This window comes from Sporosarcina cascadiensis, from assembly GCF_009650995.1.
GTDB lineage: Bacteria > Bacillota > Bacilli > Bacillales_A > Planococcaceae > Sporosarcina > Sporosarcina cascadiensis.
Genome location: NZ_WHVV01000006.1, coordinates 1 through 55,690 on the forward strand (window position 1 = coordinate 1; position 55,690 = coordinate 55,690).

The window sequence follows — 55,690 nt, forward strand, 5'->3', positions numbered from 1 at the left end:
GCTCAGTAGCTCAGTCGGTAGAGCAAAGGACTGAAAATCCTTGTGTCGGCGGTTCGATTCCGTCCTGAGCCACCATTCATGCGGGTGTAGTTTAGTGGTAAAACCTCAGCCTTCCAAGCTGATGATGAGGGTTCGATTCCCTTCACCCGCTCCATTAGGGGCCTATAGCTCAGCTGGTTAGAGCGCACGCCTGATAAGCGTGAGGTCGGTGGTTCGAGTCCACTTAGGCCCACCATTCCGCAGTAGCTCAGTGGTAGAGCAATCGGCTGTTAACCGATCGGTCGTAAGTTCGAATCTTACCTGCGGAGCCATTTTTTACGGGGAAGTACTCAAGTGGCTCAAGAGGCGCCCCTGCTAAGGGTGTAGGTCGCGAAAGCGGCGCGAGGGTTCGAATCCCTCCTTCTCCGCCATAATTTTTGGCCCCTTGGTCAAGCGGTTAAGACACCGCCCTTTCACGGCGGTATCACGGGTTCGAATCCCGTAGGGGTCATTCTGAAAAAGAGACAGTATACATTTAAATGTATACTGTCTCTTTTTCTATTAAATTTTTATAATAATAAAAAACACTGAAGTATCGAGTGCTCTGCAGCTGCTCTGTACTCCAGTGTTTTTATATTATTTATCTTCAATATAACTGTCGCCCTTATGATAGGGGATATCTCCAAGAGGTGATTCAATATTTTCTTCGTCCAGTTCTTCCATATATTTTTCTGCATCTTCATTTCGAACAAAGCCGGCAGGCTCTCCTGTAATATCAGAGGCAGCAAACTCTTCATATTCTTCAGCTTCTTCATCATCTTCTGTAGCATACAAATCATTGTAATCCCTGTTTTCATTGCCGGCAAAGTCTGAAGGAGTTTCGGATGTTCCTGACTTCGCGATTTCCTGGAAGCTGTCTTCATAATCCCGGGCCGCCCCGGATCTGCGTTCAGCAAAGGAGTTAGGCTCTGCCATAAGTAAGATGTCATTTTCAACAGGGCGATCGTCAGGTACGGATTTTTCGGCATCTTCAATACATACGGTCGTGTATGGGATAGCTTCTAAACGCTCGAATTGGATCTCCTTGCCGCACATTTCACATGTGCCGTACGTACCTTCCTTGATCGCTTGGAGAGCGTGCTGCACTTTATTCAGTTCATCTTCAGCATGTATATTCAAAGCCATATCTTTCTCCCGTTCATATAGCTCGGTCCCCATATCTGCTGGATGATTATCATACATCGATAACTCGCCGACTTCTTCTGGTGCTGGTTCAGTTATTTTCGTTTCTTCTTCTGTTTCAGTTAAACGTTTTTCCATAGCTTGTAATTCTTTTTCCAAATCCTTTATCTGTTCTTTAGTTAACAAGTCACTCACGACCCTTTCTGTATGGCTTTCTCGATATACAGTGAAATCAAAAAAGCTCTGTTACTTCAGTCATTCCCTGTTTATCAGGAAACATAAACCTTTCCAAAGAAAAAACGCCTACCTTTTTTTAGTGTAGACGTTTCCGCGGTAATTTATTCAGATGAAATGAGCGATCAAAATGCCGATGCCTAAAAGAAGTCCAAAAAGAGTATTGGTTACTCCGGTGTCTTTCATTGCGGGCATTACCTGGATTGGCTGCTCGTACTGCCGGAATGTTTTCACCGCATGCAGCGGCTTGGGAATGCTTACAAGTACAAGCAGTGCCCAGGCAGAGACATGGCCGGTCAGGACAAGTACGATAATCCAGAGATAAGAAACGACAAAGAATGACGCAAGAATTTTTACGGCATTTGGACGGCCGGTTAAAATGGCAAGCGTTTTACGTCCGCCTTTTGTATCGCCGGCGATATCACGGATGTTGTTTGCCAACATGATTGCTGCCACTAAAAGCATGCTCGGTACAGACAGCAGAATGGCATCGCCTGTAACAGTGCCTGTCTGAATGAAGAAGGCTATAAGAATTAACAGCATGCCCATTACGAAACCTGAAACTAGTTCTCCGAATGGCGTATAGGCAATCGGATAGGGGCCTCCGGTATAAAGATAGCCGATCAGCATTGCGACTGAACCTACGGCCGCCAGAACCCATGAGGATTCCATACAGATATAGATACCAAGTATTACGGACAGACCGTACAAAAGCAACGCGAGATTCAAGACAGTATTCGGTTTGACGCCATTGCGTACGATCGTACCGCCGATCCCGATGGAATGCTCATCATCGAGCCCTCGTTTGAAGTCATAGTATTCATTGAACATATTCGTTGCCATCTGCAAGAACAGGCTTGCAGTCAGCATAGCTAAAAATAGCGGAAAATGAAGCGGACCGTATTGCAGCGCGATCATAGTTCCTAAAAAGACAGGAGCAAAGGCGGCTGTTAATGTATGCGGACGAGTCAATTGCCACCAGACCCGCCACCCGGTTGTGGATTCTATTGTTTGTTGCACGTGTAATCTCTCCTTCTATAGTCATCAAATGCTATTATACCGCAAAAACAACTGGTTGGGTAAGACGAATGTTGTTTGTCGAAGGTCGTATTCAAATGGAAGACCTTATCATATTACGTCATGTGTTCAATGTGATAGAATGAAGATACTTATTGTTCAGTGTCTGCACATCTGGACGAAATTTATCGTATAACTTAATGATTGTTGATAAGGAGAGAGAAGGATGAACCGGAAATTGACCGATCGAGTAAAAAAAACGCTGCCTATAAATGCTAACGCTCGATTTTTTACGGAAACAGTAGAAGTGGAAACACTTAGTCCACTGGCCTTTTTTGAAGCGGGTCGCTCGGATTATGGGGATCACCGCTTTTTTTGGCAAAATGCAGATAACACGGTCAAGCTTGTCGGTATTGGACGGGCTGCTGTACTGACTGCGGACACAGAGCGTTTCCAATCGATATCTGCACAATGGAAAGCGCTGTGCGGAGGGCTGATCAAAGAAGAAAAAGACATGGATCCTGTTTTATTCGGAGGTTTTTCATTCGATCCAGAGACCAGGCAGGATGAAGAGTGGCTGGCTTTCCCGGGAGCTTATTTCACGGTGCCTTTATTTCAGCTGAAAATAAAGAACGGCAAGACGTATGTTTCCATAAACTATGTAACAGAAGAAGCAGAAGCCGCTGCTGAATTTGAGGCGCTTCGCCAGGAACGTGATCGCCTGACTCATATCGCTGAAGTAGAAGATTTCACAATACAAAGCAAGCCTGCTCTTATTTCCCAGACAGAGATTGATACGGATCGATATATGGATGCTGTCGGGAAAGTGACATCGCAGATTAATAAACAAATAGCAGAAAAAGTGGTTATTGCCCGAAAAATTAAATTGACATTTGAAGAAGATTTTCAGCAAACAGCTGCACTGAATGCGATTACCAATGAACAGCAGTCGAGCTATCATTTTGGGCTGCAAATAGGTGCCGACATGTTTTTTGGCGCTACACCGGAAAGGCTGGTCGAGATCAAGAATGGACAAGCCTATTCAGCATGCGTGGCCGGATCCATTCATCGGGGGAAATCGGCGAAGGAAGATCAGCAGTTAGGCGAGCAGTTGCTGCGTGATAAGAAGAATCGTGAAGAACATCAGTATGTAGTGGATATGATCACAGAGGTCTTTACGGAATTCTGTACTTCATTGCGAGTGAATAAAACGCCTAAATTGCTGAAGGTTCGTGACATTCAGCATCTGTTTACACCGGTAGAAGGAACACTGGCGGAAGATATGGATATTTTTCGTTTAGTCGAAGCTCTTCATCCAACGCCTGCGCTCGGCGGTGTGCCGCGTAAGACTGCTCTTGAAATCATTCGGGAAGAGGAACAGATGGACAGAGGATTTTATGCAGGTCCGATTGGCTGGACGGATGCTGCGGGTAACGGCGAATTTGCAGTGGCAATACGATCAGGTCTTCTGAAGGGAAACGAAGCTTATTTGTTTGCAGGCGGCGGCATTGTGGCGGATTCGAAACCGGATGAAGAATACGCGGAAACATGGGTGAAATTCCGTCCAGTTCTGCGTGCCCTTGGAGGAAGTTTACATGAATAATCACAAAGCAGCTTTAACAAACTATGTACTTCGTTTAACAGAAACACTTATACGGCAGGGAGCCAATCGGGCAGTCATCAGTCCTGGATCCCGTTCCACGCCTTTAGCTTATGCTTTTTCTAAATCAAAGGATATGAAAACGTATGTTCATACGGATGAGCGGTCTGCAGCCTTTTATGCGCTGGGTCTGGTGAAAGCGACAGGGCGGCCTGCTGTCCTATTATGTACGTCAGGTACGGCGGCTTCGAATTATCATCCTGCGATTACCGAGGCTTATTATGCACGTCTTCCGTTGATAGTCATCACAGCAGACCGTCCGCATGAACTGCGTGAAGTAGGAGCACCCCAGGCGATCGATCAAATCCGTATGTTTGGAGAACACGTAAAAGAAAGTGTGGACTTTCCAGTGCCGGAAGATCGTCCGGAAATCTTGGATTATATGGAACAGCGTGCGGTTCGCCTGCTTTCAACAGCAAAGACTGCACCGCAGGGTCCTGTTCATTTTAATGTGCCGTTCAGAGAACCTTTGCTGATCGATTTCGACGAACAGCAGCCGTCCGGCAGATTTCAGCAGCAATTACTTGCCGAAGTTCAGTTGTCTCAGCCAATGAAAGACGTGCTCTTGAAGATGCTTAAGGATGCGAAGCGAGGAATCATCATAGTAGGAGAGCAGCCGCCTGCTTTGCCTAAGGATCAATTCTGGCAATTTGCAAAGAAAATGCAGTGGCCGGTGTTATGCGATCCGTTATCAAATCTGCGTGCAGAGATACCTGCTGACTGCACCGATTTATGTGTTGATCAATATGATGCATTGCTGAAAAGCGGGTCATTCAGCGATCGTGTACAATCTGACTGTGTGATTCGGTTCGGTCCGCAGCCTATCTCAAAACCATTAACATTGTTTTTAAAGAAAACCCGTCCAGAGACGTATATTGTTGTGGACGAATCACCGAATTTCCGTGATCCTCTGGCATTGGCTACACATCATCTGCAAACTTCTGCAGCGAGTGTCTGGAATGCATGGGATCTACAGTTCGAGAAATCCGAATATACTGCTCTTTGGATGAAAGCGAATAAAATTTCCAGTGATGTACTTAGAGAAGATGAACATTTCAAAGGTGATGAAGGACATGTCGTCCGTCAATTTATAGAAAATCTGCCGAATAAATCGGATGTTGTGTGCAGCAGCAGTATGCCAATCCGGGATCTTGATACGTTTTTCCAGAAAACAGAGAAAGATATCGCGCTGTTTTGCAATCGGGGTACGAATGGTATCGACGGTGTCGTCTCGACAGCACTTGGTGTACAGCAGGGCCGCAACAGAAATACGTATTTATTGATCGGTGATTTGGCATTCTTGCATGATATGAATGGTTTAATCATTTCACGCCTGCAGCAGACAGATCTAACGATTGTTGTTATTAACAATAATGGCGGCGGGATCTTTTCCTATTTACCGCAAGCATCTGTAGAGGATCACTATGAAGAATTATTCGGCACGCCGACGAACCTGACATTTAACCATATTGCAGCTATGTACGAAGCGCAGTATGATGCAGTATCTACAGTAGAAGCATTTGAAGAGGCACTGCGGAAGGATAAGTCGGCAGATCTTCGGGTTATTGAAGTCTTTACAGAGCGCTCGGAAAATGTGGAAGCACATAGAGCGGTCTGGAGTGAAATTGCGAAAAGAGTTGAAGCCATTGAAAGCTGAGCTGATGGATATTCGGGGTTTATCAACTTATGTGGAATGCCACGGCAATAAGCAGTCACAAGCAGTTGTTCTGCTGCATGGATTTACAGGCTCGGCGAATACGTGGATAGAAATAACTCAGCAGCTATCAGCGGATTACTATGTAATTGCCGTTGATTTGGTCGGTCATGGCAGGACGGCGTCTCCTGAAGATCCAAGCCGCTGTCGTATCGAAGAGCAGACAGCTGATCTGCATAATCTGCTGAGAAAATTGCAGGTCACAAAGCCCGTGCTGCTTGGATATTCCATGGGGGGCCGTGTTGCTGCGGGATATGCTTATGCATATTCTGAAGAAATCTCAGGCTTGATACTTGAAAGCAGTTCGCCTGGACTGCGTACAGCAGAAGAACGGACTGCTCGCAGAGAGTCTGATGCCATCCTCGCGAATCGGATAGAGAATGAAGGTATCGAGAAATTTGTCGAATATTGGGAAGCTATTCCGCTGTTTGATTCGCAGAAGAAACTCTCACAAGAGCAGCAGCTTGCAGTGCGAAATGAACGTCTAAACCAGGATTCCGGCGGTTTAGCCAACAGCTTAAGAGGGATGGGCACAGGCAGTCAGCCGTCTTACTGGGGAGATCTTTCATACTTTAATTTTCCCGTATTGCTGCTGACAGGCAGTGAGGACGCGAAATTTCAAAATATTGCCCGGGAAATGAGCCGTTTATTGCCAAATGTACTGCATGAAACGATTATAGATGCGGGGCATGCACTTCACGTGGAAAAACCCCGGCAATTTGCTACAATGGTAAAGAGCTTTTTAAAACAGTTTGATAAATGAGGAGGAGTTTGAATGACGCGTCAATGGGAAACACTTCGTACATATGATGATATTAAATATGAAATGTACAATGGTATTGCAAAAATTACCATTAACCGACCGGAAGTACGCAATGCGTTCCGTCCGAAAACAGTAATGGAAATGATTGATGCTTTTTCACGTGCACGTGACGATCAGCGTATTGGAGTTATCGTCTTAACTGGTGAAGGAGAAAAAGCTTTCTGTTCAGGAGGCGACCAATCGGTGCGCGGTCACGGCGGATATGTCGGGGACGATGATATTCCTCGTTTGAACGTGCTGGATCTTCAGCGCTTAATCCGTGTGATTCCAAAACCGGTTGTTGCAATGGTTGCAGGTTATGCAATCGGCGGCGGACACGTACTTCACGTAGTTTGTGATTTGACGATTGCTGCAGATAATGCACGTTTTGGTCAGACCGGACCGACTGTCGGTTCATTCGATGCAGGTTACGGTTCAGGCTATCTGGCACGGATTGTAGGACATAAAAAAGCCCGTGAAATCTGGTACTTATGCCGCCAATACGATGCTCAGGAAGCATTGGATATGGGTCTCGTGAATACAGTTGTTCCTTACGATCAGCTTGAAGATGAAACCGTTCAATGGTGTGAAGAAATGCTGAGCAAGAGCCCGACAGCACTGCGTTTCCTGAAAGCTGCAATGAATGCAGACACAGACGGACTGGCGGGACTTCAGCAAATGGCCGGAGACGCAACACTTCTTTATTATACAACGGATGAAGCAAAAGAAGGCCGCGATGCATTTAAGGAAAAGCGCAAGCCGGACTTCGATCAGTTCCCGCGTTTCCCGTAAAGAACTTGAAAGCTGCCTATAATGGGCAGCTTTTTCATTTTATACATATGAGTTGAAAGGAGTATTAATTGATGATGATTCCAAATTGGCTGCTGCAGCGGGCAAAATTGACGCCTGAACAGTCAGCGCTTCCCGGCAAATCGTTTCATGAATTGTATCAAGCATCACTCAAAATAGCACAGCAGCTTCATCATACAGGAGTAAAAGCAGGTGACCGTATCGCATTGCTGAGTCTTTCCAATGAAGAAACGGTACTGTTTATCCATGCATCATGGCTTCTGAGCGCAGAAGTCGTCTTCCTCAACAACCGTTTAACAGAGTATGAGCTGGCATGGCAGGTGAGTGACGCAGAGCCGGGTATGATCCTGGTCGATGATCGAATCACAGAAGCTTTCCATTTTGAAGGAATCGAATGTATATCGTATTCTGCCGTTCGTAAAAAACCTGCAAAAGAATTCACTATGCTTACGCAATGGGATGAGGATCGCACACTATCCATTATGTATACGTCAGGCACGACAGGCCTGCCGAAAGGGGTTCGGCAGACAGCAGGAAATCATACATCGAGTGCGCTCGCGTCCGTATTAAATTTAGGACTGACAGATCGGGATTCTTGGCTTTGCATGATGCCGTTATTTCATATTAGCGGACTTTCCATCGTAATACGCTCCGTTATTTACGGAATGGAAATGCGCCTTTATGAAAAATTCGATGCACAGGAAGCAGCAAAACAAATTATTGCAGGGACCGTTACTTCGATGTCGGTGGTGGCGCTGACTTTGGATCAAATTGTACGTGTCATGGAAGAAGAGAACAATAAAGCGCATCCTTCATTTCGGACTATGCTTGTGGGCGGCGGTCCGGTACCACTTGATTATCTGCAGCGGGCAGGGGCTTGCGGGCTGCCGATATTGCAGACATATGGCATGACGGAAACCTGTTCACAAACCGCGACACTCGGAAAAGCAGATGCCATGCGTAAACTTGGCTCTGCCGGAAAGCCATTGTTCTTTAATCAAATCACCATTAAAGGCACTGACCAGGCAGGAGAAGTGGGAGAAGTACTCATCAAAGGGCCGCATGTGACTCCGGGCTATATTGGTAGTCATAGCGGCCGTTCTCCGCTTACGGAAGACGGCTGGCTTGCCACGGGGGATGCGGGCTATCTGGATGAAGAAGGCTACTTATTTATCGTTGACCGCCGGGCTGATTTGATTATTTCAGGCGGGGAAAATATCTATCCCGCAGAAATCGAAAATATCCTGCTCGCGCATCCTGCTATCCGGGAAGCAGGAGTCTGTGCAAATGAAGACGAGCGCTGGGGGCAAGTACCGGTTGCTTTTGTTATAGCGAAAGAAGTGTCGGAAGAAGAACTGCTGGCATACTGTGAACAGCACCTGGCACGCTATAAAATGCCAAAAGAAATCAGATTCACTGAACAGTTGCCGCGGAATGCTTCCAATAAATTAATGCGGTTTGAATTGAAAAAATGGCTATAAAAAAACGGGTCTGTGCCCAAATAGATTCTTGACAACTTTTCATGTATGTATTTCGAAAGTGCTGCTGCAGTTTGGCAGTGTGTGGATTTAGTATGTGCGGATTTCGTTGCTCGACTTTGCAGGAAATCTGAATGATATGTAAGTTTGCAGTTTGAATCCGCTTCGGCGCTGGGGGATTGCCGCCATGAGCCTACTGGCAAAGAACGTGCCAGCAGTCTCACAGCAACGGCCGACCCCGCAGTTGCGCCTTCGCTGGTGTTGGAGAAAGTATGTCATACTGATTTTTTGCAAAGTACTGATTTAGTTGGTATGCATTCCGTTTCTCGACTTTGCAAACACATTGATCACAAGAATCTTAGCTTTTGCAGAATACTAAGTATTGCATGAAATACCACTTGTTATAAAAGTCTCAGACGGTCTTGCTCATACTGCCATCCACACAAAAAGTCCTGAAAAACAAGCCAGTGTACCGGAGTGGAAGGCGGCGACTCTGGGAGGATCAGCCCGACAGGTGAGACGACTTGCGGGAGCTTGCGACCAAGTCGGCTCACCGCGGGCCCTCCAGAACGCGTCCGCCTGGAACGCAGGGAAACGGTTTTTTCCCACTTACCCTCCTATACTGCATAAACTATAAAAACTGCTCATGAAATAAACTGTCAAGCACATGTTTTGGTGAAGAACTAAAAAAACAGCAGATTAAGTTCTGCTGTTAGTTTTGTAGAGCTTTTTCCAATACTTGAAGATTACGCTCCATCAGGGAGAAGTAGTCTTCTTTATTTTTTATATCTTCATCTGTCAGCACGCTCAAATTATGAAGTGTCAGCGTCTCGGCATTCAGTTCTTTCTGAATGACTTCTGCTAATTTAGAGCTGACATTCTGTTCGAATAAAATATAATGAATATCTTTCTTTTTCGCTTCTTTAACAAGTCCAGCCAGCTGTTTTTGAGACGGCTCGTTTTGTGAGTCCAAACCTGAAACGGCAAGCTGCTGCAGACCGTACGTATTCGCTAAGTACCCGAATGCTGCATGCGAAACGAAAAAGGTTTTGTTCGGCGATTCGTCTGCCATCGTTTTGTACTGTCTATCGAGCGCTTCCAGCTCGTCATACAGTACGCTGAAGTTTTCTTCAAACTGTGCTGCATGTTCAGGCAGTTCATCGGAAAGCTCATCCTTGATTTTCTCGGCAAGCAGCGTACTGAGATAAGGGGAAATCCATACATGCGGGTCAACTGCAGACTCCTCGTCTTCAGAATGTGCTTCTTCCTCTTCGCTGTGTCCTTCATGCCCGTGTTCATGGGAATGACCAGCTTCCAGCTCTTCGGAATCAATGGCATCTGCTACAGGTACAAAGTGGACAGATTCATTTTGCAGTGTTTTTTCGGTTTTCTGCACGAAACCTTCAAGGCCGAGTCCGATATAGAAGAAAAGATCTGCTTTTGACAGACTCATCATATCTTTTTGCGTCGGTTCAAATACATGCTCATCGGTTCCCGGGGGATAGATGGATTGGACATCCACCAGGTCACCGCCGATCCTCTCTGTAAAGTATTGCAGAGGGTATACGGTCGTATACACACTTAGTTTTTCTGAAGAAGCAGATTCAGTTTCATTGGTTGCTTTGTTGCTGCATCCGCTTAATGCCAAAAGTATCGCAGCTGCTAAAAAAAGATAACGAATTTTCATTTATGAAAGCCTCCAGGACCGTAATCGGAATGATTACTATTTAGATAACTTCCTCATCATACAAGATTCTTTTTCTGAATGCAACAATGTTTATTAGTATTCAGCAGAAATAAGAATTATGTCTAAGTTCGAGTGTCAGTCAATCAGATGCAATCACGCCGGGGCATGACCGGAATTACTTTTCCTGCATTTTTTTAGGAGGTACCGGATCAAATCCGCCTTCATGGAAGGGATGACATTTCAATATTCTTTTAACAGCGAGCCAGCTCCCTTTAATGGCGCCGTGTGTTTCAATTGCCTCGACGCCATAATGCGAGCAGGTTGGATAAAAGCGGCAAGAAGGCGGAGTTAATGGCGATATAAATCTCTGATAAAACCGAATGATAGATACAAATATTTTTTTTAGCATAATCGCTTCACCTTCCATTGTAAGTAGGTTTAGTTTACCGACTTAAGTGGTAAATTAACAGAGAGAAGCTTAAAACCATCAGAAGGAGTGTTTTTTTATGTCTAAGGAATTAATTCAGGAATTGAACAAGCAGGTATCTACCTGGTCGGTCATGTACGCTAAGCTGCATAATTATCATTGGTTCGTGAAGGGACCTCAGTTCTTTACTCTGCACGCAAAATTTGAAGAGCTCTACAACGAAGCGACAGAGCATATGGATGAGATCGCTGAACGTGTGCTGACGCTGGGCGGAGAGCCGACTGCTACATTAACGCAGCATTTAGAAGGTTCAGTTGTCAGTGAAGCAAAAGGAACGGAAAAAGCGAATGAAATGGTACAGGCATTGGTCGATGATTTTGATAAAATCATGAAATCATTGAAAAAAGGCATGGATTTGGCTGCGAAAGATAGCGATGATATGACAGAGGACATGCTGAATGCCATTTATCAAAGCATCGAGAAACACCAATGGATGCTGAATGCTTTTCTCGGCGAAACAAATGAGTGACAAACCTTCATTCAGCAGGAAAACAGCCGATACTAAGAAGTGAATAGCAGGAAGGAGTGAACGATATGGATATCAATTCAATCATGTCCAGTCAGTTGAGAAGCTTGCAATCAACCGTTCAAATGAGTGTAATGACAAAAGCTCTTTCAATGGAAACTTCTGCGGTTGCGGAAATGTTGAATAATCTGGACAGTCAGCCTGTCGCTGTACACCCTCATAAAGGCGCGTCAGTCGACATCAAGGCTTGATTGCAAAGGACACATCTCGTATGATTAGAGATGTGTTTTTTTTCGATGGGACAGCACGAGGGTCAAATAGTACATATAAGAGTAGGAGGGTATCGATTATGGCGCAAGGTCAATTTTTGAGAAATATAATTATTGAAACACCATCTAAACCAGGTAATTTAGGGAAAGTGACGATGGCAATCGGTCAGTTGAATGGTGATATTGGTGACATCCAGACGATTAAAGTCGGCACGGTCTCTACAATTCGGGAAATCGCACTGCTGTGCAACGATAAAGAACATTTGAATGAAATTGTTGCAGCGGTGGAAGATTTGAAAAATGGCATTAGAGTGCATGCTGTGACAGATGATGTTCTTCAGGCGCATGAAGGCGGAAAGATTCATATGAAGGCCAGCCATCCGATTCGTTCCCTGGCTGATTTGCGCAGAGTATATACACCGGGCGTTGCGAGCGTCTGCAAAACGATCCAAGAAGATCCAGAACAGGCGAATTATTTTACAGGAATTTCGAATACTGTCGCTATCGTAACAGATGGAACAGCAATTTTAGGACTGGGCAATATCGGCCCTGTGGCTGGAATGCCTGTTATGGAGGGGAAGGCGGTACTGTTTGACCGGTTCGTCGGTATCAGTGGAATTCCGATTTTATTGGATACAAGTAATCCTGATGAAGTGGTGGAAACAATCAAGCACATCCATCAGGGATTTGGCGCGATTTTATTGGAAGATATCGGAGCACCGCATTGTTTTGAAATTGAGGAACGGCTGAAAAAGGAGTTGTCGATTCCCGTCATGCACGATGACCAGCATGGTACAGCTGTCGTTGCGCTGGCTGCCGCATTGACCGCCTGTAAGCATGTCGGTGTTGAGCTGGCGGAATCAAAAGTCGGTCAGATCGGACTGGGTGCGGCAGGTCTCGCGATCAGCAGAATGTTCATGGCTTACGGTGTTAAAGAGATGAAAGGCACAGACTTAAATCCTAAAGCGACAGCTATGATGGAAGAGTTTGGCGGTACTGTCGCAGAATCGATGGAAGAAATTATGGCAACATGCGATTTGATCATTGCGACAACAGGTGTAGCAAATTTGATTAAGCCGGAAATGGTACGTAAAGGACAGATCATTCTGGCCTTATCGAACCCAAATGCGGAAATCATGCCGGATGTTGCGCTTGAAGCAGGTGCAGCGTATGCAGCCGACGGTCGTTTAGTAAATAATGTTCTTGGATTCCCCGGAATTTTCCGCGGTGCTTTGAACGCAAATGCTAAAGAGATTACGTACCCGATGCTTATTGCCGCAGCACTTGCGATTGTCGAAAGTACGAAACGCGATGATCTCGTGCCGCATCCGCTTGATCCAAATGTACATGTCAATGTGGCATTGGCGGTTGAGCGAGTCGTTTATGAAGAACAAGTAAAATAAGTTGTATCGGCCTACTAATCTTTATTGGTTAGTAGGTTTTTACCTATTGATTTACCGAATATTTTCATCAGAAATGTCCATGCTACGTAAAAAAGAAAGTAGGATGGTTATGCCTGATCAAAAATATACGATGTATGTATCAATGAGTCACAAACAAGTTCTGCTGGATCCGTACTCTTCACCCTGGGAATATAAAGTAGAGGTCACAGAAGAAGCATATCCTGTTTTCGAGCGATTATTTGCACAGATGGAACGTCTGGAATTTCGAAACTTTCTGCGCGCACACTTACCCTATATTCCTTATCACTATGACAGGGATAATGACGATATCGATCTGAGAATGAAGAAAGTCTACGCACTTATTCATGAATATACAGATGAAGACTCCAAACGTTTTATCGAAAAACTGCCCTTCTTTCGTTGATTCGGCATACGTCTTTCCGCTACACTAAGGGAAAGGATGTGAGCCAGATGCTGAAGTTTGAAGACTTGCAAGGTGCCGATGTTGAACTGACATTCGGTCCGAATCAACACCAAATAGAATCGCGTCATGTGCTGGTCGTCATAAAACATGAGGGACGCTGGCTGCTGACGAAACATCGGATACGCGGAATTGAGTTTCCTGGAGGGAAAGCGGAACCCGGCGAAACAATAGAACAGGCTGCTATCCGCGAAACTTATGAAGAAACAGGTGTTACGATTGAAAAAGTCCGGCCTTTTGCCGAATACGTGGTATTTACGGAGCCGCCTTTTAGTAAAGCAGTATTCACAGGTATTGTCACCGAAATCGATCACCATCACACATTACTTGAAACCGAAGGCCTCGTCTGGATGACAGACGATGAATTGGATATGTGTACAGATCTCAGTTTTCATATGAAAGATCGAGGGATGAATGAACTGCGGAAGTGGGTGGAAGCCGATGCGTGAGCGAACAGACGGAAGTATTAGTAAACGTAAAGAATATCCCTCACCGAATCCGAAAGTTCGCTTAGAGGAAGTAACATACTGGTCTGACGGCTTGCAGGTGAAAGGAATGCTGGCAACGCCCAAAGCGGAAGGGCATTATGATGGACTGCTTTATTTACGCGGCGGTATCCAGCATGTCGGTATGGTTCGCCCGGCGCGGATTGCACAATTTGCTTCTCACGGTTTGGTAGTGTTCGCTCCTTATTACCGCGGAAATCGTGGAGGGGAAGGGAAGGATGAATTCGCAGGTGACGACCGGAATGATGCAGTGGCTGGAGTGGAGGTGCTGAAACAGCAGCAGTTTGCCGACTCAGAGAGAATTCATCTGTTCTCTTTCTCGCGCGGCGGTATTATGGCACTGTGGACTGCGATTCTCAGGGAAGATTTGACATCGATGGTAACATGGGCAGGTGTATCTGACGTAGTATTCACGTATAAAGAACGTGAGGATATGCGCAGGATGATGAAAAGGGTAATTGGCGGGACCCCGAATAATCAACCTGACGCGTACCGTGAACGGACTGCATTATTCCGTGTGGAAGAGATCACTATTCCTGCGCTGATCATTCATGGGACGATGGACATAAATGTTTCTTTTGAACAGGCATTGTTGCTGGAGAATGCTCTGCGTGATGCCAATAAAGTATATGAAACTTGGTATTTAGAAGGCTATACGCATTATATTCCGCCCGAGATGAACCGGCGGCTTGTAAAAGATGCGGTTGACTGGATGAAACGCCAGGGCTATTAACGAAAAAATCCTTGCAGAGTAATTCTGCAAGGATTTTCTCATTCTATTACAAGGCAGGTGGTCCGCCCTTGATCGCGATATCTTCTGAAAGATGATCGAACTTCTTGAAGTTCTCGCGGAAAGCGGCAGCCAGACGATTTGCTTCTTTATCATATTCTTCAGGATCTTCCCAAGCATAGCGCGGGTGAAGTACATTGCTTGGCACGCCTTCAATTTCAAGAGGCATTTCCAATCCAAAGATTTCGTTCTTTTTAGTTTCTACATTATCCAACTTGCCGGCAATGGCTGCACGAACCATTGTACGGGTATAGCCCAAGTTCATACGTGAGCCCACTCCGAAAATTCCGCCGGTCCATCCTGTGTTGACCAGGAACACCTTCGATCCGTGCTCGTCGATTTTCTTTCCGAGCATTTCTGCATATGTTGCAGCAGGAAGCGGTAAAAAAGGTGAGCCGAAACATGTAGAGAATGTCGGTTCCGGAGCTGTAATACCACGCTCAGTACCTGCAAGCTTGGAAGTGAATCCGCTCAAGAAATGGTACATTGCCTGTTCTTTTGACAAGATCGAGATTGGAGGCAGAACGCCGGAAGCATCAGCTGTCAGGAAAATGATATTTTTCGGATGACCTGCAACAGAAGGCGTTACGATATTATCAATATTTTCAATCGGGTATGCTGCACGCGTATTTTCAGTCAAAGATTTATCATCATAATCAGGAATACGTGTCACTTCATCCAATACGACATTCTCAAGTACAGAACCGAAACGGATCGCTCCGAAAATTTCAGGTTCTTTTTCTTTTGAAAGATTGATACATTTTGCATAGCATCCGCCTTCAATATTAAATACACCGTTGTCAGACCAGCCGTGCTCATCGTCACCGATTAATTTGCGGTCTGCGTCAGCGGAAAGAGTTGTTTTACCTGTTCCTGACAAACCGAAGAATAGTGCTACATCGCCTTTTTCTCCAACGTTTGCTGAACAATGCATGGATAGAATATCATTTTCGGGAAGCAGGAAGTTCATGACAGAGAAGATGGATTTTTTCATTTCACCTGCGTATTCTGTTCCGCCAATCAAGATAATACGTTTTTCTAAAGACATAATGACGAATGCCTCAGAATTCGTGCCGTCGACTTCTGGATCTGCTTTAAAGGAAGGAGCAGCCAAAATCGTGAATTGTGATTCGTGAGCCTGTAATTCTTCTGCAGTGGGACGGATGAACAATTGGTGGACAAACAGGTTCTGCCAAGCCAGTTCATTGATGACTTGAATAGACAGTTGGGAGTCTTTGTCAGCGCCCGCAAATCCTTTAAAAACGAAGAGCTCATCTTTTTGCTGTAAATGATCGATGACTTTCGTGTATAATGAATCGAATGCTTCGGAAGAGATCGGGCGGTTTGTACTGCCCCAGTCCACTTTGTCTTTAGACACTGCATCTTCGACGATAAATTTATCTTTAGGAGAGCGTCCTGTATATTTCCCTGTACGTGCTGTTAAAGCGCCGTCTGCTGAAAGTTCAGCTTCATCTTTAGCGATTGCTTTTTCCGTTAATTCCGCCACAGACGCTTGGATCGTCACGTTGCCTCCTGATAGAAGGCTTTTTAAACTATCATCAATTTTTGCAGATATCATAATTACATACCGTCCTTTGCGTAGTCGTTTTATTTGAGTAGAACATCTTAATTCGTAAATAGTATAACACATTAAGAATAATAATCTATACTAATTAAAAACTCAAGTGATTTGGTATAAAAAATTTGACAAAATGTAAACTTTTTTATACTATGTGACATGAACGGATACTCTTATCCCGAGTTGGTGGAGGGTACAGGCCCTGTGAAACCCGGCAACCTGCAAAAGACTGATGTCTTGCGCGAAGGTGCCAAACCTGAAGCAAGGTTGAATTCCTTGGACGATAAGAGTGAAAGGTGCTGCGCGTGAAATTATGCCTTTTACTCATGGAAAGAATATGAGTAAGGGGCTTTTTATATTGAATTCAGCGGGTATGCCTGCTGAATTCAATATAGCCGCCGGCGGATGTCATAGATTTTGAAAGGAGTCAATCGCAAAAATCGCGATTCAAAATCTAGACGCAATTCCGCAGGTGCGGAATAGATTTAGTCTAGCCCTGAATCCTTATGGTATTTGATTGACGTCATTTCAGGCGTGGAACTTTACCAGGGACTTATGAGAGTACCGTATCATGTTGCTTAATAGGGGGAAATAAAATGACAAACCGTCGACTGTTTACATCAGAATCAGTTACTGAAGGCCATCCTGACAAGATGTGCGACCAAATATCAGATGCAATCCTGGACGCGATCTTAACTGAAGATCCAAACGCTCGTGTAGCATGTGAAACGAGCATTACGACAGGACTTGTATTAGTAATGGGAGAAATCACTACGACAACGTATGTGGATATCCCGAAAGTTGTGCGTGAAACCGTAAAAGATATTGGCTATACGCGTGCGAAATACGGATTTGATTACGAAACATCAGCTGTTTTGACTTCTATTGATGAACAGTCACCTGAAATTGCGGCCAGTGTAAATGTAGCATTGGAAGCACGTGAAGGTTCCATGTCAGATGAAGAGCTGGATGAAATTGGAGCAGGGGACCAAGGTTTGATGTTCGGTTATGCCTGTAATGAAACAGACGAATTAATGCCGTTGCCGATCAGCCTTTCCCATAAGCTGGCACGCCGTCTGACTGAAGCGCGTAAAGAGGAGCTTATCTCTTATTTGCGTCCAGATGGAAAAACACAAGTCACTGTAGAGTATGACGAGAACAACAAACCTGTGCGGATTGATACAATTGTTATTTCTACACAGCATCACCCGGAAGCAACTCTTGAGCAGATTGAAAAAGATGTAAAAGAAGTAGTCATAAATGCAGTTGTCCCTGCACATTTATTAGATGAAAACACGAAATACTTTATCAATCCGACAGGAAGTTTTGTAGTCGGAGGGCCGCAAGGGGATGCAGGTTTGACAGGCCGTAAAATAATCGTCGATACGTACGGCGGCTATGCACGTCACGGCGGCGGAGCATTCTCAGGCAAGGATGCTACGAAAGTGGACCGTTCTGCTTCCTACGCAGCGCGTTATGTCGCGAAAAATATTGTAGCGGCAGGATTGGCAGAACACTGTGAAGTACAGATTGCCTACGCTATCGGCGTCGCGAGCCCGGTATCTATTTCAATCAATACTTTTGATACTGGCCGTTTGTCTGAATCAAAATTGGTTGAATTTGTCCGTGAATTATTCGATCTGCGTCCGGCCGGCATTATCAAAATGCTTGATCTTCGCCGTCCAATCTATAAACAAACGGCAGCTTATGGTCATTTTGGCCGTACGGATATTGACTTGCCATGGGAAAAGACAGATAAAGTCGAAGCATTAAAAGAGCTTGCAGGCAAATCAGGCGTTAAGCAATAATTGAATTGAAGTGAGCAGAAAAAGCAGAAAGCAGGGAAATCCTTCTTTCTGCTTTTTTTCTATGCTCAAATAGTATAATCTAATATATAGAACATTCAGAAACCAAAGGGGGCATTTGGATGACGACTATACAGGAAACAAAGTCTGTGCTTGATATGGATGCAGCAGAGCTGAAAGCTGAATTGGACAGTGGACGTATTACTTCCAAGAAGATAACAGAAGCATTTATTGAACAGTGTAAAGCGACTAATACAGCGGTGAATTTTTTGGTGGAAGAAAGATTTGCCCAGGCGCTGAAGGAAGCGGATTGGGCTGATGAACAAAGAAAGTCAGGAAATGCGCAAGGCAAACTGTTCGGCGTACCGATCAGTATGAAGGAATCCTTTGATGTGGCAGGCATGCAGACAACTGGCGGACTGCCGCACCGAAAAAACCGGGTATCAGAGGATAACGCGGAAATTGTGCGGCTTCTGAAAGCAGAGGGTGCCATCATTATCGGTAAGACTAACACGCCCGCTCTCTGTTTTTGTCAAGAGACGGAAAACACACTGTATGGCCGTACGAATAACCCGCGCGATCTGGCAAAGACAGTCGGCGGGTCGAGCGGAGGGGAGGGTGCGGCAATCGCCTTAGGAGCTGCGGCAGCCGGGATTGGCTCAGATATCGGCGGGTCGATCCGCATACCCAGCCACTTCAATGGAATTATAGGTTTTAAATCCGGAAACCGCCAAGTCTCTTCCTGTGGCAGCTATCCTGCAGAAGAACATCCGCTGCAGCAACGAATGCTTGGCATCGGCCCGATGACCAAGTCTGTCCGGGATGCCAAGTTTATATACGAAATCATTGCCAATAAGCCTTTGGTAAAGAATAAACTGGAAGAGTTCACCCTTACATTCTTGGGAAAAACGAATCTCCCTCTTTCCAAGCAGACAGAAGGATTCTTGCAGACAGTTCAAGGTTTTTTATCAGACGACCAATCTGTGGCTGAGGGAATCCCGCCTTATTTCCATGAAACCGCTCTTTTATGGCAGGAAATCATGTCGATCGACGGAGCGCATGGCGCGGCGAAGGAAGCATTCGGCCATCGCTCAGTGCAGCCGGTGAGGGAGTATTTAATGGACAAAGCGGGGAAAAGGACAGAGCTGCACCGTTATTTATCTTGGGCGCTGATTGGTGCATCGCTGTTTAAACCTTCTGCTGAACGGGTGAAGGAAATAGAAGCAATGATTGCAGAAAGGGATGTGCAGCTGGCCCGCTATTTAGACAAACGAATTTTGATTTTGCCCGTTTATCATTCGGCTGCGCCTGCACATGGCATCGTATATAAGGAATTATTCTCCATTCGTAAAACCTATGCCCGCTATATCCCCTATGTCGCCTATGCAAATGTCTGGGGACTTCCCGCTTTGACTGTACCGGTTGGCGCTGACGCTGAGGGCATGCCGATTGCTGTGCAGCTGGTGAGCTCAATCGGCAATGAAGATGCATTATTCAAGCTCGGGAAGAAGCTCGAGAAAGCATTTACAGGTTACTCGCGCGTGATTCCCTCATTCATTTGAAAAACAGTGGCACGGTCTCTTCCAGCGCTTTCCGGCAGAGATTGCAGACGATTTACCGCTGTGTCTTTTTGCTGATAATCTTTTGTAAGAAACGCACGTCCAAGGAATCTGTAACTGGAAAGTCCTCAACTTGAATTGTTCCGCTGTCCGTGAATTGAACGGCGGCTTTTCTGCCCCGTAATCCGTGCGGTACACCAGGTGAGGGCATCCCGCTGCAGACAGACGCTCATTCGCTGCGAGTCTTAAAAACTGATTCATTGACCGTCTTCACTTCTTATTCATCTTCTTCGATCTGTTCTTTAACTTTCTCAATTTGTTTGATTTGCTCCTGGTACTCTTCTTCCACCTCTGTCGTGCCGGGAATAAGCGGTTCTTCATTGTAGTCGACCCGCTTTCCGTAGCGCAGAAGTTCGTAAATGACCATGCCGTTATTCGGCTTGCCGTTAAACGTTTTCATTGGAATTATATCAAACAGCACGTAATAGAAAGCATAAAAGATGAACCGGTTCCAAAACGTCTTGAATTCTTCCCAGTAACCATTCGCAAGCAGTGCGTTGATGATCAGGGCGATGAAGAGATTTATCAAGATGGGACCCGCATAGATACATATATAAGCGAAATTTCTGTCTGATTTTATAGAATCAAAAGAAAACCAGCTGTAGACGTGATAATATTTTCGAACGTCAAAGATCAGAAAAGTAAAGAGCCGGGGACCTGTGCCAATCGTCAATCTTGGATTTTTTACGCCGAATAACCCGCTGATTAAAAAATAACCTGCTTCCCGTATGAAAATTACAACGGGTAATATGATGAAGGCAGATATTGTCAATCCAATCAGGTCCTTCATACCGAACATGTTAGCCTCTCCTTTAATTCTGAAGTTCCTCTTTCCAATAAAATACCCATTTCGAGCTGATTTGAACCGCGCTATTCCTGGATTGATGAAAGAAGCTAACATGAAATGTGTTTAGTTTATCGGTTCTGGGGAAAATACATATTAGTAAGAAATACACAACATAATCTTGAGGAGGAATTGTTAATGGCTAAAATTGCAGTAGAAAAACCATTTGATGATGTAAAACAGGCGTTGGAGGAAAAAGGACATGAAGTAAAAATGTTCGAAAGTGATGAAGAAGTGAAAGGTTATGATATGGGCGTCGTCAGAGCGTTGAGTGATGTAAATATAGATCAATTCGACTTCCCTGTGGTAAGTATCGAAGGGAATTCGGTACAGGATATCGTTGATGATGTGGAAAAGAGATTGCAACGTTAATATAGCTTAAAAACGGTTCTCCAATTGGAGAACCGTTTTTTTATTGACAGAAGTTGTCTAAAACAGTAAACTGTTCAACATTGACTTGTGAGTCAATCAATAATTAGAAATGAGTTGAAGTATCGTTTATGTCACCCCGAACAAGTGAAAAGTTTAAAGAAATCCGTGATATTCGGCAGCAGCAGCTGAAGGATGCAGCAATCGAATTATTTGGGATGAAAGGTTTTGCGGCAACTAAAATTAGTGAAATTACGAACAAGGCAGAACTAAGCCACGGTTTGTTCTATCATTATTTCAAATCAAAAGAAGAATTATACGTTACCGTTCTGATAGAATTGCTGGAAACGTTAATCGAAGTAATTGATGAAGCAGAAGAACAATCCGAAAGCCCGCTGATGCAATTGGAATGGCTGACAGATGTCACACATTCCGGACCGTTGAAAGATGGAGTTTACCGTCATATTCTTATCATGCAGGCTCTATATTCAGATCATTTACCTGCAGAAACAAAAGAAAACATAGTGGAAAGATATCGTTCCATGGTGATTCGGATTGCTCTGATTATTGAAAGAGGCCAGATAACCGGTGATTTCATTGAAGGGGATCCTGAAGAACTGGCGATTTACCATTTGTCTTTGGTTCATGGATTACTGTTATCCAATGCACGTAAAATGGTGCCGATCGAGGTGTCTGTAGATAAGGTGCTGCGTCAGTTGAAACCTTGTGAAGATCGGGGGGAGCACGCATGAACCGTATGCTGAAACCAACGATTATTGCGATTTCAATGGCGACCGTTATGGCGGGTGCAGCGATTTCTCCTGCACTTGGATTAATTGCTTCGAACTTCTCGGATGCTGATCCGGTCATGATCAAGCTGATTTTGACAGCACCTTCTTTGTTTATTATTCCATTTACTTTTATCTCGAGTTACTTAACGAGTAAAATTTCGAAACGCATCATTGTGCTTATTGGGTTATCGATCTATGTAATTGCAGGGGTAGGCGCACAGTTTACGAATACAATTGAGATGCTTCTTGCTTTCCGTTTTATTTTGGGTGCAGGTGTAGGTTTAGTCATGCCACTCGGGATTACGCTGATCAGTGACCACTTCAATGGTAGAGAACAAGTCAAATTGATGGGCTATAACTCCGCTTTCAGTAATTTTGGCGGGATTTTAACCATGATGCTGGCAGGTTATTTGGCATCGATCAGCTGGCGGGCACCATTTAACGTCTATTTAATGGGTGTAGTAATCTTTATCATGGTCTATGTCTTCTTACCAAAAGATCAGCCTCGTAAAAAAGAGAAAGATACACCTAAATTAAAGTTGCCACTAGCGATATATGGCTATGCGTTAGCTTCAGCGGGTATCATGCTCGTCTATTATTCAGTTGCTACGAATATGGCATTATATCTTGAACAAAGTAATATAGGCGGTTCAGAACTGGCGGGTACCGTCATTTCATTTACGACAGTTGGCGGAATGATCACGAGCCTGACGTTGATTCAGCTACAGGATGTGCTGAAGTCTTATATTATTCCAATCAGCTTACTGGTGATGGGTATTGCATTTACCGGTTTAGCTTTGAGTCACTCAGTCCCGATTATATTGGCTTGTACATGTATGGTTGGTTTTGGACAGGGGATTCTCTTTCCGATCATCAACGTCAAAGCACTGGGCTTAGTGAATCCTTTACACAGTGACAAAGTGATTGCTGCCATTTCAAGCTCTATTTATGTCGGACAGTTCAGTTCGCCACTTGTACTGGATGGTATTGCAAGACTAGCAGGTTTCCCTGCGATCCGTTTCCAATATACAGTAGTAGGTATAGGGCTGGGAGTCGCAGTCGTGTTGATGATGTTGTACCGTATAATCAGAAGAACTAAGACATCGATGGAAGAGGCGTAACAGCACGAAAAAAGACGTCACCGAATGAATCGGTGACGTCTGTCATTATTGGATTACATTTGTGTCTCTAGATTATCAACTGTTTGATATTCTTTCATTAATGATTGAAGCGGCAGCTCGTACAACTGCTTGCCGTCGATCTTAAATACCCCATTTGAGACCAATTCTTCAATAACTTCATCACGCTTTGTTTCTAAAATATTTTCAGCTGTCTTCATCGTACTTTTCCTCCTTGATACCCTTCTTAACTATAGCCATTTACTGCTCTTTCTAAACTTCTGCGGAAAAGTTTCAATAGTGCAAATTTTTCTTTGCATACGGCGATGGATGCAACCGACAGCAGTAATGTTCTCTACTTCAGATGTTTACAACTGTGTCAATGGCACGGTAATCGCAGCAGAAGGTGGATAGATGGCATATTAAGCAGAAAAACAGCCCAATATGGCTGTTTTTTTGTTTATGGCTACCAATGTGTGGAAAGAATAGCTATAATCAATTTCATGCATAAAAAAGTAAGACATTACAGGGAGGTTGCTATGTTTTTTATTGAAGCAAAACGAATTGCTGTGGTTATCTTAGGTGCATTCATTATGGCTGTATCTTTGAACTTCTTTCTAATAAACGCCAATGTCTATGCGAGCGGTTTTGCAGGTGCTGCACAGTTGGTTTCAAGTATCTTGACGGATTATATGGATATAACGGTTAGTACGGGTGTTCTGCTGCTATTATTTAATATTCCGGTTTTCATTTTGGGATGGTTCAAAGTAGGTAAGGGCTTTACAATTTACAGTATCGTCTCTGTTGCGTTCACCACTTTATTCTTGGCGATTTTGCCGCTTAGCTCTGTATCAGATGATATTATGCTGAATGCAGTATTTGGCGGTGTGCTGGCAGGTGTAGGAGTAGGAATGTCTTTGAAATTAGGGGCATCTACAGGAGGAATGGACATTGTCGCGATGATATTATCGCGTATGCAGGATAAACCGATTGGAATTTATTTTCTATTATTGAATGGGATTCTGATTGTCTTTGCCGGAATTCTATATAAACCTGAAAACGCATTGTACACGATGATTGCTCTATACGTCACCACATCAGTAATCGATATGATTCATACGCGTCACGAAAAGGTCACTGCCATGATTATCACCAGGCAGGCTGACGAGCTTCAGCAGGCAATTCACCGCCAAATGGTGAGGGGGATAACGATTCTGCCTGCAAAGGGTGCATATTCAAAAGAAGATAAAAATATGCTGTATGTCGTCATCACGCGTTACGAATTGTATGATTTGGAGCGGATTATCAACGAAACAGATCCTAAGGCATTTACAAATATCGTCCAGACCGTCGGCATCTTCGGCTTTTTTAGAAAAGAAGGCGAAAAACTAGTATAATGAATGAAAGCCAGGCATTTGCCTGGCTTTTTTGCAGCTTGGAATCTTGAGTAGATGAAAGGTCATTTACTGACGGAATTGAAGATGCTGCCAATATTTTCATGCGAAGTGCTGGTTACACGCTATGTAATAATTATATGTCATTTAATATTGGATAATGGTAAGGGAAATAATTCGATGTAAATTATCTGCTATTAACTTTAGTTGCTTGTGGGAAATGAAAAACTATGTGATCATAAAATGATAATTTGTTATTGTTAAAGAGTGTGGTCTATTGAAAACGAGTAATTACAAGGTGGTAGATGACAAATGAATCTAATGGATATCCAATCAATTGTTCAAAGTATAGCAGAAGCTACCGCAGCAGTATTAAAAATTGAAGTTGAAATTGTGAATCATGAATTTATACGTATTGCATGTACAGGAGAAATGCAAGTGAACATATTGAAAAGATTGGAAGGTGACCTTGTTTACAAAGAAGTGTTTTACAAAGAAAAACCGATCATTATTAAGAATCCCGGATTTGAGGAAATATGCTCAAGCTGTATGTTCTTTAGGAATTGTATAGAAATGGGAGAAGTTAGCGTGCCCATTATGGTTCATGGTCAAGCAATAGGTGTAATAGGATTGCTGGCATTTAATAAAGAACAGCAAGATAGGTTATTCGAAAATATTGAAGGAATACTAACTTTTCTGGATAGAATGGCAGATCTTCTGGCAAGTAAATTAGACCAATTTAATATGATGGACGAACTGGAAATGCATAATAAAAAAATGATTAAAATGTTAGACCTCGTACAAGAAGGTGTCTTAATAACTGAACCAAATACAAATATTATCGAGATTAATGAACAGGCCAAGAAGATATTAGGTATCACTGAAAATAATCCACAGCCTGAATATGTAACAAGATTCATTGAAAAGGTATTAAATATTGAAATTGTAGAACATCAAACTTTTGAATTGCATCATCAATTATTTCAAAAATCACTTATTGTTACTAAAAAAGAAATATTGGGTAAAAACCAATCAAAGGAAACATTGCTGACCATAGTCGACGTGGAAAGAATTCAGGATATGGCCGAGAAAGTCAGCGAAGAACAGATGAAATCACTTCAACATATTGTAGGATCCAGTAAGCAAATTAATGAAGTGAAAGCTTATGCATTCCGAGCCTCTCAGTCAAAATCCACAATAATGATTCAGGGAGAGAGCGGGACTGGAAAAGAAGTGTTTGCTAAGGCAATTCACCAAGTCAGTAAGCGAAAAGGAAATATGTTTATAGCAGTAAACTGTGGTGCCATCCCTGAGAATTTACTTGAGAGTGAACTATTTGGATATGAAAAAGGAGCTTTTACTGGTGCAAGTAATATTGGGAAAGTAGGAAAGTTTGAACTGGCTAATGGTGGGACAATTTTTCTTGATGAAATAGGAGAAATGCCGTTACATTTACAAGTTAAGCTATTAAGAGTCCTACAAGAAAATGAAATTGAACGGGTCGGCGGAAATAAAATAATTCCAATCGATGTACGAATTATCGCAGCCACTAACCGCGAACTCAGTGAGTTGATTAATGAAGGCCTTTTTCGGGAAGATTTGTATTTCCGTTTAAATGTCATACCTATGAGCATACCTCCTTTAAGAAGTCGGCCAGAAGATATTGTATCCTTATGTGACTACTTTGTAAGTGAATATAATGAGATATTTAATGCGAATGTTCTAGGTTTCTCAAAAAATGTTATGGATAAGTTGCTTCAATACCCCTGGAAGGGAAATGTTCGCGAATTAAAGAACTTTGTAGAATACCTATTTAACTTTATACAAAATGGGTATATTACTTTAGAAAACGCTGGAAACCTAATAGATAATAAATTAATTTTGAAAAATTTAAATGAGGTCCCAAATATTTTCTCGTTAGAAATATTAGAAAGAGACCATATTAAAAAAACGGTTGAGTTTGTAAAGAAAAACAATCAAAATATCGAAGATGCGGCGATGTTATTAGGAATTAGCCGTGCGACATTGTTTAGAAAACTAAAAAAGTATCACAATGATATTTAGTATCATTGTGATACTTTTTTAGTTTAAGTTACAGCAGTAATTGATCTAGTCACATAACACGTTTTGAAAGTATCAATTAGATACTTTTCGTTTTACTATTTAATTATCATTATCTCACAAAGTCTGTTTAAATCAGTGTTTTAGAAGTTGGCATGGAAGTTGCAATAGTAATAGGCAGAGAGAAAAAATCAGAATTGTAATATTGTCTGATATAACAATCAGTCATTTTTTTCTCATATATATTTCATCTTCATATCTTTACATTGATACATAAGAAGGGAGAGAGTTGTGTGAAAGCAAAGTTATACCGTAAAGAAACAGGGGGGTATCGACATGACAAAAAATGAAAAGCAATTAAAATGGGTGAAGAATAACTTCCAACATAAAAACTTTAAAGATAATGATCTTAAAAACTTTGATAAGGAGAATGTAAGAGAAATATTGAACTTTCAAAAGACCCATCCATCTTATACACACACACCATTATATAGCTTGGCTCACTTGGCAGATCATTTGCAAATTTCAATATTGATGGCCAAAGATGAGTCTCAGCGATTTGGTCTAAATGCATTTAAAGTGCTGGGTGGGATTTACGCGATGGCTAAATATATTGCCAATCAGTTGGGTGAAGAAATTGAAGATTTATCTTTTGAGAAATTAAAGGACCCTTCTGTTAAAGAAAGACTGGGGGATGTGACATTTATATCTGCAACTGATGGGAATCACGGTAGAGGGGTGGCCTGGGCAGCAAGGGAGCTCGGTTTCAAATCTGTTATCTACATGCCGAAAGGTTCCTCTGCACAACGTTTGGAAGCGATTCGCAATGAAGGAGCTTTAGCAGAAATCCAAGATGTCAATTATGATGATACTGTTAGAATATGTGCCAGACTGGCAGAGAAAAATGGCTGGGTAATGGTGCAAGATACTGCATGGGAAGGATATGAAGAGATTCCTTTATGGATTATGCAAGGATACTCCTCAATAGCTTATGAAATTGTGGAACAATGGAACGAGACAACGGATCTTCCTCCTACCCACCTGTTCTTGCAGGCAGGTGTCGGTTCATTTGCAGCGGGAATTGCAGGATATTTTTTAAAAATTTATGGGGAGCAGGCACCTAAGATTGTCATAGTTGAACCTGATCAAGCCGACTGCTTTTATCAATCTTTCATTACCGATAATGGTGAAAGAACATTTGTAAGCGGATTGATGGCTACGGAGATGGCGGGATTAGCCTGTGGAGAACCAAATACGGAAGCATTTAAGCTTCTAAGAGGCAGCGCAGCAGGAGTACTATCCTGTGATGACTCTATCGCAACGACAGGCATGAGAGTATATGGAAATCCACTAAAGAGTGATCCGCGCGTAATTTCAGGAGAGTCGGGTTCCGTAACTTTAGGTGCCGTCTATTATCTGAAGAAATTCATGAAGAATCACTCTATAACTGCCGAATTAGAGTTAAACGACGAATCTCGCGTTTTGGTAATCAACACTGAAGGTGATACGGATGAGGAAAACTATAGAAAAATCGTCTGGGATGGTTTTTTACCGGTTCAATGAAAAAATTAAAAATAAAGGAGATATGATTATGTTGGCAAAAGAACGTTCTGAAGAAGTTGTGCAATTATGTAGTTCACTTGTTAAGATTCCGAGTCTGTCTGGAGAAGAGCGAAAAGTAGCCGAATATATAAAGCAGTATGCAGAAAAAATTGGTTTTGATCAGGTACAAATAGATGAACTAGGTAACGTCGCAGCAATTATTAATGGACATTCAGATGGTCCAACGATTGTTTTGGATGGTCATATAGATACCGTGCCCGTTCAAGAAAGTAATTGGGATGAAGATCCTTTCAGTGGAAGTATTCGCGACGGAAAAATATTCGGCCGCGGGACTTCCGACATGAAAGGAGCAGTCAGCGCCATGTTATTAGCTGCCTCCTATTACGCTAGAGACTGCGACAAAAATTTTCCTGGGAAAGTAGTTGTGTCCTGCAGTGTCCATGAAGAATGTTTTGAAGGGGTGGCTACCCGTAATGTAAGCGCTCAATTCAAACCCAATTATGTCGTGATTGGGGAAGCGACCAATCTGCAACTCAATAATGGACAGCGTGGCAGAGCAGAAATTCTTCTGGAAACTTTCGGAAAGCCGGCCCATTCCTCGAACCCTGAAGCCGGCATAAATGCTGTGAATAAGATGGTTACTTTGCTATCTAAAATTCAGAAATTAGAGGTAAGCGATCATCCTGTTCTTGGAAAAGGTATTTTAGAATTGACTGATATTATTTCCTCCCCATACCCTGGAGCGTCAGTAATTCCATCTCGCACAAGTGTCACTTTCGATCGCAGACTGTTAGTTAATGAAACTCGTGAGAGCGTACTTCGGCCTATTGAAGAGTTAATTGATGAGTCCATGAAAGAAGATCCCGAACTGAAAGCCAAAGTTTCCTTCTCGAGTGGAAATGAAAGCTGTTACACAGGAAGTGTAATTGAAGCGGAAAGATTTTTCCCAGCCTGGTTATTTGATAAAGATGAACCGTTTATCCATGATACATTTGAAAATCTCAAGAAAGTGCTTCCTGAAACAACTATATCGCATTATTCTTTCTGTACAAACGGCAGTCACTTTGCAGGCGAAGCGAATATTCCAACACTAGGGTTTGGACCATCTTTAGAAAAACTGGCACATATCGATAATGAATACATTGAAATTGGGCAACTGGAGAAAGCGGTTACTGGATATATGTCGATAATTGGAACTTTAATTAACTTAAAAGATAAGGGGAATGCACATGTTTGATTTACTTATTAAAAACGGACGAATTGTTGATGGAACCGGATCACCTTGGTACTATGCGGATCTAGCAGTGACAAATGGAAAGATAGAAGAAATTGGACTGTTGAACGACCAAAAGGCGAAAAGAGTAATTGATGCTAAGAACCATGTTGTTTCTCCGGGTTTTATCGATATGCATACACACTCTGATCTTGTCATTCTGGATGAACCCTTGATTGAAGCAAAAGTTCGACAAGGAATTACTACAGATTTATTGGGTCAAGATGGCATTGCAGCAGCACCGCTGCCTCCTGAATTTATATCTACTTGGCAGAAAAACTTAGCAGGTCTTAACGGCACTCCTCCAATAGAATGGGATTGGGAGACGCTTGGCGACTATATAGAAAAGATTAAAAAGAATAAACCAAGTTATAACTTAGCGGTTTTAGCACCGCACGGGAATATCCGGATGGAAGTAATGGGGTTAGCAAATCGAGCGGCAACAGATGAGGAGATTAAGCAAATGGTTACAGTTCTGCGACGTTCTTTGAATGAAGGAGCGGTGGGAATGTCAACAGGCTTAATATATCTGCCTTGCTGCTTTGCTGAAATGAATGAACTGGAAGCCTTGTGTGAAGTGTTGGGAGAATATGGCGCACCTTTAGTTATTCACCAGCGCAGTGAAGGTGACGAGATATTAGAGTCAATGGATGAACTGATCAGCATGATGAAAAGATGTGGTGCTCATTTGCATATTTCCCACCTAAAAAACTGTGGCAGAGATAACTGGCATAAGACAGAAAAAGTACTTGAAAAAATCGATAAGGCCCGTGAAAGTGGATTAGAAGTAACATTTGACCAATACCCTTATATTGCAGGAAGTACCATGTTCAGCGCAATCCTACCTCCGTGGGCACATGACGGTGGAACAGAGGAGATGCTGAAACGACTAGAGGATGAAGAATTGCGTGGGAAAATTATTACTGAAATGAAGACAGCCCTAAAAGGTTGGGACAGCATGTCTAAGTGGGCTGGCTGGGATGGAATTATCATTACTTCAGTAGAATCGGAAGAAAAAGCTTATTGTGTCGGTAAAACCGTTACGGAAATCGCCGGAATTGATGGTAAGAGCGAGGGAGAGACCGCTTTAGATTTAATTCACCATGAAAAGAACGGTGTCGGTATGATCGACTTCGTAATGAATGAAGAATCGGTCAAGCGTATTGTGGCCCATCCAGCAGGAACAGTAGGATCTGACGGACTGCTGGGTGGTGAACCGCATCCTCGAGCATATGGTTCCTTCCCTCGTATTCTTGGAAAATATGTTCGTGAAGAAAAGGTAACCACACTCGAAGATATGATTCGCCGAATGACGTCTCAGCCTGCGCGAATTATTGGATTGCAAGACCGCGGCATTTTAAGAGAGGGTATGGCTGCTGACATAGTAGTTTTTGATCCAGATACAATCATAGACCAGGCTACTTTTGAAAATCCACGTCAATTTAATATCGGTATAGATTATGTAATCGTAAACGGTGATGTCGTTATTGAAGGGGAAGATGCGTATCGTACTCCTTCAGGTAAGGTCTTTACTCGGGAATATATAAACAATAACTAACTCATACATGAGGCATCTAAATACCAAAAGCATAAGACAGGGGGATAGATATGACAATTATTTGGAGTATTATAATAGTCTACATGCTGGCAATGGTTGGAATCGGTTTTTATGCAAAAACAAAAATTAAAGATAGTGCAGACTATCATTTAGCAGGTAGAAGATTAGGACCAATCATGCTTGCTGGAACATTAGCAGCCACTGAAATTGGTGGCGGAAGTTCTGTAGGAGTGGCCTCCAAAGCCTACGGCGAATGGGGTCTTTCTGCGGGATGGTATGTAGTATCTGCAGGTATAGCGATAATTTTAGTTTCCTTTGTAGCACCATTTATGAGAAGGGCTATGGCTACAACAGTTCCAGAAGTAATCGGACGAAGATATGGAAAGTCAAGCCAATTAATAGCAAGCATATTGTCAATAGTTGCTTCCTCAGCACTGACTGCAGTACAGATTACTGCAACCGCTTCCATAGTCCATGTGTTGACTGGTTTTGATTTAAAGCTGGCTATTATAATTTCAGGAGCTATTGTTGTTTTCTATACGTTTTTGGGTGGCATGTGGAGTGTCACATTAACCGATTTTGTACAGTTCTTCATAATTGTAATTGGATTTGCTATAGCGGTACCTTTTGCTTTATCTAATGCAGGGGGAATGGAGCATGTTATTAGTCAAATTCCAAAAGAACAATTAGGTTTCACAAAAATCGGTTGGGGTACGATACTTGGATTCATCGTTTTATACTTTATGACCTTTTCCACGGGTCAAGAAGCCGTTCAACGTTACTATGCTGCTAAAGATGAAAAAACTGCAATATGGGGTTCCATAATGTGTGGTGGATTGATGACGTTATATGCATTTATTCCAGCGGTACTTGGATTAATTGCATTAGCTGCATTCCCAAACATCGAAGAAAATAGTGCATTGGCAACAGTATCAGTTGAATTATTACCCCCTGTTATTGCTGGAATACTTCTCTCGGGTGTCATATCGGCTACACTTTCTAGTGCTTCAGGGAATTTGCTTGCAGTGGCTTCAGTCTATATTAAAGATGTGCACACCAATATTTTCAAAAAGGAATTAGAAGATCAAGCTGAATTGAAAGCATCTCGTTTAATAGTCGTTATAACAGGTGTCGGCGCAATTGGTATATCTCTCTTTAGCCAACAAATAATTCCGCTTCTTGTATTTGCGTTTACAATTCGTTCAACAGGACCATTTGCTGCATACTTACTAGGATTGCTCGTTGAAAGAGTTACAAAAAATGCAGGCCTGGCGTCTATAATTGTAGGTACTGTTGTAGGAATTACTTGGGAAATACTAGAGAATCCATTTGGTATTATGGCTGTAATCATGGGAAGTTCAGCTAGTTTAATTACTTTCTTAGTAGTTAACCAAATTGAATTACGGCGTGGCGTAGACATTGCTCCAACAGCTTATCCAAAAGAATAAAATACAGTTATCCATACTAACTTTTTAAAAGATACTCAGTTTATGGGATTGAGAAGCAAAGCCTCCATATAGCATCCATCCGAAATGTCGAAGTAAAGCAATTGAACAAACAACCAAAAATAAGCACCCCTTCCAAAAAGGAGCGGGTGCATTCTTCATTATTCATCTTGCAATGCCTTATACAACTGGCCTTTACGTGCATACTCGTTCACAATACGAGTCATGTCGGCTCTGTCCTCATCAGTCAATTCGCGGACGACCCGCGCAGGTGAACCAAGTGCGAGCGTGTTGGGCGGAATTTTTTTACCTGGTGTCACCAGGCTGCCTGCGCCAATAAAAGCTCCTTCGCCGACTTCCGCACCGTCGAGCACGGTCGCGCCCATGCCGATGAGAGCTCCTTTTTTGATCGTACAACTGTGCAGCATCACTTTGTGACCAATCGTCACTTCGTCTTCCAAAACCAATGGGAACCGCGGGCTTTGATGAAGGCAGCAAAAATCCTGCACATTCACTTTTCGTCCGATAATTGTGGGAGATACATCCCCGCGTATAACCGTATTGAACCAAATAGTCGACTCGGGTCCGATCGTCACATCTCCTGTAATCGTGACATAATCCGCGATATATACGGACGGGTCAATCTCCGGCATTTTTCCTTCATAAGGATATATCAATTCAAATCTCCTCTTTCCCTAAAAAATCATGTATAATTTATCCTATCAAACATTTGGTTTTTCCGAAAGAAAATAAGGGCATTCCATAAATAAGAAAGCTAAGGGAGTGATGTCCATGTGGAAATGGGAAGCAGAAGGACAGCCGAAAGCAACAGTGGTCATTGTCCATAATGCCTATGAGCATCATCGCCGGTACGCTTGGCTCATTCAGCAATTGAGAAGCGACGGCTTTCATGTGGTAACAGGAGATTTACCCGGCCATGGCAAAGAAGGAGTGAAAGTTCACTCAGAAACATTTAAAGAATATCGCCGGTTCATCAAACAATTGATTCAGACGGGCTTGGATGACAGCCTGCCCATATTTTTATACGGACATGGCTTAGGTGCGACATTTTTGCTGAGGTTGCTGCAAACGGAACATGTGGAAAGTGCGGGCATTATTTGTTCTTCCCCGTGGCTTCATTTGGAACATCATCCGCCGCTCCTCGCAAAAATGCTGACAAAACTGGCACATGCCATGAAGCTTAACCATGAGATACAGCCTTCTTTACTGTCCAGAAATCCCGTATTCTTGGAGCAGTATGAAGACGATCCGCTGTATGTATCGCTTATTACAGCTGGCTGGTACAGGGAGTTAGAGCTTCTGATGAAAAATGTCATGCAGAAGGACTCGGCCATACAAAATATGCCTTTTCTATTGCATACAGGGGAAGCGGATAAAATTACGGACCCAAGCTACTCATATAAATGGGTGCAGTCACAAAACTTATCTGAGCTTCAGTATAAGCGATGGAAAGAATTATATCATGATGTCATGCAAGAGCCTGAACGGGAAGAAGTTTATCTCTATACGCGTTCATTCATGCATAATGTACTTCGTTCGCTGGGCTATGTAATTGAATGAAAGCTTTAATTGGGACGTGAACAAATGAAGGAAAGATTGTTTATAGGCGCGGCCGGTGCAATTGGTGCTGTCGCCCGTTTGCTGATCGGATGGTTATTTGGGGCAAACGACGGGTTTCCGTTTGCGACATTTATCGTCAATATAACCGGTACATTATTGCTGTGTTTCCTGGTCGGGCGGGCGGGGCTCAGCGGCAGTTTATCACCAATTCTGGTGTCTGCCATAACAGTCGGATTTTTTGGTGCGTTCACAACATTTTCAGCAGTGAGCCTGGAAACTATCAGGCTGCTTGAAGACGGGCTGCTCGTTCTTGCCGGCGTTTATATTATAATGAGTTTGCTGGGCGGTCTTGCTATGGCGGCGCTGGGCTTTTCATTGGCAAAGAAGGTGACGGCACAATGATCTGGCAGATAATTGCAGTTGGCTGCGGCGGATTGATCGGCGCGATGATGCGTTTTGAAATTTCCAGGCTCTTGAACAGAAGCGTTTTGCCATTCGGTACATTGCTGGTCAACAGTGCCGGAAGTTTTTTTATTGGCTGGATTGCAGGTTTGGAACTGTCATTGCCGTGGACACTGTTTTGGGCGACGGGTGTGGCGGGGGCGCTGACGACATACTCTACGCTGATGAAAGAGATTTGGACGTATTGGATAGAAGGACAAAAAGGACGGGCAGCAGGTTATACACTGCTGACGTTTGGACTCGGACTTAGCTTGGCGTATATTGGCTACTGTCTGTAGAAAAGAGGATTTGAAACGATGAGTAATAGAAAGAACAATAAGAAAACGAAAAAATGGTTCAGTTCCTTTCTGATTGCGCTTGCCATCGCAATACTTGCATTTTATTATCCGGAATTGCTGGGTGATGAGGATGCAGAACCGAGTCGTGAAGGACTGATTCCAGTTGAATTGGTTAAGACGATTGACGGCGATACTATCAAGATTATGTATGAAGGCGAAGAAAAGAATGTACGCTACTTATTGATTGATACACCCGAAACAAATCATCCGCGTCTCGGTAAACAGCCATTTGGCCAGCAAGCTAAAGTGCGTAATCAGGAATTACTGCAAAAAGGGCAGTTGGAAATCGAGTTCGATATCGGCGATAAATACGATAAGTACGGCAGGCTGCTGGCGTATATCTACATAGACGGCAAAAGTGTACAGGAACAATTATTGAAAGAAGGTTTGGCGAGAGTGGCTTATGTCTATCCTCCGAATACCCGTTATTTGGATAGGTTTGAGAAAGCTGAAAAGCAGGCAAAACAGTCTGGCATCGGGATTTGGACACTGGAGGATTACGCGACAGACCGCGGATTTGACAGCGATGCTTATCCTGTGAATAATATGGGGCAGAAAACATCAGGAAAAATCGAAAACTTTACAAACTGTACAGAACTCCGAAAGAAATATCCGGATGGTGTAAAACAGGGGCACTCTGCTTATGCGAAGCATCTGGACCGCAATCAAGACGGCGTGGCTTGTGAGTGACTGACGGAATTACAAATCTGCCTGACAATACGCCTTTGCTGTATTTTATGGCAAAGGCATACTATCGTGTATTATGCAGGTTTGCGCACGAATCAAGACTCAGCACGCTCTGATAAATAAAACCAGGAAATAACACTCTTGATGATATAAGGATATGCTTATGTGTTGATATTGGATAAGGGGAATAGGATATGACTTTTCTGAGCTGACTACAGAAGGCAAGAAATATGATCTGGATCGAATTAATATTACACAACAGATAGGTGTTACTGAAGTTTGAAAGATTTACAATAAACCCGACAGGATAGGTGGAATGATTCATCCATTCCATATTCACGGAACGTTGTTTAAAATTCTATCACGAAATGGCGAGGAAAGATGTCATTTATATTTATCATAATAATAGGGGTAAAAAAAGATTTTTTAAGGAGTTTGCTTTTTTACGTTTTAAATAGACTGTAAAGGGCAAAGTACTACTGAACATAAATTGGCGGGAGGTGATTCCTTGAATAGGAATTACGAAGAATGTCTAAAAGCATGTTTAGAATGTTTAGAGGCATGCAACAATTGTTTCGACGCATGTTTAAAAGAGGAAGATGTCAAGATGATGGCTGAGTGCATTCGCTTGGACCGTGAATGTGCAGATATTTGTGCTTTTACAGCACAAGCGATTACGCGAAACAGTCCTTTTACGAGTCAGATAATGGAGCTATGCGCAGATATTTGTGAACGATGTGCAGAAGAATGTGCTAAACATGAGCATGATCATTGTCAACGTTGTGCAGAGGCTTGCAGAAAGTGTGCAGAAGCCTGCCGAAAAATGATAGCTTAACAGATTTTAAGGTTAGAACCGCTTGGGCAATGCAGAAAATTTATTGTTTTCTGCATTGGCTCTTTTTATTTATTAGAACAATTTTTAATTTAAGTATGGAGGGGACAGGGAATGAAAAAATATTTTCTCATATTAAGTATTTCGATTATGATCATAATTAGTGGGTGTGGCAAAGACAACAGTAACGAAAACGATAACACGGCGATTACAAACGAATCTACCCATGAAAATATGGACATGGAACATTCTGGCTCAGGTGAAGTTCCCGACACATTGAAAGCGGCAGAGAATCCAACATATAAAGTCGGAAGCAATGCAATTATTAAGACCGATCATATGGAAGGAATGAAAGATGCGGAAGCAACCATAGTAGGTGCCTATGATACGGTAGCTTATTCTCTTTCCTATACACCGACAACTGGCGGTAAACGAGTAGAAAATCATAAATGGGTAATTCAAGAAGAGCTAAAAGATGCCGGGGATAAAGTTTTAGATCCTGGAAGTGAAGCGATAATTGAAGCTGATCATATGAAAGGGATGAAAGGAGCGACAGGAGTCATTGACTCGTCCAAACAAACGACCGTATATATGATTGATTACACGCCAACTACTGGCGGAGAACGAGTGACAAATCATAAGTGGGTGACAGATGGTGAGCTTTCTTCCAAATAAAATTACATTTTTAGTTATTTTATAGAAAGAATATTTATTCCCCTGAAAATGAAAGATCTTCAAATTACGAAGGTCTTTCTCAGATTTACGGCTTAATAATCTTTCTCAATTCTGTCGTTATTTCTTCAGACGTAAAATATATCCTGTCTTCGTGACCAATGTAAAAAAATGCACTTTGTTCTCCCTCTTCACCTAAATAGCACTGTAACAAGTAATTACCTCCGTTATCGTCAGTAGTTAGTAAATCATAATTAACACCTTCAAGTTTTACTCTCCCTCTTTCAGCAGTTATGAAGGCTTTTTTAAACGTGTTTAATTCTTTTGAGTCCTCAAAAGTTGCAAAGAAATTATCATTAAGCTTACCAAAATCAGTTGATTTGGAAATAGAAATTTCTTTTATATCACTAACGTCATCCATCAATAGCGCCTTTTTTGATTGACACCCCGCTAATACCAACGCTATGAATACTGATGTCAAGATTGCAATCATAGCTCTTTCATTCACTGGAATTACCTCCAAATATATAATTTCTCATTACCATTTAGACGTTCGCAATGAAGGTCAAGTTTCATTAATTGGCAATAAGGGATTTTACATAAATGTTAACCATTTAAACACAGGAAAGGAAATTCAGGAAAACTATGCTTGCTTATATAAGTATATAATTATATGCTGAAAATGAGGAGGGTTCGATATGAACACAAAAGAAACTGTGGATTTGCAGAGAGCTGCATTACTCTTAAAGTTATTAGGTGACAGGACGCGTTTAACTATGCTGAAATTGCTTACGTCGCATGAGTGTTGTGTATGTGAATTTGTTGAAATATTTAAGATGAGCCAACCCGCGATTAGCCAGCATCTTCGAAAGTTGAGAGATATCGAGTTAGTAAAAGAAGAACGAAGAGGACAATGGATTTTCTATTCGATCAATACTGACCATGTTGATTATCCACTGATTGAAAGTATTCTTAACCAATTGCCAGATCAGGATGACTTGATTAAGAACTTAGAAAAACAGGGTTTGCGTATCTTATGCAGTTAAGGAGGGGGATTTATTGGGTACTACTGTGATTGCGATAGCAATCTTTGCTATTACGTTAGTTTTTGTTATTTGGCAGCCTAAAAACTTATCTATAGGTTGGACTGCAAGCATCGGTGCCGTATTCGCTTTGTTATTCGGCGTTGTTGACTTTGGTGATGTGATGGACGTTACAGCCATCGTATGGAATGCGACATTGGCATTCGTTGCCATCATCATTATTTCGTTGATTCTGGATGAGATAGGTTTCTTCGAATGGGCGGCACTACATATGGCGCGTTTCGCCAAAGGGAGCGGAATCCGGATGTTCATTTATGTGAGTATTCTGGGAGCTGTTGTAGCCGCCCTATTTGCAAATGATGGAGCTGCGTTGATCTTGACGCCGATTGTTCTGGCAATGGTCAGGAATTTGAATTTCAGTGAAAAAATGATTTTTCCTTTTATTATCGCCAGTGGATTTATTGCCGATACTACTTCATTGCCTTTTGTAATTAGTAATCTAGTTAATATTGTATCAGCAGACTTTTTTGGGATCGGTTTCGCTGAGTATGCCTCCAGGATGATTGTACCTAACTTATTTGCATTGGTTGCCAGTATTACTGTTCTTTATTTATTTTTTCGTGAAAGTATACCCGGTCAATACAATGTGTCAGATTTAAAACAGCCTAAAGAAGCGATAAAGGACATGAAAATGTTCAAACTAACTTGGATAGTCCTAGGCATTCTGCTGATTGGTTATTTTTCGAGTGACATTTTGAATGTACCTGTCTCCTTCATTGTGGGAATCATCGCGGTTTTTTTCTTGTTTATGGCAAGCAGAAGTTCTGTAGTGCGACCAAAACAAGTGTTGAAAGATGCTCCCTGGGCAATCGTGTTTTTCTCTATTGGTATGTATGTGGTCGTGTATGGTTTGAAAAATGTCGGCTTGACCAGTGTGTTGGCCGGTGTTATTCAAATTGCTGCTGACCAGGGACTATTTGTGGCCACCATTTCAATGGGCTTTATAGCTGCCTTTTTATCGTCTGTTATGAATAATTTGCCGACAGTGATGATCGATGCACTGGCCATCGCAGAAACGAGCACAACAGGTTCCATACGTGAAGCTCTGATTTATGCCAATGTCATCGGATCTGATCTCGGACCTAAAATCACGCCGATCGGCTCACTGGCCACTTTGCTGTGGCTGCATGTACTTTCGCAGAAGGGAATAAAAATCGGTTGGGGATCCTATTTTAAAGTGGGTATTATTTTAACGCTCCCTACGCTGTTTATTACATTGGTCGGACTGTATGCATGGCTGTCCTTCATTCAATAAAAAAAGGCCATTCTAAATGGCCTTTTCTTCAATCAAAACACTTCATTATAATTTGTAAGTTCCCGCAAAGCTCTTTCCTCCGCCGGAATACGCACTGAAAGCATCCAGATATTCAGAATGAAAAATAACGTGGCTGTGAAATAGGCGCTGAACATCAATGGCAGTACAAGCAGTTCTGTTGTTACAATGACATAATTCGGATGGCGCAGCCATTTGTAAGGTCCTTTCTTCTGGACGTCAGCACCCGGCAGGATTAAAATTTTAGTATTCCAGAACTTCCCGAGTGAGGATAGACACCAGATACGCAGAATCTGCATCAGTAAAAAGACTGCGAGCAGAGGTCCCCATAAAACGGGAAGGGGTCGGTTGAACGCCAGAACTTCTATAAGCAGCGATACAAAAAATGCCGTATGCATCAGCACCATCCATTTATAATGTGAAGCACCTATTTCAACAGCTCCCTCGCTGCGTATCCAGATTTCATTGCGCTTGGCAACGACCAGTTCGACGAGTCTTTGAATCACGACAATCGTGAAAACGAACAGAAATAAACTGTTCATCTCATTGCCACTCCAGCAGCAGAAGTTCTCCACAGAAACCTGGACCAAGTGCAGCCATTAGTCCGTATTCACCCGCAGCAGGCTGTTGGTCAATAAATTCCTTCAGCACAAACAGTGCGGTCGGGGAAGACATATTCCCGTGCTGCTGTAATACTCTTTTTGAGATGGCGGTCTGCTCTGTTTCCATAGAAAGAGCCTTCTCATATGCCAGCAGCACTTTCTTGCCTCCCGGGTGGGCAACAAAGTGCTCTACGTCATCCATAGATAATTCCTGGTCTTCGACAAACTGGTGGACAAAAGGGCCGAGCCAGCTTGTGATGACTGTCGGGATACTCTTTGAAAATACGACATGCAGGCCGTCATTTTTAATGTCCCAGCCCATAACTTCTTCTGAATCCGGCATGAATCGGGAAGAGGTTGCACGGATTACCGGCATGGGGCGAGTGTTTTTAATAGTCGACTGCTTACCTGACACAAGTGCGCAGGCAACTCCGTCTGAAAATAATGAAACACCGACAAGATTGCTTTTTGATACATCATCTCGCTGAAATGTCAGACTGCATAGTTCCGCGGCGATGACGAGCACGTTTGATTCGGGGTAGGCTTTACAGTAGTCGAATGCCCGGCTCATGCCTGCTGCGCCGCCTGCACAGCCCAGCCCCCAAATAGGAATGCGTTTAACATCATGACGGAACGGCAATTGATTAATGAGGCGGGCATCGATGCTCGGCGTCGCGATTCCGCTGCTGGAAATGAAAAAAATCGCATCAATCTCAGCCGGATCCACCGGGCGTTCCAAAGTGGATGTATCATTCAGACATTGTTCCACCGCCTGTTTGCTTAATTCTACTGCGTGTTTGATATATAAATCATTCTTTGTTTCAAAATCATGCGGCTCAGCATACCATTCAATCGGCATGCAAACTTGCCGCGTCTCAATTTCGCCGTTTCTGAATACTTTCAGCAGGCGGTCTATATCTTTGAATGAATCAGAGAATAGGGAACGTGCAAATGACATGGCGTCTTCCTGTCTGATTTCAACAGGCGGACTGACTGTACTGACAGAATGAATTGTTGGCATACGCAACCTCCGTTAAAAATAATGTTGAGCCTGAGCAATGAAATACGCAGTGGCTTCTTGTAGACTATATGCAATAGAATGTTATACATTTAGAAACCCTTTCATATCAATGCTTACAAGGGTTCTTATATTATTTAGCCCCAGTATTAGCCCCAATTTCTTCTAAACCTTGATTGAATGAGTTAACAGTTTCTGATTCCAATTCTTCCAATACATGACCGTAAATATCATAAATCATTTTAGGTGAGTTACCTAAACGATCAGCAATTACTTTCACATTTGATCCGCGGTTCAATAATATAGTGGCGTGAGTATGGCGTAAACCGTGTAACGTAACGTCAGGCAATTCGGCTAGTCCAATAACACGTTTCATAGAATACATGATACTGGAACAAGAAGCGGGTTCACCCGAATCATAAGACAGGAAGACATACGATTCACCAGCAGTCTTTTCTCCATACGAAAGTTTTTTCTCCATACACCATTTACGATATGACTTTAATTGATTGACTAGTACATCATCAATTAGAATAGTTCTATAACTGTTTTTGGTTTTGGGTGATCTGGTGTTTAAGTTGTCTCGAGTTCGCTTCACTGTAATAGTTTTCTTTTTAAAGTCAATGTCATTCCAATGAAGGCCCAACGCTTCACCTCTTCTCAATCCTGTATAAGCAAGCGTCAGAAAATAGGAATAGTTAGTAATGTTTTCGTGTAGCTTGGCGGCATCTAAAAAAGTTACTAACTCAATAGGGGTGAAGTAGTTCTCTATCTTATCTTGTTTCTCGTCACTCGAGCTTAATGTGATTTTAGTGAAACGGTTTCTACCAAGCATTTCATCATCCACAGCTGCATTGATAGCGATTTTAAAAAGTGTATGGAGCAGCGTTACTGTACTAGGTTTATATTTCTTCTCCAGCACATTCAGGAATTCTTTTTTATAAGTTGTCCGGTCTAACTTTTGCAACTTGTAATGTCCTAACAATGGCTTCATTTGCAAACGTATAGCCATCTCACGCTGTCTACGCGAGGTGATTTTCCAATCGTTCTTATGCGCTTGATACCAAATATCTAGCCATTGGCCAACAGTCATTTGATCTTGTTCAACTTGTTTATGTTCACCACGCAGCGTGGCAGCCTTTACTTCCAGGAGGGCTGTCATAGCTGCCTTTTCTGTTTTAAAGCCGCTTTTTTTCTTTTCCTTCCGTTTTCCTAAACCATCATAATACTTATGGCGATACATCCACAGTTTTTCTTTCTTTGCATTGAAATAATGATACAGTTCGGGATCTTTAATTGATTTATGCAGTTTCACGTTTACCATTCCTTCCAAGCTTGGCGGGCGTATGGACAGAAAGGGGTAAGTGTAATATATATTTATCTCAGTATCCTTGTTTTTTTGTTTAGAAAAGTTAATATCGCTTTATTTACTTACTTAGAGCTTTCGTTTCTTGCTATCCAACTAGGTAAGGCTTTTATCCACTCAGAAGCTGCATCTAACTCTCGTTCTATTTCATTCTTTAAAAAAAGTTCTCTAATTTCTTCTTCGGTTAGTCTGTCTTTATACAATTTAAAATAAGTCTCTTCTGACGATCGCCATCTGTACTGCGCATTAGCGAGTTTCTCTATTATTTTTTTGTAATGTGATAAAAAGTCATGGAAATGTTCTCTTATGATGACAGTATCTACTTCACTGAAGGCTTGATCTTCACTCCAATTCATTACAGATCTATAATTTAGGTTCATTAAATGCGTTGCCTTTTCGTATCTCTCGCTATGAACTTTAATTTCAGTTCTTCCAAGTATCCATAAAGGACTTACATCAAGGAAGTTTGCTATTGATTCTATTATCGGTGTTTTGATATCGCTTATTTTTCCACTTTCATATCGCTGTATTGTAGACTTATTAACATTAATTTTATCAGCGATTTCTTGCATAGTTAACCCGAGTTCTAACCTGCGTTCTTTGATTCTTTCCCCAACCAATTTCACATCCATTAATATTCACCCCTCTTGTAAATTGTATCCATTAATATTGCGTTAAGCAACAAAAAATAAATAAAAATTTAAAAAAAGTTGCATAATGTAATTGACAACTGACAAAATACTATGTAATATTTAATTAAGTTGCATAATGCAACTGAATATGAAGGGAGATTTTAAAATGTTAAATATTTCGAAAGTGAAAGGACGAATGATGGAATTAGGCTTTAGTCAAAAAGACTTGGCAAACATGTTAGGTGTCTCACTGCCGACCGTAAATCAAAAAATCAACAATAAAAGGCCTTTATATTTGAAAGAAGTGTTGGAGATAGCGAGACTGCTGCAAATAAAAGAAACTGAATTAGCTTCATATTTTTTTAGAAAAGAAGTTGCGTATTGCAACAAAGAAGCTGATGAGGAGGTCGCAAGCAATTGATTCCAGCACAAGTACAAGTGAACGTTGATGAACAGGCCATTAAGCAATACATTCAGCAGCAGCTTGATAAGACCATTCACGAAACTTTTCTATTAGTCGATGTAGAGAAACTGGCTGTAATTACTTCTATGTCAAAGCGTTTTCTGGAAGATGAAATATTGGGTGATCCACGTATGAGATTAATCGAAAGAAGAAAGTCGCGAAAAAGATGGTGGCTGTATAAGCAAGCTATTGAAGTGATTACTGAAATAGTAGACGAGTGGTAGAAATAAAACGCTTGGCGGGCGTATGAATGGAACTTAATTGGAGGTTGATCTAGTGAGGGATTTTTTAAACGTATTGACTGGTACGGAATCACCAGAAGCGAACACACTGGCAATCAATATTTTTTACGGCGGCCTGGCAGTTATGAGTTTTGTGATTGCTGCATTAATTTAGGAGGTGAGAAATAGATGAACATTACACTATCCAGTACCACTGTGGAGGACTTGGAAGAATACAAAGCATTATTGATAGCTGGCAGTAAGGCGGCAGGTCTAGATCCGAAACCATATGAAATTACTAGTCTTGAAATGTTCGCAGAGCATGCCATACGACTGGTGGTTGAACAGGAAAAGAAGGACTTTGAAGAAACAAAAAAATGGAGGGAACAAAGATGACGAAACTAAGAGAAGCGGTATACGAAATGGACAGTGTACGGGGTGGGTTTTTGCTGCACGGTGAATTGATTGAGGATATGTTCAATGAAATAGCGGAGTTGTCACAAGATGCTAATGAAATTAAACGCGAGCACGCAATGATTCACTGGGATAAAGTGAAAAGGAAATTGAGACTGCTTCAGTCCATTGCAGATCATACGCGCGATGAATTTCAAAAGGATTTCGCGTTACTAGACGAAACGACAAACGTTCTGTTTGAAGAATGTGTGAAGGGGCCAGGGGTCAAAGAAACGGTAAGTCATTCCTATCCTCAAGTAGAATTACAAACAATGTCACCAGAAAGAGATAACGAGGTTGCTATGAGCTATAACCGTAAAGCATTTGCTTCTGAATTTGGCAGAGATCCTGAATCAGATGAAGAAGTAAAAACGTGGATTGCTGGAGTAATTGCGAAAATTGACGAAACAGAGCAATTAAAAAAAGCCTGAATTCCACGGCAATGGAATCAAGGCAGGTAATCTTTTTAGGTTGCTGTAGCGCAGTCATCGAGACTTTGCACGTTTTGTCTTGATGATAGGACGAATGTTATCGCAAAAAGTATCATAACGTCTGAATCGTCCTTCTAAGACAAAGTGCATCTATTGAGAAAAGGACTGAAGCTAATGTCAACAATTATAACAAAACCAATTCATGAAATCAATATAAATAGGCGTAACGAAAAGATGCTTAAATCTGCAGTAGCTTATGCAAAGGTATTTAATTGGCACGTATTCCCGGTTCACGGGTTGAATGCTGGTAACTGTACTTGTGGCAATTCTAAGTGTAAACAGATAGCGAAGCATCCGATCACGCACAATGGATTAAAAGCCGCTACTAATAATATTGAAACTATTAAACAGTGGTGGGGTACTGATTTCCCTGGTGCAAATATAGCCATTCGAACTGGAAGAGAATCAGGTATTTTCGTTTTAGATGTAGACATTCATAAAGTTGATGGCCGAGAAACGCTTAGAGAACTAGAAAAAACACATGGTCCATTACCTGACACAATCGAATCGATTACAGGATCAGGTGGCAGCCATTACTTTTTTAATTACCAGGAAGGCATAGGCAACAAAGTGAACTTTCAACCTGGTTTAGATATACGTGGCGATGGTGGATATATAGTAGCTGCACCATCGGTTCATGAGACTGGTTCTTGTTATGAATGGGAGTTGTCAAGCAGGCCATTAGAAATTCCTATTGCAGATGCACCACGTTGGCTAACTGATCTATTGAAGAAGCAGAACCATTTACCTGGTGGGAATGCCATTGCACAGCCATCATCTCACTGGCACAAGCTCATGCAGGGCTTGGCGGAAGGGCAAGGTCGCAATCCGGCAGCTACTTCTATTGTTGGCCATCTACTTTCTAGAAGAGTGGATCTATTGCTAGTTTACGAGATGATGCACTTATGGAATGAAAGAAACAATCCACCAATGGACCGCGATGAACTGAACGGAGTGATTACAAGCATTGCAAAAAAAGAATTAGAAAGGAGGGGTAAATAGTGACGAGACCACCTGTTGAAATTGTGAGTTTAGCAGAAAGACAAAGAAAAATAATACAGAGAACTGAAACTGAAACCGTAGATCACCCCTCCGGTTTAAATGTGAAAATACCAGATGGTTTTGAAGTGAAGGACGGGAGACTCTACATTATTGTTTCTGAAGGTAAGGGAGAAAACAAAATAACGTATCCAGTTCACCTAATCAGAACGTTCTCGATCATCACACGATCATTAACAAATATTGAACGATCCGAATATTACTACGAACTATGTTGGCAGAATGAAGGCCGTTTATATAAAGAAATCGTTCCTGCTTTGACCATATCCACTGCTGTGGAATTAAAGAAGATTTCTAATATGTCATTAGCGGTGAATGATAATAATGCTAAAAATTTAATTAATTTCTTTGATAAGTTCTTGTTGCTGAATAATGTGCCATCTACGGAAATGGTTGAACGGCTTGGCCATGTAGAGAAATCATTCGTCCATCCTTTACATACGGACGGTTTGGAGATTCTTCCTGGTGACATAGGCGAGAAACAAATATTTGAAGCGTTTCAGTCATCTGGCAGCAGTAAAGAATGGATTGAAACAGTATTGAAATTGTTTGAACCGCATCCGAAAGCGTTATTAATGCTCATCTCTTCATTTACGTCAGTTATCTTAAAGGATTTGAAATTAGGACCATTCATTATTGATTTATCCGGCCCCACTTCAAAAGGTAAAACAACGGTTTTGAAGGCAGCAGCGAGTGTGTGGGGTACGGAACATCTTGTTTCTGAATGGAATGGTACAGCGGTCTCTTTCGAACGTAAATCAGCCTTCTTGAACAGCTTTCCTTTAATTCTGGATGACAGTATGAAAGCGGATGAACGGCAGTTACAAAGATTTATATACAACTTTAGCGGCGGTCGATCTAAAGGGCGTGGGAGTGTGTCAGGCAGTCAGAAAGAGTTTTCATGGAATAACCTAATGCTTTCTACTGGTGAAACGTCACTCGTCGATTATGCCGAAAGAGCGGGGGGAGCTGCAGCGCGAGTATTACCGATAAAAGGATTGCCGTTCAAAGACCCGGATCATATATTTTTCATTGAACTTTATAGGGCAATTGAAACTAATCACGGAACCATAGGGATGGAATTTCTTGAACACTGGCAAAAGAACATGAAAGAATTGCTCCCTTTGTATTATCAGCATAATGAAATGTTCCAAAAGAAAAGTAATGGGAATGAAGTCGTTTCTAGGATAGCCCGGCATTATTCAGCTATTTATTTTACAGTTGGTCTTCTGATGAAGTTTTTCAACGCACCACTGGATTTAGGTTGGCTGGAAGTATTATTTGATGAAATTATGGAAGAAAACAAGTCAGTGGACAAGCCTATGCAAATGTTAGAAGCGTTATTGACTGATCTAGACGCTTCCAGGGAGTGCATTTCAGGAAAGTATGAGTCGAAAATGGAAATGAAAGCAATTTATAAAGACGGAACGCTGTTTCTGTTGCCAGCTTATCTAAAAGAATTCTTGGGCGTTGAAATGAACGCAATCAGAAGTGAATGGCTGAGAAGAGGGATCACGTTAAGCTCTGATCGAGACGGTAAGAAAACTGATACTAGACAACTTAAACATTTGCGAAAAAAATACAGACCTGTTGCTTTTAATCCTGAAATTATAGAAAAAATGGGATTTGATTTTGAGGAAGAGGATTAATTTTAAAGAGTACCCAAAGTACCCAACAGTAAGTTAATAAAATAAGTTTTGGGTACCTCTAGAAACAGCTTCATATCAACGCTTTTGTTATATAAGTACCCAAAGTACCCAAAGTACCCAAAGTACCCAAAGTACCCAATTATTTAATGGGTTCATGACAGTAACTTAATTTACTTCGCCTAATGAATATATATCCTATGTTCTTGGAAAAACAGGGTACTTCGGGTACCGGACAGATAGAAGTATTGGTATGAAAAGGTTTAGCGGGTACCCAGCGAGTACCCAAAGTACCGAAATAACCTCTAAAGGTACCCAGATACGATAAAAGGAGACAAGAAAATGAAAAAACAAAACATCGTAACACTAAAAGAAACGAGATATGAAAAGCCCACTAGTTTATATGCCGTGGTAGAAAAATGCGTGATCTGTAAAAAGCGACATATTCATTCAGCGTCGGAAGGAAATAGAGTTGCTCATTGTCTTGATCTTCCGAAAGGAACTACCTACGATTTAGTGATTGATCGTGACAATCCTGAGAATATCCGGTCAGCTGAAAAGTACGGTGTTCAACTGGATTCTATTCATATCTAAAGAGGAGTGATTCCAATGTTAGAAACGGAATTAGAAATTGAGAATGTGGGCGTCACAGGTGATGGAGATATCACCTATTATCGTAGGGGGGAAATGGATGTGTCTGGAATCACGTTGATCCGCAGAAAGAATGAAACCTATACTGTGGAAATTCACTTTTATGACGGAAGATGTAAAACCTACTGCCAACCGTACATTGTTTGCTATGAAACATGAAAATAAAGGAGTGATATCAATGCACTGGCTATTAGATTATTGGAATCTTAAAAAAGAGATTGTGGACTTTGAAAATAAATTAATACAGCTAAAAGAAGAGCCAGTGGAGCCGTCTGTCATTCAATGGCTGGAGGATTTCATACAGGCTAAGAAAAGTGACAAATTGGAATTAGAAAAACTAGTAGGGACTTTCGGAAATCTTGATAATCAAATTCTGAAAATGAAATATATTGACGGTGTGTTTCTTAAAGATATTGGTGAAAAGTTGGGATATAGCGCCAGGCATATTTATACAGCGCACGCAAAACTCATGAAGAATTTAAAAGAAGAAACAGCAGGTGAATATCATGAATTTATGGATCGGTGATTATGCGGGATTAAGAAATGAAATTTATTATTTAAAATTCAAACTGACAGATCCGCAGCTATCTCCAGCTGAGTTAACAGAAACTCAATCTTTGCTGGATGAACGAATAATGAGAGAAGGTAAATTTAGAGCCATCTTGAACGCCTTTAAAGATATAGACAATCAAATTCTAATCAGGCGATATGTCGATGGTGAATCATTAAGTGACATTGCGGATGTCATGGGATTCTCTGTTGGCTACACATATCAAAGGCATGCGAAAGCTATGGAGACCATTGCAACTTTCGAAAGAGTTCACGCAGAATTAGAACGATTTAAAGAGAATTTTCTTTCGAACCGTTCCAAATAAAGAGAGGTGTTACATATGAACCTTTCAGATTTATCGGAAGCGTTCGGCCAGGAGATCCAGACATTAACAGAAGGAACTGTTTATGAAATCAAAACTGAAGAAGTTGACGGGCCAGATATCGAAATGGATGCAGATGAATCCAGAGTTAGAAGTGTCATGTATAGTCTGTGGATGTCCGCGCAATCGAAGAAGCTGGCCGAACGAATGGAGCGCAGGCAAGCTGAACACTTTGAGCAGCTGTATGAGTTCAGTTACGGCGTGCCTATGTATGACACAGACGAGCCGGTCATGAAGGGTACAGAGAACCTGGCATTGATGATACTGGATGAGAAGATGGCCTTCACCAAGCGTATAGATAGGCTGTATGAAGAGCATAAACTCTTCCTATCTATCATGGACAGTTTGGACAAGCCATCTAGTAAGTTGCTCACCAGATACTTTCTACACAATGAGAAGGTAGACTATGAGACCCTACGCCGTGTATTGAAGAGGAACCTCAAGCGAATAGAGCAGTTTTTTAAGAAGATAGAGCAACAGCAGGAAGAAGAAGTAGAACGACTAGAAGACAGGTATCAATTAGATCAAGGCCGTATTCCCTTCATGAAAGGCCGTCTGAAAGTCTATATGACAGCTGCAGAGATTCAGCAATACAAGGATGAACAGGAAAAGAATCGTAGAGAAATGCGGGAACGGTTTAACTTCTTTTGATTGAATGCGTTACCTATCCAGCAAGTTGGTTGGGAAGGTAGAGGTGCAGATTGACTTGCGAACTAATCAGCGGGTGGCTCTGTCACTGTGGAAGAACAAGCGGGCCAGTCATATCCCCCCGGTCAAAACTTTTGAAGAATTTTCGGGGAACCAAACAACGAGGAGGGGCCATGACTCTTTATATTTATTCGATTCTCGTACATAAGGGGGGAGGGGGTGTAACAGGTGGAAGATACTTACAAAGAAACAACTTCTAGTAATCAATACAGTGAATTGCGAGCCATAATTCACCAAGGTTTACTAGATCAGCTGAAAGAACATGAAATAGATGGTCCGTATTTTATCAATTTACTCAATGATTATATGGCCTTTTGGGATATAAAAAACGGACTGATCCGAGACATACAGCAACGCGGGGTGATGGTGGAATGGAGAAACAGTGATACACAGTTTGGCCATAAGAAAAATGATTCGATTGCTGAACTGATCCGAGTGAATACACAGATGATGAGAATTTTGCAGCAATTAAATTTCAAAGTACAAGTGCCCCGGGAAGAACCAGAGGATGATTATTAATGGGAGGTAAAGAGGATGTGTAAACAAAGAATAGGAACAGCTGCAAAGGATTTAACAGAAGAAGACTTGCAACGAATTGCTGCAGCCTATCATGTGGGTGTCACTAAGGAATTTGAACAAACAGGAGTGTGGAAGGACAAGCCCACAGCAGGTGAACAATTCTTGTTAGACCGAGTTACAAGACAAGTGGAAGAAAACAAACAGCGAAATGCAGAAAAGGACGTGGACTAATGATCGCTATACTAAATATTTATGGCTCTATATCAGAAGAGAAATATTATGACACAGACGTAACTCCTACAGAGGTGAAAGCCTTCTTGGAAGAGTTGAATCCATACGAACCATTAGACATTCACATTAATTCATACGGTGGCCATGTGAGTGCTGGACTTGCTATTTATAACATCTTAAAAGCGCATAAAGGACCGACAACGAGTTATATTGATGGCTTTGCGTGTTCTATCTCAAGTGTGATTCCTTTTGCAGCTGATGAAGTAATCATTCCAGAAAATGCTGTCCTCATGGTTCATTTACCATTAGTGATGGCGATGGGAAACAAAATCGATTTTCAGCAAATCATAAGCACACTGGAAACAATGGAAAAAACTCTTCTATCCGTTTATACGGCAAATGCACAGCCAGGCATTTCAGAGGAAGCCATTAAAACATTGCTTCACCCTGAAACATGGCTCACTGGTGATGAAGCTGCTGAATACTTTACGGTGACAGTGATAGGTGCGGAGAGCGTGGCAGATCAAGCTATCCAACAAGCGGTAGTAGCTGACGCGAAAGACGACTATACCAAAACGATATTACAGAAGTTTGCAGCCAGTCATATTAGTAAGCACCCACAAAAACAAGCAAGCGTTTTGAGTAAATTTCAAAAGTCTTCAAATAGCGGATCTGTTCTGCAAAATATGAAAGCAAGCTCTAAACCAACCAATCTATTAACTAAATTTAAGAAAGCAGGGAATTAATCATGGCAAAAGTAAAAGAAGTTCCTTTCATGCGTACCATGCAAGCTATTACAGCACATGAGCAAGCAAAAAAGAAGGTAGGCATCCACACACTAGAAAACCGTCTGCAAGTAGCGAAAGAGAGCCTGAAAGATGCAGAAGATAGATGGGACCGTGACTCTATTCTACAGGATATTGATGAGTTAGAGTGGACGCTTGCAGATGCACGTAGGGAGCAAAAAGAGTATGGCTATGGAGGCAAACCAATGGACACAGCAGAAGCCCAGGAAGCCGTGTTTGATTACAACGAGGACATAAAAGATCAGTCCAAACAATTACAACAACTAGATAATCAACTGCAATCATTAATGGTCGAATATGTAAGAAAAGCACAGCCAATTATTATGGAAATGATTCAAATTGAGCAGACCGCACAACATGCTAGTCGCTTACAATACCACTTGCCAAATGGAATGGGAGCGAAGTTAGAGCGGTTAAACCAACCGTCACAGCTAGCTGCTTCTGCACGAGCTGTACAGGTATTAAAAATCAAAGGGGGCATTCAATAATGCTAGTGACAAAAGGCGAACGTCTAAATACGTATCAAAAGCGCATTGCTATGCAGGAAGCACGTACACCATGTATTAGGTATACCGGAACATTCGAAGCCACCAATGAAGCGGCAGAGCGGTTTTTCAATCCTTATGAAGCGCCACCAGCTAAACATACCAAGTTACAGGAACAAGTATTTCAAGCTAATCCGGAAGCACTCAAAATCAATGAAGAGAATCGGAAGAAATTTGACCGCATGGAACATCTGCATATTCCGTTTATTCTCCATTATCAATGTGAGCATGAAACAGAAGAAGAGCGGCTGGAAGAAGCCAAGCGACATATTCTACACCGAATGTATCAGCAGTATAAAGGGGAAAAGATTACACCCGATGACTTTGACTTGACGATTATGAAAGAAATCTTGTGAGAGAAAAGGTAGTGATCCTTTGAGTAATTGCTGTAAGGTGTGTGGATGTCGAGAAGGCTTGGTTCGTACGGCCTGTTCGTTTATTGTGAAGAATGTTGCATATCGATTGACTGGAAAGCAGCCTGCTTGATAGGGGCTGTTTTTTTATTTGTATACCGAAAAGATTAACTTCCCCTTTTGTTGAACAATATCGACTGTGAAGATATGTCGAATATTGGTATAATGAAACTACTGACCAACGGTATTTCGATAGTTTCGGATGAGATTGCTAAGGTGAGAGGTTTACGAAGCAGAGTGAATACAAGATTGTAGCGCACCAAGGGGAAGTTCAGCGGATTCGGCGGAGGGAAGAGGGAGAGTAATTTTGAAAGAGAATAACAAGGAAGAAATTAATTTGTTTATTAAAGATGATTGGTATGTTATTGCAAAAGATCTCATAGAGTTATCTTACTTTTTGGCAGGAATTGTTATGGTTATATCTATAGGTTTAACACTTATGCAAATAATATCTGCAAAAAATAAAATGCAGAATCAAGAAAATCGCCTAAGGAAAGAAAAATCCCTAGAAATATTAAATGCATTCTCCTCGAAAATCATACCAAACATCAGCATTTATGAGTCAGAAATTGAGAATGAAAAATTTCCGGAGGTCAAGAATCTATATAATGATCTATTTGTCGTTGATATGAATAAAGTATCTAAAGAGCATCTTGCTATCACGTTGACAAAACAAAAAAAGGGTTTGGTTAATATTTTAAACGAACTTGAATATATTTCTTTAATTATCAACGTGGATTTGGCTGATGAAGAAATTGTATACGAGCCAATATCTACAGTGTATTGTAATTTTATTAGGGATGAATATTTATCTTTAGCTATCTCTCGTACAAATGACGTACCTTATGCAAATATCGTGAAGTTGTACACAAAATGGAGCAATAGAATGAGTATTAATTCAATTAACAAAACACAAGCTGAGTTAGAGAAAGCAAAGCAAAAAATATTGCAAAATGGTTAAAAGTCAATACAATATCTAAACATTTGAATAAAATGAATTGATATAGGGTAAAGAAAAGTATAAAATGAATTAAGGGGAGGGTGAACAACATGTATGAAAAACTATTCCAATTTAGTGAAGAAGATCTTAGAAGTGAAGTTGTGAATAACTTAACAAAAGGTAAGTTTGACATGTTTAAAAGTGACCTCTTGGATGAAAATGAAGAGACGAATCGGCAAAAAAAAAGTTCAGAATTAAGAGAACTGATTCCTGTATAATATCTCATGATGATAAAGATGAAAACATTTATTTTAAACAATAACTCATTCCTAGGATTTGTTTTACTGACCAACTGGGGACAACAATTGAATGCAGCATTACGCTGAGTCATTTGTTGTCCTCCTTTTTATTTCTGCCATGAATTAGAGGGAGAGTAAAATGAAGATCTTTTCGAAGCAATTAATTCAAAAAGCTTATACTATCACCTATACGATTTGATAAGTATATGATAGCTGGCTTATTTCCGAGTGATAAAAAGAGGAAATTCACCTTCTTTGACGTATATTGTCAGTAGGAGGTGAGGCAATGTATCAAGGAATCGATTTTCAATCAGTTCAAAAAGACTTATCTGATACCAGAAAAGCAGATATGGCAGAAGGCTATTATGAAAGACTAGTAGAATTAATCAATGATTTTGATGGTGAGTTAGATCAAGCGCATGAGGTTGGAATGAGGTTAGTGAGTTTTGGTCAAACCGTACAATTTCATGTTGAAGATTTAGGTTTTTACAACCCAGGGTTAATAATTTTCCATGGAGTGCAAGCCTCAGGCGAAAAAGTTCAACTTATGCAACATATCTCTCAGATTAGCTTTTTGTTGACAGCTGTTAAAAGATTAAATCCCGAACAACCAAAAAAACGTATCGGATTTAATACTCAAGATTAAGTATGTTAGCATCTCTTCGGAGGTGCTTTTTCTATGCCTAAAATAAAATGTGTCGGTATTTGTCGAACGATTTTAATAGGTATTTTTGAATGATAGGATATTATAGGGTAAAAGGAGTGGTGAAATGCTTAAATTAATCAATTCGGCAATATTATCTTCGCTTGTCCTTTGTTCTTTAGTAGGTTGTAATAGCGAGAATGTTATAAAGGAAAAAGAGGAAATTGTCCCGGCGTCGCACAATGAGTTGGATTCAGTAGAAGTGGACACGGAGCCGGTATCGAAGCCGGTATACTCTGAAGAAGAATTAAAGGCAGACCCTAAAGCTCCGTCAAAAAATCAAAAAGATTATAATGAAGATGGAGAGTTTGTCCCGGAAAATGGACCAACAAATAACCCAGCCGATTATAACTACCAAGGAGAGTACAAACCTGTTGATCAGATGACAAAAGAAGAAATAGAAAAAGAGCTACTTGATATGCTAGGAAGATAATTATTTTTTGCCAAATGTTATAGGTATAGGAGGGAATACGTGACTAAAAAAGAAGTTGAATTATTGACCAAAGTACAAGAGCACGCGAATCTGCATTACGATGGGCATTTTGTGTTAATGAAGTTTACAGGCAATTGGAGGACCTGTTTCGGAACGCCTAGTGGGGATTGCAGAAATCAGATCCATCAAATGATTGAAGGTAACTCATTGGAGGAATGCCTGACGAAATTGTTAGCGGAACCAGTATCAACTTATAATTTCGATATGTAAGTCTATAAGTGCCCATAATAGCGCTTTTTTCATGCCTGAAAATAAAGGAATGTTGCGCTCTGGTGATTGAACGGCTCCTTTACGCCCCGTACATAGCGAACGGTAAAAAAGGGTTCTTACCTTCCTTGGCGAATATTTCAGAAAAGGAGGTGCGCTATGAATAATTACCATAGACATAAAGGGTTAAGCGGAAAAGTCCGCGCTATTAAGAGGAATGAAGAAGCGGCGTCTATTAGAAACAATAATACAACAAATGAATCCTCTATTGAGAATCAAACAGTTCCCAAAAAATTAAGGAGATTGTTCTTGAGGGCGCAAGGAGATTTGATTCATTTACAAGATACTGATCCCCAAACATTTAATGAGTTGTTCAATTTCTATAGGAACGAAGTATACAATGTCCAAAAAGATATCGATAAGGAAAATGATGATTGGTCTTTGTTGAAAAACTTAACAACCAATAAATATTTTTCGGATGATATACCTGTGTTGTCAAAACAGGATTTTTATGAACGCGTGAATAATTTATGCAATTTGATTGACAGTTACATTGATTAAGCAGCATCTCATCGGAGGTGCTTTTTTATTAACGAACAAACATTTCTAACCCCTGTGATAAGCACGGGGGTGATATGCAAATTTACAATTGCTGGCCGATAATATGGAACTACCTCGCGCAGGGCAAGAAGAGTGTTGGATGTATTACGTCTTGGCAATCGCATGCAAGTAATTTATTATATAGAGGGTATTCACCTTATTTGACGAATATTGTCAGTAAGGAGGAGATGTGTAATGAGAACTATTTATCCCAAATTAGGCGAAAAGTTAATTATGGGCGGAAACAAAGAAACAAAGGCGTATATACCCGCTTCGGTTAACGGTAGGACGGATGAGTTATTGAATAGGTACTATCATGGGTTTAAGAAGATAGCTGATGCAGGGGTTCAGCAAATTATA

General features: G+C 41.7%; 67 protein-coding genes, 5 tRNA genes and 1 riboswitch (1 of these 73 cut by a window edge). Of the genes, 59 read left to right on the top strand and 13 right to left on the bottom strand.

The annotated features are described in order from the left end of the window. Window positions 1-80: 80 nt before the first annotated feature. The 5 genes from GDZ68_RS07845 (at window position 81) to GDZ68_RS07865 (ending at window position 490) form a co-directional block, all read left to right on the top strand. Window positions 81-154, top strand: a tRNA-Gly gene (locus GDZ68_RS07845). 4 nt (window positions 155-158) lie between these two features. Beyond that, window positions 159-235, top strand: a tRNA-Ile gene (locus GDZ68_RS07850). A gap of 1 nt (window position 236) precedes the next feature. After that, window positions 237-311, top strand: a tRNA-Asn gene (locus GDZ68_RS07855). Between the two features lie 8 nt (window positions 312-319). After that, a tRNA-Ser gene (locus tag GDZ68_RS07860) sits at window positions 320-410 on the top strand. A gap of 8 nt (window positions 411-418) precedes the next feature. Beyond that, a tRNA-Glu gene (locus GDZ68_RS07865) sits at window positions 419-490 on the top strand. A gap of 125 nt (window positions 491-615) precedes the next feature. On the opposite strand, the gene GDZ68_RS07870 is transcribed toward GDZ68_RS07865, so the two are convergent. Both GDZ68_RS07870 and GDZ68_RS07875 read right to left on the bottom strand, forming a co-directional pair. Continuing rightward, entirely contained in the window at window positions 616-1,356 is a 741-nt protein-coding gene (locus tag GDZ68_RS07870; RefSeq protein WP_228551044.1) for a TraR/DksA C4-type zinc finger protein, read from the bottom strand. 147 nt (window positions 1,357-1,503) lie between these two features. Next, a complete protein-coding gene (locus GDZ68_RS07875; protein WP_153721736.1) occupies window positions 1,504-2,415 on the bottom strand; it encodes a 1,4-dihydroxy-2-naphthoate polyprenyltransferase in 912 nt (303 codons plus the stop codon). Between the two features lie 223 nt (window positions 2,416-2,638). Here GDZ68_RS07875 and GDZ68_RS07880 point away from each other — a divergent pair, with 223 nt between their 5' ends. The 5 genes from GDZ68_RS07880 (at window position 2,639) to GDZ68_RS07900 (ending at window position 8,879) form a co-directional block, all read left to right on the top strand. Beyond that, the gene (locus GDZ68_RS07880) at window positions 2,639-4,015 is read left to right on the top strand and encodes an isochorismate synthase (protein WP_153721737.1); all 1,377 of its coding nucleotides are present in this window, start codon (window positions 2,639-2,641) and stop codon (window positions 4,013-4,015) included. Continuing rightward, window positions 4,008-5,729 (top strand): 2-succinyl-5-enolpyruvyl-6-hydroxy-3-cyclohexene-1-carboxylic-acid synthase, encoded by a 1,722-nt coding sequence (gene menD / locus GDZ68_RS07885; RefSeq protein WP_153721738.1) that lies wholly within the window; start codon window positions 4,008-4,010, stop codon window positions 5,727-5,729. The genes GDZ68_RS07880 and menD overlap by 8 nt, the downstream gene beginning before the upstream one ends. Further along, window positions 5,719-6,549, top strand: a complete 831-nt coding sequence (gene menH / locus GDZ68_RS07890; protein ID WP_228551045.1) for a 2-succinyl-6-hydroxy-2,4-cyclohexadiene-1-carboxylate synthase — start codon at window positions 5,719-5,721, stop codon at window positions 6,547-6,549. The genes menD and menH overlap by 11 nt, the downstream gene beginning before the upstream one ends. A gap of 12 nt (window positions 6,550-6,561) precedes the next feature. Beyond that, window positions 6,562-7,380, top strand: a complete 819-nt coding sequence (gene menB / locus GDZ68_RS07895) for a 1,4-dihydroxy-2-naphthoyl-CoA synthase (RefSeq protein ID WP_153721739.1) — start codon at window positions 6,562-6,564, stop codon at window positions 7,378-7,380. Window positions 7,381-7,451: 71 nt separating this feature from the next. Then, on the top strand, window positions 7,452-8,879 hold the full coding sequence (locus tag GDZ68_RS07900) for an o-succinylbenzoate--CoA ligase (protein ID WP_194841096.1): 1,428 nt from the start codon (window positions 7,452-7,454) through the stop codon (window positions 8,877-8,879). 709 nt (window positions 8,880-9,588) lie between these two features. On the opposite strand, the gene GDZ68_RS07905 is transcribed toward GDZ68_RS07900, so the two are convergent. After that, complete coding sequence (locus tag GDZ68_RS07905) at window positions 9,589-10,563, bottom strand: metal ABC transporter solute-binding protein, Zn/Mn family (RefSeq protein ID WP_153721740.1); 975 nt, start codon at window positions 10,561-10,563, stop codon at window positions 9,589-9,591. 175 nt (window positions 10,564-10,738) lie between these two features. Continuing rightward, on the bottom strand, window positions 10,739-10,972 hold the full coding sequence (yidD, locus tag GDZ68_RS07910) for a membrane protein insertion efficiency factor YidD (RefSeq protein ID WP_153721741.1): 234 nt from the start codon (window positions 10,970-10,972) through the stop codon (window positions 10,739-10,741). A gap of 97 nt (window positions 10,973-11,069) precedes the next feature. Here yidD and GDZ68_RS07915 point away from each other — a divergent pair, with 97 nt between their 5' ends. From GDZ68_RS07915 to GDZ68_RS07940, 6 genes are all read left to right on the top strand, one after another. Then, on the top strand, window positions 11,070-11,519 hold the full coding sequence (locus GDZ68_RS07915) for a Dps family protein (RefSeq protein ID WP_153721742.1): 450 nt from the start codon (window positions 11,070-11,072) through the stop codon (window positions 11,517-11,519). Window positions 11,520-11,584: 65 nt separating this feature from the next. Beyond that, entirely contained in the window at window positions 11,585-11,767 is a 183-nt protein-coding gene (locus GDZ68_RS07920; protein WP_153721743.1) for a putative motility protein, read from the top strand. Between the two features lie 98 nt (window positions 11,768-11,865). Further along, complete coding sequence (locus GDZ68_RS07925; protein WP_153721744.1) at window positions 11,866-13,188, top strand: NAD-dependent malic enzyme; 1,323 nt, start codon at window positions 11,866-11,868, stop codon at window positions 13,186-13,188. Between the two features lie 109 nt (window positions 13,189-13,297). Further along, the gene (locus GDZ68_RS07930; protein WP_228551046.1) at window positions 13,298-13,612 is read left to right on the top strand and encodes a transposase; all 315 of its coding nucleotides are present in this window, start codon (window positions 13,298-13,300) and stop codon (window positions 13,610-13,612) included. A gap of 47 nt (window positions 13,613-13,659) precedes the next feature. Then, window positions 13,660-14,118 carry an NUDIX hydrolase gene (locus GDZ68_RS07935; RefSeq protein WP_153721745.1) on the top strand — a complete coding sequence of 153 codons (459 nt, stop codon included), beginning with the start codon at window positions 13,660-13,662 and terminating at the stop codon, window positions 14,116-14,118. After that, a complete protein-coding gene (locus GDZ68_RS07940; protein ID WP_153721746.1) occupies window positions 14,111-14,908 on the top strand; it encodes an alpha/beta hydrolase family protein in 798 nt (265 codons plus the stop codon). Before GDZ68_RS07935 ends, GDZ68_RS07940 begins: the two co-directional genes overlap by 8 nt. Window positions 14,909-14,954: 46 nt before the next feature. Here the strand turns inward: GDZ68_RS07940 and pckA are convergent, their stop codons facing one another. Then, window positions 14,955-16,544 carry a phosphoenolpyruvate carboxykinase (ATP) gene (gene pckA / locus GDZ68_RS07945; RefSeq protein WP_153721747.1) on the bottom strand — a complete coding sequence of 530 codons (1,590 nt, stop codon included), beginning with the start codon at window positions 16,542-16,544 and terminating at the stop codon, window positions 14,955-14,957. Between the two features lie 170 nt (window positions 16,545-16,714). Continuing rightward, window positions 16,715-16,834, top strand: a riboswitch (SAM riboswitch). 306 nt (window positions 16,835-17,140) lie between these two features. Between pckA and metK the strand changes: the two genes are divergently transcribed. After that, the gene (gene metK, locus GDZ68_RS07950; protein WP_153721748.1) at window positions 17,141-18,352 is read left to right on the top strand and encodes a methionine adenosyltransferase; all 1,212 of its coding nucleotides are present in this window, start codon (window positions 17,141-17,143) and stop codon (window positions 18,350-18,352) included. Between the two features lie 119 nt (window positions 18,353-18,471). After that, window positions 18,472-19,911, top strand: a complete 1,440-nt coding sequence (locus GDZ68_RS07955) for an amidase (protein WP_228551047.1) — start codon at window positions 18,472-18,474, stop codon at window positions 19,909-19,911. A 274-nt stretch (window positions 19,912-20,185) separates the two neighbouring features. Here the strand turns inward: GDZ68_RS07955 and GDZ68_RS07960 are convergent, their stop codons facing one another. After that, the gene (locus tag GDZ68_RS07960; protein WP_153721749.1) at window positions 20,186-20,767 is read right to left on the bottom strand and encodes a hypothetical protein; all 582 of its coding nucleotides are present in this window, start codon (window positions 20,765-20,767) and stop codon (window positions 20,186-20,188) included. Window positions 20,768-20,950: 183 nt separating this feature from the next. Here GDZ68_RS07960 and GDZ68_RS07965 point away from each other — a divergent pair, with 183 nt between their 5' ends. The 3 genes from GDZ68_RS07965 to GDZ68_RS07975 all read left to right on the top strand — a co-directional run bounded on the left by GDZ68_RS07965 (window position 20,951) and on the right by GDZ68_RS07975 (window position 23,093). Then, window positions 20,951-21,184, top strand: a complete 234-nt coding sequence (locus GDZ68_RS07965) for a YkuS family protein (RefSeq protein WP_153721750.1) — start codon at window positions 20,951-20,953, stop codon at window positions 21,182-21,184. A 128-nt stretch (window positions 21,185-21,312) separates the two neighbouring features. Continuing rightward, window positions 21,313-21,933 (top strand): TetR/AcrR family transcriptional regulator, encoded by a 621-nt coding sequence (locus GDZ68_RS07970; RefSeq protein ID WP_153721751.1) that lies wholly within the window; start codon window positions 21,313-21,315, stop codon window positions 21,931-21,933. Beyond that, the gene (locus GDZ68_RS07975) at window positions 21,930-23,093 is read left to right on the top strand and encodes an MFS transporter (protein ID WP_228551048.1); all 1,164 of its coding nucleotides are present in this window, start codon (window positions 21,930-21,932) and stop codon (window positions 23,091-23,093) included. Before GDZ68_RS07970 ends, GDZ68_RS07975 begins: the two co-directional genes overlap by 4 nt. 53 nt (window positions 23,094-23,146) lie before the next feature. Here the strand turns inward: GDZ68_RS07975 and GDZ68_RS07980 are convergent, their stop codons facing one another. Then, a complete protein-coding gene (locus GDZ68_RS07980; RefSeq protein WP_153721752.1) occupies window positions 23,147-23,311 on the bottom strand; it encodes a Fur-regulated basic protein FbpA in 165 nt (54 codons plus the stop codon). A gap of 318 nt (window positions 23,312-23,629) precedes the next feature. On the opposite strand from GDZ68_RS07980, the gene GDZ68_RS07985 reads away from it, so the two are divergent. The 6 genes from GDZ68_RS07985 (at window position 23,630) to GDZ68_RS08010 (ending at window position 32,387) form a co-directional block, all read left to right on the top strand. Continuing rightward, on the top strand, window positions 23,630-24,487 hold the full coding sequence (locus tag GDZ68_RS07985; protein ID WP_153721753.1) for a YitT family protein: 858 nt from the start codon (window positions 23,630-23,632) through the stop codon (window positions 24,485-24,487). 309 nt (window positions 24,488-24,796) lie between these two features. After that, window positions 24,797-26,548: a sigma-54-dependent Fis family transcriptional regulator gene (locus tag GDZ68_RS07990; protein WP_153721754.1), complete on the top strand. Its 1,752-nt coding sequence runs from the start codon at window positions 24,797-24,799 to the stop codon at window positions 26,546-26,548. Window positions 26,549-26,881: 333 nt separating this feature from the next. After that, the gene (gene dpaL / locus GDZ68_RS07995; RefSeq protein ID WP_153721755.1) at window positions 26,882-28,108 is read left to right on the top strand and encodes a diaminopropionate ammonia-lyase; all 1,227 of its coding nucleotides are present in this window, start codon (window positions 26,882-26,884) and stop codon (window positions 28,106-28,108) included. Continuing rightward, the gene (locus tag GDZ68_RS08000) at window positions 28,056-29,345 is read left to right on the top strand and encodes a YgeY family selenium metabolism-linked hydrolase (protein WP_228551049.1); all 1,290 of its coding nucleotides are present in this window, start codon (window positions 28,056-28,058) and stop codon (window positions 29,343-29,345) included. The genes dpaL and GDZ68_RS08000 overlap by 53 nt, the downstream gene beginning before the upstream one ends. Beyond that, window positions 29,338-30,939: an N-acyl-D-amino-acid deacylase family protein gene (locus GDZ68_RS08005; protein ID WP_194841097.1), complete on the top strand. Its 1,602-nt coding sequence runs from the start codon at window positions 29,338-29,340 to the stop codon at window positions 30,937-30,939. Before GDZ68_RS08000 ends, GDZ68_RS08005 begins: the two co-directional genes overlap by 8 nt. A gap of 50 nt (window positions 30,940-30,989) precedes the next feature. Next, window positions 30,990-32,387, top strand: coding sequence for a sodium:solute symporter family transporter (locus GDZ68_RS08010; RefSeq protein WP_153721757.1), 1,398 nt, complete (start codon window positions 30,990-30,992; stop codon window positions 32,385-32,387). Between the two features lie 158 nt (window positions 32,388-32,545). On the opposite strand, the gene GDZ68_RS08015 is transcribed toward GDZ68_RS08010, so the two are convergent. Then, window positions 32,546-33,061, bottom strand: coding sequence for a gamma carbonic anhydrase (locus GDZ68_RS08015; protein WP_153721758.1), 516 nt, complete (start codon window positions 33,059-33,061; stop codon window positions 32,546-32,548). A 115-nt stretch (window positions 33,062-33,176) separates the two neighbouring features. On the opposite strand from GDZ68_RS08015, the gene GDZ68_RS08020 reads away from it, so the two are divergent. The 7 genes from GDZ68_RS08020 to GDZ68_RS08050 all read left to right on the top strand — a co-directional run bounded on the left by GDZ68_RS08020 (window position 33,177) and on the right by GDZ68_RS08050 (window position 36,959). Further along, window positions 33,177-33,965: an alpha/beta fold hydrolase gene (locus GDZ68_RS08020; RefSeq protein WP_228551050.1), complete on the top strand. Its 789-nt coding sequence runs from the start codon at window positions 33,177-33,179 to the stop codon at window positions 33,963-33,965. A 24-nt stretch (window positions 33,966-33,989) separates the two neighbouring features. Further along, window positions 33,990-34,367, top strand: a complete 378-nt coding sequence (locus GDZ68_RS08025) for a fluoride efflux transporter FluC (protein ID WP_153721760.1) — start codon at window positions 33,990-33,992, stop codon at window positions 34,365-34,367. Continuing rightward, entirely contained in the window at window positions 34,364-34,705 is a 342-nt protein-coding gene (locus tag GDZ68_RS08030; protein WP_153721761.1) for a fluoride efflux transporter FluC, read from the top strand. The genes GDZ68_RS08025 and GDZ68_RS08030 overlap by 4 nt, the downstream gene beginning before the upstream one ends. Before the next feature lie 18 nt (window positions 34,706-34,723). Then, window positions 34,724-35,455, top strand: a complete 732-nt coding sequence (locus GDZ68_RS08035) for a thermonuclease family protein (RefSeq protein WP_153721762.1) — start codon at window positions 34,724-34,726, stop codon at window positions 35,453-35,455. A gap of 313 nt (window positions 35,456-35,768) precedes the next feature. Further along, window positions 35,769-35,855: a multicopper oxidase domain-containing protein gene (locus GDZ68_RS18205; RefSeq protein ID WP_228551057.1), complete on the top strand. Its 87-nt coding sequence runs from the start codon at window positions 35,769-35,771 to the stop codon at window positions 35,853-35,855. Window positions 35,856-35,960: 105 nt separating this feature from the next. Next, on the top strand, window positions 35,961-36,287 hold the full coding sequence (locus GDZ68_RS08045; RefSeq protein WP_153721763.1) for a four-helix bundle copper-binding protein: 327 nt from the start codon (window positions 35,961-35,963) through the stop codon (window positions 36,285-36,287). A gap of 111 nt (window positions 36,288-36,398) precedes the next feature. After that, window positions 36,399-36,959 (top strand): YdhK family protein, encoded by a 561-nt coding sequence (locus tag GDZ68_RS08050; RefSeq protein ID WP_153721764.1) that lies wholly within the window; start codon window positions 36,399-36,401, stop codon window positions 36,957-36,959. A gap of 85 nt (window positions 36,960-37,044) precedes the next feature. Here the strand turns inward: GDZ68_RS08050 and GDZ68_RS08055 are convergent, their stop codons facing one another. Then, entirely contained in the window at window positions 37,045-37,464 is a 420-nt protein-coding gene (locus GDZ68_RS08055; protein WP_153721765.1) for a hypothetical protein, read from the bottom strand. 190 nt (window positions 37,465-37,654) lie between these two features. Here GDZ68_RS08055 and GDZ68_RS08060 point away from each other — a divergent pair, with 190 nt between their 5' ends. Beyond that, entirely contained in the window at window positions 37,655-38,002 is a 348-nt protein-coding gene (locus tag GDZ68_RS08060) for an ArsR/SmtB family transcription factor (protein WP_153721766.1), read from the top strand. Window positions 38,003-38,015: 13 nt separating this feature from the next. Then, a complete protein-coding gene (locus GDZ68_RS08065) occupies window positions 38,016-39,314 on the top strand; it encodes an arsenic transporter (protein ID WP_153721767.1) in 1,299 nt (432 codons plus the stop codon). 32 nt (window positions 39,315-39,346) lie between these two features. Here GDZ68_RS08065 and GDZ68_RS08070 read toward each other — a convergent pair whose 3' ends face one another. The 4 genes from GDZ68_RS08070 to GDZ68_RS08085 all read right to left on the bottom strand — a co-directional run bounded on the left by GDZ68_RS08070 (window position 39,347) and on the right by GDZ68_RS08085 (window position 42,950). Further along, window positions 39,347-39,874 (bottom strand): isoprenylcysteine carboxyl methyltransferase family protein, encoded by a 528-nt coding sequence (locus tag GDZ68_RS08070; protein ID WP_153721768.1) that lies wholly within the window; start codon window positions 39,872-39,874, stop codon window positions 39,347-39,349. A gap of 1 nt (window position 39,875) precedes the next feature. Further along, complete coding sequence (locus GDZ68_RS08075) at window positions 39,876-40,955, bottom strand: type III polyketide synthase (RefSeq protein WP_153721769.1); 1,080 nt, start codon at window positions 40,953-40,955, stop codon at window positions 39,876-39,878. Between the two features lie 130 nt (window positions 40,956-41,085). Next, window positions 41,086-42,267 (bottom strand): site-specific integrase, encoded by a 1,182-nt coding sequence (locus GDZ68_RS08080; RefSeq protein WP_456242904.1) that lies wholly within the window; start codon window positions 42,265-42,267, stop codon window positions 41,086-41,088. Between the two features lie 116 nt (window positions 42,268-42,383). Continuing rightward, window positions 42,384-42,950: a helix-turn-helix domain-containing protein gene (locus GDZ68_RS08085; RefSeq protein WP_153721771.1), complete on the bottom strand. Its 567-nt coding sequence runs from the start codon at window positions 42,948-42,950 to the stop codon at window positions 42,384-42,386. Between the two features lie 166 nt (window positions 42,951-43,116). On the opposite strand from GDZ68_RS08085, the gene GDZ68_RS08090 reads away from it, so the two are divergent. The 23 genes from GDZ68_RS08090 to GDZ68_RS08200 form a co-directional block, all read left to right on the top strand. Then, the gene (locus GDZ68_RS08090; protein WP_153721772.1) at window positions 43,117-43,371 is read left to right on the top strand and encodes a helix-turn-helix transcriptional regulator; all 255 of its coding nucleotides are present in this window, start codon (window positions 43,117-43,119) and stop codon (window positions 43,369-43,371) included. Further along, window positions 43,368-43,637, top strand: a complete 270-nt coding sequence (locus GDZ68_RS08095) for a hypothetical protein (RefSeq protein ID WP_153721773.1) — start codon at window positions 43,368-43,370, stop codon at window positions 43,635-43,637. The genes GDZ68_RS08090 and GDZ68_RS08095 overlap by 4 nt, the downstream gene beginning before the upstream one ends. A 186-nt stretch (window positions 43,638-43,823) precedes the next feature. Next, a complete protein-coding gene (locus GDZ68_RS08100) occupies window positions 43,824-44,030 on the top strand; it encodes a hypothetical protein (protein WP_153721774.1) in 207 nt (68 codons plus the stop codon). Further along, complete coding sequence (locus GDZ68_RS08105; RefSeq protein WP_153721775.1) at window positions 44,027-44,518, top strand: hypothetical protein; 492 nt, start codon at window positions 44,027-44,029, stop codon at window positions 44,516-44,518. Before GDZ68_RS08100 ends, GDZ68_RS08105 begins: the two co-directional genes overlap by 4 nt. A 174-nt stretch (window positions 44,519-44,692) precedes the next feature. Then, on the top strand, window positions 44,693-45,580 hold the full coding sequence (locus GDZ68_RS08110) for a bifunctional DNA primase/polymerase (protein ID WP_153721776.1): 888 nt from the start codon (window positions 44,693-44,695) through the stop codon (window positions 45,578-45,580). A gap of 23 nt (window positions 45,581-45,603) precedes the next feature. Beyond that, window positions 45,604-47,286, top strand: a complete 1,683-nt coding sequence (locus tag GDZ68_RS08115; RefSeq protein ID WP_194841098.1) for a DUF927 domain-containing protein — start codon at window positions 45,604-45,606, stop codon at window positions 47,284-47,286. A 339-nt stretch (window positions 47,287-47,625) separates the two neighbouring features. Beyond that, window positions 47,626-47,877: a hypothetical protein gene (locus GDZ68_RS08120; RefSeq protein ID WP_153721778.1), complete on the top strand. Its 252-nt coding sequence runs from the start codon at window positions 47,626-47,628 to the stop codon at window positions 47,875-47,877. Between the two features lie 15 nt (window positions 47,878-47,892). Continuing rightward, window positions 47,893-48,093 carry a hypothetical protein gene (locus GDZ68_RS08125; protein WP_153721779.1) on the top strand — a complete coding sequence of 67 codons (201 nt, stop codon included), beginning with the start codon at window positions 47,893-47,895 and terminating at the stop codon, window positions 48,091-48,093. Beyond that, window positions 48,038-48,460, top strand: coding sequence for a sigma-70 RNA polymerase sigma factor region 4 domain-containing protein (locus GDZ68_RS08130; RefSeq protein WP_153721780.1), 423 nt, complete (start codon window positions 48,038-48,040; stop codon window positions 48,458-48,460). Before GDZ68_RS08125 ends, GDZ68_RS08130 begins: the two co-directional genes overlap by 56 nt. Further along, complete coding sequence (locus GDZ68_RS08135) at window positions 48,441-48,809, top strand: sigma factor-like helix-turn-helix DNA-binding protein (protein WP_153721781.1); 369 nt, start codon at window positions 48,441-48,443, stop codon at window positions 48,807-48,809. The genes GDZ68_RS08130 and GDZ68_RS08135 overlap by 20 nt, the downstream gene beginning before the upstream one ends. A 15-nt stretch (window positions 48,810-48,824) precedes the next feature. Then, entirely contained in the window at window positions 48,825-49,517 is a 693-nt protein-coding gene (locus tag GDZ68_RS08140; RefSeq protein WP_153721782.1) for a hypothetical protein, read from the top strand. A 225-nt stretch (window positions 49,518-49,742) separates the two neighbouring features. Continuing rightward, window positions 49,743-50,093, top strand: coding sequence for a ribonuclease H family protein (locus GDZ68_RS08145; protein ID WP_228551051.1), 351 nt, complete (start codon window positions 49,743-49,745; stop codon window positions 50,091-50,093). A gap of 15 nt (window positions 50,094-50,108) precedes the next feature. Continuing rightward, window positions 50,109-50,324: a yippee-like protein gene (locus GDZ68_RS08150; protein ID WP_153721783.1), complete on the top strand. Its 216-nt coding sequence runs from the start codon at window positions 50,109-50,111 to the stop codon at window positions 50,322-50,324. Beyond that, window positions 50,324-51,070 carry a head maturation protease, ClpP-related gene (locus tag GDZ68_RS08155; protein WP_153721784.1) on the top strand — a complete coding sequence of 249 codons (747 nt, stop codon included), beginning with the start codon at window positions 50,324-50,326 and terminating at the stop codon, window positions 51,068-51,070. Before GDZ68_RS08150 ends, GDZ68_RS08155 begins: the two co-directional genes overlap by 1 nt. A 2-nt stretch (window positions 51,071-51,072) precedes the next feature. Continuing rightward, entirely contained in the window at window positions 51,073-51,618 is a 546-nt protein-coding gene (locus GDZ68_RS08160) for a hypothetical protein (RefSeq protein WP_153721785.1), read from the top strand. After that, the gene (locus GDZ68_RS08165) at window positions 51,618-52,031 is read left to right on the top strand and encodes a hypothetical protein (RefSeq protein WP_153721786.1); all 414 of its coding nucleotides are present in this window, start codon (window positions 51,618-51,620) and stop codon (window positions 52,029-52,031) included. Before GDZ68_RS08160 ends, GDZ68_RS08165 begins: the two co-directional genes overlap by 1 nt. Window positions 52,032-52,395: 364 nt before the next feature. Then, window positions 52,396-53,049, top strand: a complete 654-nt coding sequence (locus GDZ68_RS08170) for a DUF4760 domain-containing protein (protein WP_153721787.1) — start codon at window positions 52,396-52,398, stop codon at window positions 53,047-53,049. An 89-nt stretch (window positions 53,050-53,138) separates the two neighbouring features. Then, window positions 53,139-53,306 carry a hypothetical protein gene (locus tag GDZ68_RS08175; protein WP_153721788.1) on the top strand — a complete coding sequence of 56 codons (168 nt, stop codon included), beginning with the start codon at window positions 53,139-53,141 and terminating at the stop codon, window positions 53,304-53,306. A gap of 307 nt (window positions 53,307-53,613) precedes the next feature. Further along, a complete protein-coding gene (locus GDZ68_RS08180; RefSeq protein WP_153721789.1) occupies window positions 53,614-53,973 on the top strand; it encodes a DUF6173 family protein in 360 nt (119 codons plus the stop codon). Between the two features lie 124 nt (window positions 53,974-54,097). Then, window positions 54,098-54,463 carry a hypothetical protein gene (locus GDZ68_RS08185; RefSeq protein ID WP_153721790.1) on the top strand — a complete coding sequence of 122 codons (366 nt, stop codon included), beginning with the start codon at window positions 54,098-54,100 and terminating at the stop codon, window positions 54,461-54,463. 39 nt (window positions 54,464-54,502) lie between these two features. Then, on the top strand, window positions 54,503-54,733 hold the full coding sequence (locus GDZ68_RS08190) for a hypothetical protein (protein WP_153721791.1): 231 nt from the start codon (window positions 54,503-54,505) through the stop codon (window positions 54,731-54,733). Between the two features lie 156 nt (window positions 54,734-54,889). Continuing rightward, complete coding sequence (locus GDZ68_RS08195) at window positions 54,890-55,291, top strand: hypothetical protein (RefSeq protein ID WP_153721792.1); 402 nt, start codon at window positions 54,890-54,892, stop codon at window positions 55,289-55,291. 234 nt (window positions 55,292-55,525) lie between these two features. After that, window positions 55,526-55,690: the 5' end (the start) of a hypothetical protein gene (locus tag GDZ68_RS08200; RefSeq protein ID WP_153721793.1), read on the top strand. The gene runs 456 nt beyond the window's last position; 165 of the gene's 621 nt are visible here — the first part of the coding sequence; it begins with the start codon at window positions 55,526-55,528; its stop codon lies off the right edge, out of view.

Excerpts from the sequence above, each read along its gene's own strand:
- menB (WP_153721739.1), top strand. The coding sequence starts at position 6,562 with ATGACGCGTCAATGGGAAACACTTCGTACATATGATGATATTAAATAT.
- GDZ68_RS08030 (WP_153721761.1), top strand. The coding sequence starts at position 34,364 with ATGATCTGGCAGATAATTGCAGTTGGCTGCGGCGGATTGATCGGCGCG.
- GDZ68_RS08110 (WP_153721776.1), top strand. The coding sequence starts at position 44,693 with ATGTCAACAATTATAACAAAACCAATTCATGAAATCAATATAAATAGG.
- GDZ68_RS08090 (WP_153721772.1), top strand. The coding sequence starts at position 43,117 with ATGTTAAATATTTCGAAAGTGAAAGGACGAATGATGGAATTAGGCTTT.
- GDZ68_RS08140 (WP_153721782.1), top strand. The coding sequence starts at position 48,825 with ATGAACCTTTCAGATTTATCGGAAGCGTTCGGCCAGGAGATCCAGACA.
- pckA (WP_153721747.1), bottom strand. The coding sequence starts at position 16,544 with ATGATATCTGCAAAAATTGATGATAGTTTAAAAAGCCTTCTATCAGGA.
- GDZ68_RS18205 (WP_228551057.1), top strand. The coding sequence starts at position 35,769 with ATGATTCATCCATTCCATATTCACGGAACGTTGTTTAAAATTCTATCA.
- GDZ68_RS07980 (WP_153721752.1), bottom strand. The coding sequence starts at position 23,311 with ATGAAGACAGCTGAAAATATTTTAGAAACAAAGCGTGATGAAGTTATT.
- GDZ68_RS07915 (WP_153721742.1), top strand. The coding sequence starts at position 11,070 with ATGTCTAAGGAATTAATTCAGGAATTGAACAAGCAGGTATCTACCTGG.
- GDZ68_RS07880 (WP_153721737.1), top strand. The coding sequence starts at position 2,639 with ATGAACCGGAAATTGACCGATCGAGTAAAAAAAACGCTGCCTATAAAT.
- metK (WP_153721748.1), top strand. The coding sequence starts at position 17,141 with ATGACAAACCGTCGACTGTTTACATCAGAATCAGTTACTGAAGGCCAT.
- GDZ68_RS08165 (WP_153721786.1), top strand. The coding sequence starts at position 51,618 with ATGCTAGTGACAAAAGGCGAACGTCTAAATACGTATCAAAAGCGCATT.
- GDZ68_RS08070 (WP_153721768.1), bottom strand. The coding sequence starts at position 39,874 with ATGAACAGTTTATTTCTGTTCGTTTTCACGATTGTCGTGATTCAAAGA.
- GDZ68_RS07900 (WP_194841096.1), top strand. The coding sequence starts at position 7,452 with ATGATGATTCCAAATTGGCTGCTGCAGCGGGCAAAATTGACGCCTGAA.
- GDZ68_RS08155 (WP_153721784.1), top strand. The coding sequence starts at position 50,324 with ATGATCGCTATACTAAATATTTATGGCTCTATATCAGAAGAGAAATAT.
- GDZ68_RS08005 (WP_194841097.1), top strand. The coding sequence starts at position 29,338 with ATGTTTGATTTACTTATTAAAAACGGACGAATTGTTGATGGAACCGGA.
- GDZ68_RS07970 (WP_153721751.1), top strand. The coding sequence starts at position 21,313 with ATGTCACCCCGAACAAGTGAAAAGTTTAAAGAAATCCGTGATATTCGG.
- GDZ68_RS07965 (WP_153721750.1), top strand. The coding sequence starts at position 20,951 with ATGGCTAAAATTGCAGTAGAAAAACCATTTGATGATGTAAAACAGGCG.
- GDZ68_RS07930 (WP_228551046.1), top strand. The coding sequence starts at position 13,298 with ATGCCTGATCAAAAATATACGATGTATGTATCAATGAGTCACAAACAA.
- GDZ68_RS07955 (WP_228551047.1), top strand. The coding sequence starts at position 18,472 with ATGACGACTATACAGGAAACAAAGTCTGTGCTTGATATGGATGCAGCA.
- GDZ68_RS07975 (WP_228551048.1), top strand. The coding sequence starts at position 21,930 with ATGAACCGTATGCTGAAACCAACGATTATTGCGATTTCAATGGCGACC.
- GDZ68_RS07985 (WP_153721753.1), top strand. The coding sequence starts at position 23,630 with ATGTTTTTTATTGAAGCAAAACGAATTGCTGTGGTTATCTTAGGTGCA.
- GDZ68_RS08100 (WP_153721774.1), top strand. The coding sequence starts at position 43,824 with ATGAACATTACACTATCCAGTACCACTGTGGAGGACTTGGAAGAATAC.
- GDZ68_RS08185 (WP_153721790.1), top strand. The coding sequence starts at position 54,098 with ATGCTTAAATTAATCAATTCGGCAATATTATCTTCGCTTGTCCTTTGT.
- GDZ68_RS08175 (WP_153721788.1), top strand. The coding sequence starts at position 53,139 with ATGTATGAAAAACTATTCCAATTTAGTGAAGAAGATCTTAGAAGTGAA.
- GDZ68_RS08050 (WP_153721764.1), top strand. The coding sequence starts at position 36,399 with ATGAAAAAATATTTTCTCATATTAAGTATTTCGATTATGATCATAATT.
- GDZ68_RS08180 (WP_153721789.1), top strand. The coding sequence starts at position 53,614 with ATGTATCAAGGAATCGATTTTCAATCAGTTCAAAAAGACTTATCTGAT.
- dpaL (WP_153721755.1), top strand. The coding sequence starts at position 26,882 with ATGACAAAAAATGAAAAGCAATTAAAATGGGTGAAGAATAACTTCCAA.
- yidD (WP_153721741.1), bottom strand. The coding sequence starts at position 10,972 with ATGCTAAAAAAAATATTTGTATCTATCATTCGGTTTTATCAGAGATTT.
- GDZ68_RS08160 (WP_153721785.1), top strand. The coding sequence starts at position 51,073 with ATGGCAAAAGTAAAAGAAGTTCCTTTCATGCGTACCATGCAAGCTATT.
- GDZ68_RS07960 (WP_153721749.1), bottom strand. The coding sequence starts at position 20,767 with ATGTTCGGTATGAAGGACCTGATTGGATTGACAATATCTGCCTTCATC.
- GDZ68_RS08125 (WP_153721779.1), top strand. The coding sequence starts at position 47,893 with ATGTTAGAAACGGAATTAGAAATTGAGAATGTGGGCGTCACAGGTGAT.
- GDZ68_RS08105 (WP_153721775.1), top strand. The coding sequence starts at position 44,027 with ATGACGAAACTAAGAGAAGCGGTATACGAAATGGACAGTGTACGGGGT.
- GDZ68_RS08195 (WP_153721792.1), top strand. The coding sequence starts at position 54,890 with ATGAATAATTACCATAGACATAAAGGGTTAAGCGGAAAAGTCCGCGCT.
- GDZ68_RS07940 (WP_153721746.1), top strand. The coding sequence starts at position 14,111 with ATGCGTGAGCGAACAGACGGAAGTATTAGTAAACGTAAAGAATATCCC.
- GDZ68_RS07920 (WP_153721743.1), top strand. The coding sequence starts at position 11,585 with ATGGATATCAATTCAATCATGTCCAGTCAGTTGAGAAGCTTGCAATCA.
- GDZ68_RS07935 (WP_153721745.1), top strand. The coding sequence starts at position 13,660 with ATGCTGAAGTTTGAAGACTTGCAAGGTGCCGATGTTGAACTGACATTC.
- GDZ68_RS08010 (WP_153721757.1), top strand. The coding sequence starts at position 30,990 with ATGACAATTATTTGGAGTATTATAATAGTCTACATGCTGGCAATGGTT.
- GDZ68_RS08000 (WP_228551049.1), top strand. The coding sequence starts at position 28,056 with ATGAGGAAAACTATAGAAAAATCGTCTGGGATGGTTTTTTACCGGTTC.
- GDZ68_RS08035 (WP_153721762.1), top strand. The coding sequence starts at position 34,724 with ATGAGTAATAGAAAGAACAATAAGAAAACGAAAAAATGGTTCAGTTCC.
- GDZ68_RS08150 (WP_153721783.1), top strand. The coding sequence starts at position 50,109 with ATGTGTAAACAAAGAATAGGAACAGCTGCAAAGGATTTAACAGAAGAA.
- GDZ68_RS08135 (WP_153721781.1), top strand. The coding sequence starts at position 48,441 with ATGAATTTATGGATCGGTGATTATGCGGGATTAAGAAATGAAATTTAT.
- GDZ68_RS07905 (WP_153721740.1), bottom strand. The coding sequence starts at position 10,563 with ATGAAAATTCGTTATCTTTTTTTAGCAGCTGCGATACTTTTGGCATTA.
- GDZ68_RS08085 (WP_153721771.1), bottom strand. The coding sequence starts at position 42,950 with ATGGATGTGAAATTGGTTGGGGAAAGAATCAAAGAACGCAGGTTAGAA.
- GDZ68_RS08060 (WP_153721766.1), top strand. The coding sequence starts at position 37,655 with ATGAACACAAAAGAAACTGTGGATTTGCAGAGAGCTGCATTACTCTTA.
- GDZ68_RS07990 (WP_153721754.1), top strand. The coding sequence starts at position 24,797 with ATGAATCTAATGGATATCCAATCAATTGTTCAAAGTATAGCAGAAGCT.
- GDZ68_RS08020 (WP_228551050.1), top strand. The coding sequence starts at position 33,177 with ATGTGGAAATGGGAAGCAGAAGGACAGCCGAAAGCAACAGTGGTCATT.
- GDZ68_RS08120 (WP_153721778.1), top strand. The coding sequence starts at position 47,626 with ATGAAAAAACAAAACATCGTAACACTAAAAGAAACGAGATATGAAAAG.
- GDZ68_RS07925 (WP_153721744.1), top strand. The coding sequence starts at position 11,866 with ATGGCGCAAGGTCAATTTTTGAGAAATATAATTATTGAAACACCATCT.
- GDZ68_RS08130 (WP_153721780.1), top strand. The coding sequence starts at position 48,038 with ATGACGGAAGATGTAAAACCTACTGCCAACCGTACATTGTTTGCTATG.
- menD (WP_153721738.1), top strand. The coding sequence starts at position 4,008 with ATGAATAATCACAAAGCAGCTTTAACAAACTATGTACTTCGTTTAACA.
- GDZ68_RS08025 (WP_153721760.1), top strand. The coding sequence starts at position 33,990 with ATGAAGGAAAGATTGTTTATAGGCGCGGCCGGTGCAATTGGTGCTGTC.
- GDZ68_RS08075 (WP_153721769.1), bottom strand. The coding sequence starts at position 40,955 with ATGCCAACAATTCATTCTGTCAGTACAGTCAGTCCGCCTGTTGAAATC.